The organism is Psychrobacter sp. S1-30-MNA-CIBAN-0213, from assembly GCF_040309845.1.
Taxonomy (GTDB): Bacteria; Pseudomonadota; Gammaproteobacteria; order Pseudomonadales; family Moraxellaceae; genus Psychrobacter.
Map to the genome: position 1 here is coordinate 1 of NZ_JBEOPE010000003.1, position 57,671 is coordinate 57,671.

The following is a 57,671-nucleotide window of genomic DNA, read 5'->3' on the forward strand; positions in this document are numbered from 1 at the left end:
ACCCCAATCATCAAAGGTTCTGCTACCGAAGCCCTAAAAGGCAACGAAGGCCCATACGGCGAACCAGCAGTTGTTGAGCTACTAAACGTACTAGACACCTACATCCCAGAGCCAGAGCGTGACATCGACAAAGCATTCCTAATGCCAATCGAAGACGTATTCTCAATCTCAGGTCGTGGTACCGTTGTAACTGGTCGTGTTGAATCAGGCATCGTACGCGTTGGTGACGAAATTGAAATCGTTGGTATCCGTGACACTCAAAAAACCACCTGTACTGGTGTAGAGATGTTCCGTAAACTGCTTGACGAAGGTCGTGCAGGCGAAAACTGTGGCGTACTACTACGTGGTACTAAGCGTGAAGACGTACAACGTGGCCAAGTACTAGCGAAGCCAGGTTCAATCACCCCGCATACCAAGTTTGACGCAGAAGTATATGTACTGTCAAAAGAAGAGGGTGGTCGTCATACACCATTCCTAAACGGCTATCGTCCACAGTTCTACTTCCGTACTACTGACGTAACTGGCGCAATCCAATTACAAGACGGTACTGAAATGGTTATGCCTGGTGATAACGTTGAGATGGGCGTAGAGCTTATCCACCCAATCGCTATGGACAAAGGCCTACGCTTCGCTATTCGTGAAGGCGGCCGTACTGTAGGCGCTGGTGTTGTTGCTAACGTATTGAACTAAGATTTAACCCACTCAGAGCAATCTGAGAGAGTTAAACCGTAGTCGAAAAGCCATTCTCATAGAGGGTGGCTTTTTTTATTGTTAATTTTCATCATATCCGTATATTAGTTAAGCAAAAAGTCATTAAGGTTGCTAAGACATAACTATACAAATTTGTTCTCTGTAATTCTAATTTTGTTGTTAATAGCCAATTGATTAGAATAAAGTAATAAAATATTGTGTTAAAACTTGCATTCTAATTAAAAGCTTGTATAATTATCAGCCTCAACACCCATAGGCGATTGGCTCAATTGGTAGAGCATCGGTCTCCAAAACCGAGGGTTGTAGGTTCGAGTCCTACATCGCCTGCCATCTTCTTACCAAATTCTTTATTGTAAGCCACCATCTCCAAAGCGAGTTCTCTATGAGCGATAATCAAGATAACCTCGATTCTAAGTTATCTGATGCCAAGGCGGTTGCTGGTGGAATGCTGACTAAAAATAAGCACATATCATCGGTGAATACGTCTGCCGTTGAAGTTGCCAAAACTGGTTCAGCAAAAGATTTGGTATTATGGCTATTAGCCATAGCTGCTTTGATCGGCGCGACTTTAGTTAATCAATACCTACCTGGTTACTGGCAACTTGCCAATGATGTTTGGGTACGTATTGGTATTATTGTCGCGCTTATTGTGTTTGCACTAGTATGTTTAGCGTTAACCAATCAAGGCCGCGCATTTAAAATATTACTAAGAGATGCGGCAGTTGAACTGCGCCGTGTCACGTGGCCAGGTAAAGATGAGACCTTTCAATACACATGGCAAGTGATTGTTGTGATTGCGATTGTTGGGTTTTTTATTTGGTTATTAGATAACTTTTTTAATTGGTTCGTTGGTTTGTTTATCGGTTAATAGAAGCGTATTAGCTTCCTTTAACCCAAACTTTTACTTATAACGATTAGGAGCGTGATATGCGTTGGTATATTGTCCAAGCGTTTTCAGGATATGAAAAACAAGTGCAACGCTCATTAATCGAGCGCATTAATCGTAGCGACTTTGCTGAAAATTTCGGTGATGTATTGGTTCCTACTGAAGAAGTCGTCGAAATGAAAGACGGCAAAAAGCGTAAGAGTGAGCGTAAGTTCTTTCCAGGGTACGTATTGATCCAAATGGAAATGAACGATAATACTTGGCATATTGTTAAAGAATGCCCACGTATTATGGGTTTCATTGGTGGTACGCCTGAGACTCCTGCGCCTATTACTCAAGTAGAAGCGGATCGTATTCTTAACCGTTTAAATCAGACTGAAACCAACCCACGTCCAAAAACGTTATTTGAGCCGGGCGAAGAGTTATTGGTTATTGATGGTCCATTTACTGACTTTAAAGGGTTGGTAGAAAAAGTGGATTATGAAAAGTCTAAATTACAGTTAACTGTAAACGTATTTAATCGACCTACTCAGGTTGAGCTTGAGTTTAGTAAAGTTGAAAAGCTAGACTAAACCAGCAAAAAATTCATCAACCGGGGAGCTGTTAGTCAATAAGGGTTATACCATATTGATTTGGCGCTATTACCCATTTAGGAGAGTATCATGGCTAAGAAGATTGATGGTTACATCAAACTGCAAGTGCCTGCAGGCAAAGCAAATCCTTCACCACCGATTGGTCCAGCATTGGGTCAAAAAGGCGTGAACATCATGGCGTTCTGTAAAGAATTTAACGCTGCGACCTCAAATCAAGAGCCGGGTTTACCGATTCCTACTGAGATCACTGTATATAGCGATAAGTCTTTCACCTTCATCATGAAGTCACCACCAGCTGCATACTTACTACGTAAGGCTGCTGGCATCGCTAAAGGTTCTGGTACACCAAACACCGCTAAAGTCGGTAAAGTCGATCGTGCGCAATTAGAAGATATCGTCAAGACTAAAGATGCAGACTTAACTGCTGCTGATCTTGATGCTGCTGTCCGTACCATCGCTGGTACTGCACGTTCAATGGGTATTACCGTGGAGGGTGTGTAAATGAGTAAACTTACTAAGCGTCAAAAATTAATCGCTGAGCGTGTAGAAAACGAAAAGTTATACACACTTGAAGAAGCGGTTCAAATCTTAAATGATTTGCCAGCACTAAAATTCAAAGAGTCTATCGACATTGCAGTAAACTTGGGCGTTGACCCACGTAAATCTGATCAAGTCGTTCGTGGCGCTACCAACCTACCTGCTGGTACTGGTAAAACCAAACGTGTTGCTGTATTTGCTCAAGGCGCTGCTGCTGAAGCCGCCAAAGAAGCTGGTGCTGACATCGTTGGTTTTGAAGATTTAGCAGAGCAAATCAAAGCTGGTAACATGGACTTTGATATTGTTATTGCTGCTCCTGACGCAATGCGTGTCGTTGGTCAGTTAGGTACTATCCTAGGTCCACGTGGTCTAATGCCTAACCCAAAAGTCGGTACGGTAACGCCTAATGTTGCTGAAGCTGTGACTAACGCTAAAGCGGGTCAGGCTCAGTACCGTGTTGATAAAGCGGGTATCATCCATACCACTATCGGTCAAGTTGGTTTCACTGCTGAGCAAGTTATCCAAAACGCTCAAGCACTAATCACAGATCTAAAGCGTGCTAAACCTGCTACGTCTAAAGGTGTTTTCATTAAGAAAATTACCTTGTCTAGCACTATGGGCCCAGGTATCACGATTGATCCTGTTCCATATCGCACAGCAAAATAATTAAACGTGCGCCTTTATTTGACGATTTCAAATAAAGGACACAAAAATACTTTAAAGAATTAGGTCAGCGTAGCAAACGCTATGCTGTCTAAGACCGTAGGTAGAAAGCGGTTTTGCGTTATTATTAATGATTCTCGGATTATTATTGATGGCAATGAGCTGCTCTTGTTAATCGACGACAGATGAAAATCTTAGTTGTCCTACGCAGACGGTGACCCACCCAGTTGTTGATAAGAGCCGATAGGGCAACCTATCACTTGATGTCATTCTGATAACGGTGCCGTAATCAGTCGTTAGGAGTAAATTCTATTTTTATGGAATTTACGAATAACGTATCGTATCAAGTCAGTCTTAGTTAGGTGTTTAAACTATTCAAAGCCTCGGTTTTGGAGTTTTTATATGATTAGCAGATTGATTAGATTAAAGGAGTCAACTTATGGCATTAACGCTAGAGCAAAAACAACAAGTTGTGGCTGAAGTGTCTGAAGTTGCTGCTAATGCTTACTCAGCAGTAGCTGCCGAATATCACGGTATTGGTGTTGCAAAGCTTACTAAGCTGCGCGAACAAGCCCGTGAGAAAGGCGTCGTTTTGAAAGTGGTAAAAAACACCCTAGCAAAACGCGCTTTTGAAGGCACTAAGTTTGAGAGCATGTCAGACCGTATGACTGGTCCATTACTTTTGGCTTTCTCTATGGAAGATTTGGGATCTGCAGCTCGAGTCGTTTTCGACTTCAGTAAAGATCACAAAGCTTTAGAGACCAAATTGGTATCAGTTGGTGGTGTTGTTTATGGTCCAGAAGAGCTAGAGCGCGTATCGAAGCTACCAACTCGCGACGAAGCAATCTCTATCTTGATGGCTACTATGAATGCACCAGTGACCAAGCTTGTCCAGACTATGAACGCTGTTCCTAGTAAGCTTGTTCGCACTGTTGCAGCAATCAAAGACGCAAAAGAAGCTGCTTAATTGCTTGTTTTAACGTAACTTTGACATCGCTGATTGTACTTAATTGTCATAACTATTTGAAAATTTGGCAAACAATCAAAGCGATATTAAAATCAATTAATTTTTATCAGATAACGGAGAGTTCTCATGGCACTATCTAAAGATGACGTGTTAAACGCAATCGCTGAAATGTCAGTAATGGATATCGTTGAGTTAATCAGCGCTATGGAAGAAAAATTCGGCGTAACAGCTGCTGTTGCTGCTGCACCTGCTGCTGCTGGCCCTGCTGCTGCTGCTGCTGAAGAAAAAGACGAGTTTGACGTAGTTCTTGCCAGCTTTGGCGAGAAGAAAGTTGGCGTAATTAAAGCCGTACGTGAAGCTACTGGTCTTGGCCTGAAAGAAGCGAAAGATTTGGTTGAAAGTGCTCCAGCACCAATCAAAGAAGGCGTTAACAAAGCTGAAGCTGAAGAGTTGAAAAAGAAACTTGAAGAAGCTGGCGCTACTGTTGAACTAAAATAAGTTTAACGCGTTACGAAAAAAAGCTGGTGATGCCTTGCATTGCCAGCTTTTTTTTATTATAATTCGTAGCTTGACCTTTTGTGTCTGCCAATATACGTACGCATTAATGCGGTGGATACCTATCAAAAGGACACACGATATACATGTACGCAAACACGCCAGTTTTTGAAATTAGTTAATGTAAGCTAAATGTCGTTAGATGTTTGGCATTTTTTTGTGTCTGCATACTTTCCTTTTATTAATAATATTTATATTGATCCTAATTTTTTAATTCTAAATAGTCTAGCATGGTTTTACTGTCGGTAAATGGTTCATGGACGGTAGATATTAGCGACGATACTATTCATGTCATATATATATAATATAATTTAGAGATGAGACGCTAGAAGATTAGCAAGGTTTACTATTGAAATCTCAAGCAAAAGTGCTCATATAGTCGTGTTGATGTATTGATTTTAGTACATTGTTTTTATGCAACGACCGTTAGAACCCAATTAAGTTAAACAGCTGTTTTAGTAGAAGTATTTGTCTACAAAAAACAGTTTTAGTAAGAATTTTTATTTTATTATCGTTTACGTCGCTAAGTTTGCATAGTATTGATGCATGCTGGCCACGCTTTTCATTTGTTTTCACGTCTACTGTAAGGACTCTCGATGGCATATTCTTATACTGAAAAAAAGCGTATTCGCAAAAGTTTTGCTGAATTGCCCACTGTGATGGACATCCCATATTTACTGTCTATCCAAGTAGATTCTTACGAGCAATTTTTGCAAGAGCATAAAAAGCCAAAAGCTCGTGAGAATACTGGTTTGCAAGCTGCGTATTCCTCTATTTTCCCTATCGAAAGTCACTCTGGTAATGCAGAGTTACAATTCGTTGAATATTACTTAGGTACACCTGAGTTTGATGAGCGTGAATGTATTTTACGCGGCTCAACTTTCGCAGCCCCTATGCGTGTCAAAATTCGCCTAATTATCAAAGATAAAGACAGCAAAGATAAAGACAGTAAAGCGGCTATCAAAGATATCCGTGAGCAAAGTGTCTACATGGGCGAGATGCCATTGATGACCAATAACGGTACCTTTATTATTAATGGTACTGAACGGGTTATCGTATCGCAATTGCATCGTTCACCTGGTGTATTCTTTGATCATGATAAAGGTAAGTCACATTCAAGTGGTAAAGTGCTTTATAACGCACGTATTATCCCTTATCGTGGCTCATGGCTTGACTTTGAATTTGATGCCAAAGACTTAGTTTTTGCACGTATTGACCGTCGTCGTAAATTACTAGCTTCTATTATTTTACGCGCACTAGGCCTAAGCACTGCTGAGATCTTAGATATTTTCTTCGATAAAGTGGCTGTTTATAAAGGTGAAGAGCAGTTCGAAATTGATCTAGTTGCTGATCGCCTACGTGGTGAGATGGCGCAGTTTGATATCGTATCACCTGAGGGTGATGTATTGGTAGAGCAAGGCAAGCGTATTAATGCACGCCGTATCCGTCAGCTTGAAGAAGCAGGCATGACAAAAATTGCTGTACCTGATGAATACCTATATGAGCGTATTTTAGCTGAAGATATCATCGTTGATGATGAAGTGCTTGCTCGTGCAAACACGCCAATTGACCATGAATTATTGGTTAAATTAAGCGCTACTGACATCAAAGAAATCAGCATTCTATTTACCAATGATATCGATCAGGGTAGTTATATCGCTGATACGCTACGTGCCGATAGCACTTCAAGCCGTGAAGAAGCTTTAATCGAGATCTATAAAGTCATGCGTCCAGGTGAGCCACCAACGGTTGAAACCGCTGAGAAGCTATTTGACAGCATGTTCTTTAACGCTGATCGTTATGACTTATCGAATGTCGGTCGCATGAAGTTTAACCGTCGTTTAGGTTTAGACTTTGATAATACAGATGATCCTGATATCCAACGCAAGCGCAGTGTACTGACTAATGATGACATCGTTAACGTTCTAAAAGAGCTTATCGAGATCCGTAATGGTCGCGGCGAAGTTGATGATATTGACCATTTAGGTAACCGTCGTATTCGTTCGGTTGGTGAGATGGCAGAGAACCAGTTCCGTGTTGGTCTGGTACGTGTTGAGCGTGCAGTAAAAGAGCGTTTAAGCTCAGCTGAGTCTGATAACTTATCACCACAAGATTTGATTAACTCAAAACCTGTTGCTGCTGCAGTCAAAGAATTCTTTGGTTCAAGTCAGTTGTCACAGTTTATGGATCAGAACAATCCGTTGTCTGAAGTCACGCATAAACGCCGTGTATCAGCATTAGGGCCAGGTGGTCTGACTCGTGAACGTGCAGGCTTTGAAGTACGTGACGTACATGATACGCATTATGGTCGTGTTTGCCCGATTGAGACTCCTGAAGGTCCAAACATTGGTCTTATCAACTCGCTTGCGACCTTTGCTAAAACCAACAGCTTTGGCTTCTTAGAGACGCCTTATCGCCGTGTGGTTGATGGTAAAGTAACAGACGTTATTGAGTATTTATCAGCGATTGAAGAAGTAGGTACTGTGATTGCACAGGCCGACTCACCAGTGACTGAAGATGGTGCACTTTCTGATGAAATGGTCAGTGTGCGTAGCTATGGTGAATTCGTTCGTATGCCGCCAGAAAAAGTGACGCATATGGATGTGTCGCCAAGTCAGGTCGTTTCGGTAGCAGCAGGTCTTATTCCATTCCTTGAGCATGATGATGCTAACCGTGCCTTGATGGGCTCGAACATGCAGCGTCAGGCCGTTCCAACATTACGTGCTGATAAGCCGTTAGTTGGTACTGGTATGGAGCGTCATGTTGCTCGTGACTCTGGTGTTTGTGTTATCGCTAAGCGTGGCGGTGTGATTGAAGACGTTGATGCATCGCGTATCGTAGTGCGTGTGAACGAAGACGAGATGACTGCTGGTGAAGCGGGTATCGATATCTACAACTTGATCAAATATACACGCTCTAACCAAAACACTTGTATCAACCAACGTATCATCGTTAACCAAGGCGACGAGATTGCTTTGGGTGATATCTTGGCTGATGGTCCGTCAACGGATCTTGGTGAGCTAGCATTGGGTCAGAACATTCGCATCGCATTTATGCCGTGGAACGGTTATAACTTCGAAGATTCAATCTTGCTGTCTGAAAAAGTAGTTAAAGAAGATCGTTTCACTACTATTCATATTCAAGAATTGACTTGTGTGGCGCGTGATACCAAGCTTGGAACAGAAGAAATCACTGCGGATATTCCAAACGTTGGTGAAGCCGCTTTATCAAGTCTTGATGAAGCAGGTATTGTCTATATCGGTGCTGAAGTTGACGCAGGTGATATCTTGGTTGGTAAAGTCACGCCAAAAGGTGAGACGCAACTAACACCAGAAGAGAAGCTACTACGGGCCATCTTTGGTGAAAAAGCTGCTGATGTTAAAGACACCTCATTACGTGTGCCTACATCAAGCAAAGGTACGGTTATTGACGTACAGGTCTTCACTCGTGATGGTGTCGAAAAAGACGCGCGTGCAAAAGCGATTGAAAAGTCGCAGCTTGATAGCTACCGTAAAGATTTGAAAGAAGAGTTACGTATCTTTGAAGAAGCAGCACGTGGACGTATTGGTAATCTACTTGATGGTCAAAAAGTCAGCGGCGGTTCTGGTCTAAAAGCCGGTACAGTTATGGCTTTGGCTGATATGAAAGATATGAGCCTTGAGACTTTACTTGATATCCAGCCAGTTGAAGAAGAAATATCTGAGCGTTTGACACAAATTGCAGAGTACTTAGTCGATAAGCAAAAAGATATCGATACTAAGTTTGCTGAAAAGAAACGTAAATTAACGGCAGGTGATGACTTACAACATGGCGTTCAAAAAATCGTCAAGGTGTATTTAGCGGTTAAGCGTCGTATTCAGCCTGGTGATAAGATGGCTGGTCGTCATGGTAACAAAGGTGTGGTATCGCGCATTATGCCGGTTGAAGACATGCCTTATGATGAGAATGGTAATACAGTCGATATCGTATTGAACCCGCTTGGCGTACCATCGCGTATGAACATCGGTCAGGTACTAGAGACGCATTTAGGTATGGCAGCAAAAGGCCTAGGTGACAAAATCGATGGTATGCTCAAAGCACAAGCAGCGATTAAAGATTTACGTGATTTCTTAGACCAAATCTATAACAAAGTTGGTGGCGAACAAGTTGATCTTGATAGCTTAACTGATGATGACATCATGGCGCTGGCGGACAATTTACGTGCTGGTGTACCGATGGGCACGGCAGTGTTTGATGGTGCGCATGAGCATCAAGTTAAAGACTTGCTAGAGCTTGCTGGTATGGCACGCGATGGTCAGCAGACGTTGTATGATGGTCGTACGGGTCAGAAGTTTGACCGTAAAGTGACGGTCGGTTATATGTATATGCTTAAGCTTAACCATTTGGTTGATGACAAAATGCATGCGCGTTCAACTGGTTCTTACTCACTAGTGACTCAGCAGCCGCTAGGTGGTAAAGCTCAGTTTGGTGGTCAGCGCTTCGGTGAGATGGAAGTGTGGGCACTAGAAGCATATGGTGCGACTTATACGTTGCAAGAGATGCTGACTGTGAAGTCGGATGACGTTGAAGGCCGTACGCGTATGTATAAAAACATCGTTGATGGTGAGCAGTATATGGATCCAGGCATGCCTGAATCGTTTAACGTACTGACCAAAGAAATCAAATCACTAGGTCTTAATATTGAGTTAAAAGAGACCCACTAAGTTTAAAAGCTTTATTGATTCTAAACTTAGTTGTCACACTAAAGGCAGCACGCCTAATTGCTGCTGCTTTTAGTCATTTATCTCAACCCTATTCATTGCCTTCATTCATCTTATCCGCATTACGTTGTATAACGCGGCCAGATGATTATAAAGATAACGGAGAAGCAACTTGAAAGATTTACTCGATATTATGCAAAGCCCTACCGCTAGCGGTAATCGTGAGTTTGATAGTATTCAAATTACCTTAGCGTCACCTGATGTTATTAAATCATGGTCGCATGGTGAAGTTAAAAAGCCTGAAACGATTAACTATCGTACCTTCAAGCCTGAGCGTGACGGTCTGTTCTGTGCCAAAATCTTTGGTCCAGTTAAAGATTTTGAGTGCCTATGTGGTAAATATAAGCGCCGTAAATTCCAAGGCGTAATCTGTGAAAAATGTGGCGTTGAAGTCACTACCGCTAAAGTTCGTCGTGATCGCATGGGTCATATTGACCTAGCGAGTCCTGTTGCGCATATTTGGTTTTTAAAGTCATTACCAAGCCGTATTGGTCTATTATTAGACATGACTTTGCGCGATATTGAACGTGTATTGTATTTTGAAAGCTATATCGTTACTGAGCCAGGTTTAACTAGCTTAGAGAAATATCAGCTGCTTGATGATGAAGATTATTATAAAGCCCTTGAAGAATTTGGCGATGAATTCGTAGCCAAGATGGGTGCTGAAGCCGTACAAGATCTATTAAAAGATATTGATTTAGACCTTGAGATTGACGAGCTACGCGAAGCTATTCCGCAGACAGGTTCTGAGACTAAGCTTAAAAAGATGTCTAAGCGTCTTAAATTATTAGAAGCATTCCGTGATTCTAATAATAAGCCTGAGTGGATGGTAATGACCATCTTGCCAGTACTACCACCAGATTTGCGCCCACTAGTGCCACTAGAAGGCGGACGTTTTGCGACCTCAGATCTAAACGATTTGTATCGCCGCGTCATTAATCGTAACAACCGTCTAAAGCGTCTATTAGAGCTAAGCGCTCCTGATATTATCGTACGTAACGAAAAGCGTATGTTACAAGAATCAGTTGATGCTTTATTAGATAACGGCCGTCGCGGTCGTGCTATTACTGGTAGTAACAAGCGTCCATTAAAATCTTTGGCTGATATGATCAAAGGTAAGCAAGGTCGTTTCCGTCAAAACTTACTTGGTAAGCGTGTCGACTATTCTGGTCGTTCGGTTATCGTAGTAGGTCCAACGCTACGTCTGCATCAGTGTGGTTTGCCTAAGAAAATGGCACTTGAGCTATTCAAGCCGTTTACTTATTCAAAATTATTGTCTCACGGTATGGCAACCACGATTAAAGCGGCCAAAAAAATGGTCGAACGTGAAGAGCCACAAGTGTGGGATATGCTGGCCATGGTTATCCGTGAGCATCCAGTACTACTAAACCGTGCACCAACGCTTCACCGTTTGGGTCTACAAGCGTTCGAGCCTGTACTAATCGAGGGTAAAGCTATCCAGCTGCATCCGCTCGTTTGTACTGCTTTCAACGCTGACTTTGATGGTGACCAAATGGCAGTACACGTGCCATTGACGTTAGAGGCACAACTCGAATCACGTGCGCTAATGATGTCAACCAACAACATCTTGTCACCTGCTAACGGTGATCCGATTATTGTACCGTCACAAGATGTGGTACTTGGTTTGTATTACATCAGTCGCTCATCAGTGAATGCCAAAGGCGAGGGCATGATTTTTGCTACCGTCAATGAAGCATTACGTGCCATCGGTTCAAATGATTTGCATGTAAACGCAAAGATTAAAGTGCGTGTTACTGAGACACATATCGATGAAGAAGGCAACGAAACCAACAAAGAAGTTAGTCTAAAGGAAACTGTTGCTGGTCGTCTGCTTATCTGGAATATCATGCCAAAAGGTATGGCGTTTGATGAGTGCAACCAAGAGATGACTAAGAAAAACATCTCACGTTTGATTAACTCTTGCTATCGTAAGATGGGCGCCAAAGGTAGTGTCATGTTCGCTGACCAATTAATGTACCTAGGGTTCGCTCAAGCGACACTATCTGGTGTATCTGTTGGTATCGATGACATGGTCATTCCACCAAGCAAAAAGCAGATTATTGAAGTTGCTGAGGCCGAAGTTCGTGAAATTGAAGACCAGTTTGAGCAAGGTTTTGTGACTGCTGGTGAGCGTTATAACAAAGTTGTCGATATTTGGTCACGTACTAACGACAAAGTCGCTAAGGCGATGATGGACAACTTGGCTACTGATAAAGTAATCAATGCTCAAGGTGAAGAAGAAGAGCAAAAGTCTTTTAACTCAATCTATATCATGTCGGATTCGGGTGCTCGTGGTAGTGCTGCACAGATTCGTCAGCTTGCTGGTATGCGTGGTTTGATGGCAAAGCCGGATGGCTCAATTATCGAGACGCCGATTAAAGCTAACTTCCGTGAAGGCTTAACGGTACTTCAGTACTTTATCTCAACGCATGGTGCGCGTAAAGGTCTAGCAGATACCGCATTGAAAACGGCTAACTCAGGTTATTTGACTCGTCGTTTGGTTGATGTCGCACAAGATTTAGTTATTACTACTGATGACTGTGGTACTGATGTAGGCTTGCTCATGACGCCGCACATCCAAGGTGGCGAGATCATTGAAAAACTTGGTGATCTAGTACTTGGACGTGTTACAGCGCGTGATGTCACGTACAATGATGATGATTCAAAAATCTTGGTTCCAGCGGGTACTTTGATCGATGAGCATTGGGTTAATGTGCTTGACGAAAATGCAATCGATGACATCTGGGTACGCTCGGTGATTACTTGTAACGTAGCACATGGTGTTTGTTCACAGTGCTATGGTCGTGACCTTGCTCGTGGTCATAAAGTGAATATCGGTGAGTCAGTTGGTGTCATGGCAGCACAGTCTATCGGTGAGCCTGGTACACAGCTTACGATGCGTACTTTCCACGTGGGCGGGGCAGCAAGCTCAGCATCAGTGGATAATAGCATCTCAGTCCGTAATGCTGGTCAAGCGCATTTCGAGAATATGAAGACAGTTCAGCATACTGACGGTCACTTAGTTATTGTTTCTCGTTCTGCTGAAATTGCCTTAACTGATGAGCTTGGTCGTGAGCGTGAGCGTTATAAAGTACCTTATGGTTCAAGTGTATTAGTGAAGCATGAAGATCAGGTCGAAGGTGGCCAGACTATCGCTAAATGGGATCCGCATACGCATCCAATCATCACTGAATTTGCTGGTACAGCACGCTTTAGTGAAATTACTGATGGTATGACGGCAACTGTTAAAGTTGATGACGCGACTGGTATGAGCTCATTTGAGATTCTTGCTACTCGTGACCGTTCAAGTACTGCAAAAGACTTACGTCCTGCCATTATCTTGAATACTGACGAAGGCAAAGAAGTAATTTACTTCTTACCTGCTGAAACGATCATTCGTGTTAGCGATGGTGAAAAAGTAGCGGCAGGTTCAATCTTAGGTCGTGTACCACAAGCTACTTCAGGTACTAAAGATATTACCGGTGGTCTACCACGTGTTGCTGATTTATTCGAAGCACGTCGTCCAAAAGATCATGCCATCATGGCAGAGATGACTGGTGTAGTCAGCTTTGGTAAAGAAACTAAGGGCAAAAATCGCTTTATTATCACCAATGAAGATGGTGAAGTACATGAAGAGCTAATCCCTAAATGGCGTCAAATTAACGTCTTTGAAAATGAGACAGTAGCTCGTGGTGAAGTTATCGCTGATGGTCCACAAAACCCACACGATATCTTACGTCTAAAAGGCCAGACAGCACTTGCTAACTATATCGTTAACGAAGTACAGGATGTTTATCGTCTGCAAGGTGTGAAGATTAACGACAAGCACATTGAAGTTATCATTCGCCAAATGCTACGCAAAGTTGAGATTACTGATGGTGGTGATTCAAGTCACTTCAAAGGCGATCAAGCTGAATATGCTGATATCAGAGCACTTAACGCAAAACTAGAAGCGGAAGATAAATTCCCAGTCCAGTATGAGCGTCAGCTACTTGGTATCACCAAAGCCAGTCTTGCAACAGAAAGCTTTATCTCAGCAGCGTCGTTCCAGGAAACGACTCGTGTCCTAACTGCTGCTGCCGTTACTGGTAAGGTAGATGAACTACGCGGTCTGAAAGAGAACGTCGTTGTTGGTCGCCTAATTCCAGCGGGTACTGGTCTTGCTTATCATAAAGCTCGTAAAGAGAAAGCTGAACAGAAGCTGCTTGATAAAGACATTAATGCAGCGTTTGATATGACTGCTAGCACTGATAGCAAAGACTTTGCCAGTTTTGATGAAGCCTTCGCACAAGAGCTCAACCAAGACAGTCAGTCTTAATAGCAAATGTTTAACATGTAATTATAATTAAAATAAAAAAGCCAGCCATGTTGCTGGCTTTTTTATGGGCTTAAAAAACTAAAAAAACAATAGTTATATTAACTCCTAAGATAGTACACTAACCAATGCGTCTATATCAGTCGCGTCTATTTTATTAATATCATACAAGGATAAGCGCATGGCGGGTAAAGGTCGCGTTGCCAAATATCAAGCTGATAGAACCAATCAAAAGCTGTATTTTTGTCGTCTAGCCTGTCAAGCAGCGGGTAGTAGTAGTGATAAACAGCTATATCAAGCACATTGTGAAACAGCTATATTTCATCTGTACGGTACTTTTTTAGCATTTATGCAAGAGCTTGCACAATTTTATAGTTTGGATATGAAGGCGCCAACTTTAGAGAGTATTGAACAAGCACTTAGTGAGCGTACTCAAGTGTCGCCAGAGATACAGCGTCTGCAACAATTGCAGCAGCAAGGGTTTTTGGCAAATATAGAACGTGCCTATCAGCGTTGTCTATACGCCGTCCCACCAGATACTATCGTAGATCAAACACCAAGCGATGCTGCCTCACCTGATCTTATAGTTAACGTTGTGACCTTGTCGAATCAGTGGTTACCTGATGAAGCAACTATACGTGAATGGCGTCAGCAGTTTTTAGAGCTTATCGAGCAATTGCGCGCAGGTATGGTAGAGTTCTAAAGAGTAATATAAATATTGAACTCTTAAGAAAACATGTTGAATTAGCAAAAATTATCAAGTAGGGCAGGTCATATAGAAACTTTATATCGTAAAAAAGCTTGCTCAAATATCATTGAGCAAGCTTTTTTATATTACAAATAACGATTAGAAGAGTTGTTTGTTTATTCTGGCATTGTCGGCATACGCTCAGCTGGAGTCACCGAAAGCGGGTTTTGAGGAACGCTATCGTTGGTGCGTTTTGGAGGTGAAACCGTACTTTTATTACCAGTATTACTGTTGCGGCTTTCTTCAGCTTCAATAGGGTCAGGTTCCGGAGCTTTACGCTGCTGAGTTTTGGGTTTTACTGGTTTAGCAGCACTACTAGTGTATTCATTTTCTTCATCAGTATTGATCACGCCAGCATCAGTCATCTCCAATATACGCTGCTGCTGTTTTTTAGATTTGGCACGGTTGTTGACTGACACCCATTGATGAGGTTTATTTTTTAGTTGCGCTCTCATAAAATCCATCCATACGGGCAGCGCTGCTACTCCTCCATACTCACGACGCCCCAATGTTGATGGCTGATCAAAACCCATCCAAACGACAGTAGCACTAGTTGGATGGAAACCTGCAAACCAAGCATCTTTAGCTTCATTGGTTGTACCAGTTTTACCGCCAATATCGTTACGACCTAAGGCTTTTGCACGCACTGCTGTACCACGCTGTACGACATCACGTAAGATATCAGCCATCTCATAAGCAACTCGTGGCTTCAAAATACGTGGTGCTTGGCTAGCCTGCAAGTACTGTACAGCAGGTGGTTTTAAGCGATCTGCTTCTGGACTAGCATCATATACATTTAGATTGATAGCATCGTTATCTGCTTCTACACTTTCGTCCTTCTCTAAATCTTCAGTAGTTACCGATTCATCGTTAGGCTCAATAACTGCATTTTTATCTTCGAGTAATTTATTATAATCTTCAACCCGTTTCTCGTTGAGACTTTCAACTTGTTCATTGAAACATAATGCGCAAGCTTGTTGCGGATTTGCTTGGAACAATAACTTATTGTCATAATTATAAATTTGTTCAATAAAATAAGGTTGAATACGATGCCCACCGTTAGCAAAGCTTGCATAAGCAGTGGCCATTTGTAAAGGTGTTGCTTGTCCTGCACCTAGCGCCAATGACAAAGTTGTTGGAAGCTTTTCTTTATCAAGTCCAAACTGATCTAATAAGTTGCGCGCATCTGAGATGCCAATAGCTTGTAGTAAACGAATAGATACCAAGTTACGTGATAGATATAAACCGCGACGTAAAGTAATGTCACCTAAAAAGCGTTCATCAGAGTTCTTAGGTTTCCATTCGCCTACTTGGATTGGACGATCTGAAACAATACTATCTGGGCGATAGCCTTTTTCTAGAGCAGCAGTATAAACCAATGGCTTAATCGTTGAACCTGGTTGACGCCAGCCCTGTAATGCACGGTTGAATTTACTGTGATTAAAATCGAAGCCTCCAACTAGAGCGTTAACAGCGCCTGTATCAGGGTTCAATGAAACTAGGCTACCTTGTACCTCTGGTATTTGTGCCAGCTTCCAACCGCCATTGTTGGTCGGTAGTAAGCGAATAATGTCGTTCTTACTAACAATCTGTGTGGCATTACTTGGATAGTAACCAATCCGATCTGCTGAAAAATACTTACGCGCCCAGCTCATACCCGACCAGTTAACGGTAACATTTTCACCAGAGGGCATCGTTGCTTCAAAGCTACGTGAATTAACTTTGGTGACCTTAGCTGGATACATGCCACCGTAGCGTCGAAAGTCTTCTAAAGGTTCATCATTCGCTTCTGCTCCGCGCCAGCCATGACGATGATCGTAAGCTATTAGCCCTTTTAGCACGGCTGCTTCAGCAGATTTTTGGGCTTCACTATCGACAGTGAGACGTACTCGCCAACCACCATTGACAACTTGTTCACCGTAGCGATTGACCAGCGCATAACGAGTCATTTCTGCCAAATACGGCATATTAACGTCAAGCTTTTCTTGGTAGAGTTTTAAACCAATTGGCGCGTTGACTGCTTCATCATGCTGGGTCTTATCAATGTAACCAAGCTCGTGCATGCGACCAACAATCCAATTGCGACGAGTGAGTGCACGTTCAGGATTGGCTACAGGGTTATATTTTGATGGGGCTTTTGGTAAGCCAGCAAGCATTGCCATTTCGGCAATAGTTAGGTTTTCTAGAGATTTGCTATAGTATTTTTTGGCAGCTGCACGGATACCGTACGCGCCTTCGCCTAGATAAATTTTATTGACATATAAGGTCAAAATATCGTTTTTGCTAAGCTCATCTTCCATCTTACGAGCCAAAAACAGTTCAGTTAACTTTCTGTTTAAAGTACGTTCAGGGCTTAAGAAATAGTTTTTAGCGACTTGCATAGTAATGGTAGAGCCACCTGTTTGACCTTCGTCATCAGTGACTGCCTCGGTAACAGCGCGACCAAGACCTTTAATACTAATACCACTATGTTGAAAAAATGATGAGTCTTCTGCCGCCAAAAACGCATTGGTCAAATCTTTAGGGATTTCTTCAAAGGTAACTGGTAGCGATAAACGATTACCGTATTGACCAATAAGCTTGTCATCGCTGCTATATATTTGCAATGGCATCTCAAGACTGGCTGTTTTGATTTCTTGGATACTGGGCAATGTTGGTGACAAATACATAGCCATACCGTAGAAGCCAATTGGCACAGTTAATGCAAGGATAACGGCAAGTGCTAGACAGGCAATAACAATTCCCACCAAAAAGTGAACGAGGTGAGCAGTAGCGTTTTTTTTGGTCATAATCAGGCTTATCAATTAAAATTTGCAACAAATACCTTATTATACAGTGAACAAAACAGACAGGTCATGCTAAAAGTGTAATTTATCTGAACAGAGTCTTTAAATGCTTGAATATGTCTATTAAGTAAAGTATTGTGTTAAATTATTACTGATAACTATCAGAACGTAAATCTATATAAGGCAAAGCGTCTGTGAGGCTACTTTCTTCTAAAGGTCGACATTTGGTCGGGGTAGATATCTGCGCCACCTCCGTAAAGCTGGTTAATATACGGCGTCAGCAAGGAATATTTCATCTTAAGTCATATGGAATCGAAGGACTGCTACCAGGTACAGTCGTTGACAAGCTTATTGTAGATACTGAAGCAGTTGGTGATGCTATTATTCGCTTAGCAAGACGCTGTCAGGTTGCAGGCAGTGATGGCGCTACCGCTGTTTCAGGCTCAGCAGTCATTACTAAGATTATTGATATGGATAGGGTGCTAAGCGACGTCGAACGCGAAGCCCAGATACGCTTAGATGCAGATCAATATATTCCCTATCCGTTAGAAGAAGTCAATCTAGACTTTGAAGTGCTTGGCCCCTCGCTAGTTGATGAAAATCTAGTTCAAGTTCTGCTGGCCGCCTCACGTTCAGAAAACGTCGATCAGCGCGTGGATGCGCTGACCTTTGGCGGTCTAAAAACCAAAATTATGGATATTGAATCGCATGCGATAGAGCGGGCGTTTGGTTTGATGGCTGATAACCTACCTAATATGCCTGAATTGGTTGCGCTGGTTGATATCGGACACAATCAGACCACTTTATATATTGCCAAAAATGGTGAGTTTGTTTATAGCCGTGAACAACTATTTGGTGGGTTACAACTGACAGAAGCCATTCAAAATCGCTATGGCCTGTCGTTCGAAGAGGCCACAGTTAATAAACGTGAACGTGCGCTACCTGATGATTATTATCCAGAAATTCTAACACCTTTTATAGAAAGCACTATCCAACAAATTACACGCTCTTTGCAATTTTATTTTTCTTCGAGTCAATACAATAGTATTGATCATGTCGTACTTGCTGGCGGCAGTAGTTCTATTCCAGGCTTATCCAGTATGGTACAGCAAAAGCTTGGTGTACCTGTCACTGTAGCTAACCCTTTTATCAATATGACTATAGATCCTTATATAGATAATGAGCAATTGGAAACTGATGCCCCAAGCTTGCTAGCTGCCTGTGGCCTTGCGTTAAGGAGCTTTGACTAATGGCTCGTATCAACCTATTGCCATGGCGGCAAGAAGAACGCGAACGTAGTAATAAAGAATTTATCACCTTAGTAGTCGCGGTTACCTTGCTGGCACTATTATCTGCCTTTGCAACTTGGAGCTATTTTAATAACGAGCTTGACGAACAACGCGACGCAAATGCTTTGATTGAGCAAGAAAATGTGCGTTTGGATACTGTGTTGACCGAAATTGATAGTTTGGAGCAGCGCCGAGAAGATATTATTTCGCGCATGCAAGTTATTCAAGACTTACAAGGACGACGTCCGATTCCCGTTCGTTTATGGGATGACATAGCGAAGGCCATACCGTCTGCACTCTACTTAAATAATTTAAAGCGTGAAGGCGACCTGCTTACTCTAACTGGTCTTGCAGATAACCCAAATGTAGTATCAAGCTTGATCCGTAATTTAGATAGCAGTAAATGGATGGATAATTCTGCTGTGCGCAATATTCAGCAAAACATTACTGCCTATCAGCCTGCTCCTGCACTTAATGAGACCGTCACTACTGGTAAGCAGCCACGTCCTATCTATCCTGAAGACAGCTATGTGCAGTTCGTTATCACAACGCAAGTTCGGTCAGAAAGCACCAACCCTGATGAAGGCGCTGAGTCTGGAGGTGAGTTGTGAAACTTATCCGTAGAAAAACGCTAATTAAGACTAAAAAAACAGCAGGACGCAGCAAGAAGCAGTTTAATTTTAACGATTTTCGTCGTAGTTTTGAGTCTTTAGATACAGAAAACTATGGCAGTTGGCCATTCCCCGTAAAGGTAACAGTATTAGGTTTTATTATTGCGTTTATTGCCGCTTTATCTTGGGCAATGCCAATCAGTAGTAAAATCGATGAAATTACAGCCGCTGAAAGTGAACAGCAAACGTTACTAGATAGCTACCGCGAAAAAGAGTCACGGGCACGCCATTTAGAAGCCTATAAAACTCAAGTTAACCAGATGGAAACTGAATTTAATACCTTACTTGACCAGCTACCTAAAGATACTCGGGTATCAGAGTTAGTAGAGGGCATTAATATGACTGGTGTTGGTAGCAACATCCGTTTCCAAGATATTTCGGTAGAGCCTGAGATTGAAAATGAGTTTTTCATTGAGCAGCCGATTCGTATTGCCGCTCTTGGTGAGTACCATCAGTTTGGTAGCTTTATCAGTGGTCTTGCCGCGCTGCCACGCATCATCACGATGCATGATTTTGAAGTCAGCAATCCGCAGCCTACATTAGATGCTATACCGGAGCTGAATTTAGTGCTACAAACCAAAACTTACCGCTCAAAAGAAGTAGCCGCTGAAGATGAAGTGACGACACCAGCAACTGATGCTACTGCGGGGGCTAACTAACATGAATGTTAAAAAATTATCGGCCCTTTTTGCCCTAAGTATTGCAACTTTATGGTTGACTGGCTGTACTGATCGTATTGGTATGGCGGGACAAGCGATGAGCGAGATTCGTAACTCACCCTCGCAGCCCATTGAGCCACCGCCAAAAGCGGAGTTAGTAGAAGATTTTGTATACAGTGCCAGCCTAATACGCAGCCCATTCCTACCGCCAAGCCTTATGAATGTACAGGGTCCAAACATACCTACAGATGGTGTGCGTCCTGATATTACTCGAACCAAAGAACCGCTTGAGCAGTATGAGATTGCACAGCTTACCTTTCGCGGGATGATAATATCTCCTGAAGGTCAACAGTATGCATTGGTACAGCGTCCAGATGGTTCGGTTGCTAGCGTTAAAGTAGGTGATTATCTTGGACTAAACGACGGCCGTATTGTTGAAATCACGCCGACCCAGATTAATTTGATTGAAATTGTGCCAGATAGCCGCGCAGGGTTTATTGAAAGACCCCAGTCGCTGGTCTCTCCTATAAATTAAGTTGGCAGGTTTTTTGAGGAATAAGTAATGACAGTACGCAATAACAAGGTAATGGCAATGAGTAACCGTATGTCTTCTACCTTTGCAATATCTGCGTTGGCAATCAGTATGGTCGCCATTAGTAGCACCGCTTATGCAGAGCAGCGCATCAACAATGTCTCTGTGGTACAGACCGCACCTGCCGTAACCCAGCTACGTCTAGGATTTAACGGTGCGCCAGTACTGCCTGCTGCTTATCAGCTTGATAATCCTAGTCGTTTGGTTTTGGATTTCGAACAAGTACAAAATGGTCTTGCTAGCCGATTTAACAATTATAATATTGGTATGGTCAATGATGTCACTACGTTAAGCAACGATAGTACGACGCGTTTGATCGTAGGCTTAAAACAAAGCGGTGATTATACTACTGCTGTGGATGGTAGTGACTTATTACTCACTATTACTGATCCAAATCGTACAGTAGTCAAAAATAGCCCAGTCATCACTACTGTCCCTGTTACCACGACAGCGATTGTGACACCTATTGTTGAAACCAGTAGTGCCGGAATTACTCCTGTTATTACAGGCTCAGAAGTCATTAAAGTGCAAGCGCCTGCTGATACTATGGTGGTACGTGTTAACCCGTTACTAGATCCTAGGCTGGCCTCCGCACAAGTAAGTAAACAATATAGTTATGATGGTCTAAGTGCACTGAATTTTGCTGCAGGCAGTAATGGTGGCGGTAATGTTAGTATTGCACTTGCCAATGAAGCCATTCCGGTTGATGTGCAGCGCCAAGGCAATAAATTAGTGGTACGTATGACTGGCAGTACCGTACCTAGAAACTTATTGCGTCGCTTAAATATTAACAGTGGGCTTGTAGATAGCGTTGATACCAAAAACCAAGGTCAAAGTGGTGTTATTACCATCAATATGACTGGGGACTATGAGTATCAAGCTTATCAATCGGGCAATCAGCTCAATATCAGTATTAGTAAGCCTGAGCTATTGCGTGAGCCAACACTAGAAGAAAAAGTTTATAGTGGTGAAGCACTATCTATGGAGTTTCAAGATGTTGAGATTCGTAGTGTACTTGATATCCTAGCGCAATTTACTGATATGAATATCGTTGCTAGTGACTCGGTTAGTGGCAATATCACGCTCCGCTTAATCAATGTACCATGGGATCAAGCCCTTGATATTATTTTAAAAAGTAAAAATTTAGATAAGCGTGAGAATGGCAATGTTATATTGATTGCACCTTCTACTGAACTGGCAGCTCAAGAAGCACAGGAGCTTGAAGCTCAGCAAGCCGTTGAAGCCTACGCGCCATTACGTACTGAATATATACGCTTAAGCTACGCTAAAGCTCAAGATGTATTTAACCTTATTTCTCAAGGTAGCGGTCCATCTGGCAGTAGCTCAAGCAATAGTCGCGTAGAAGATAGCAATAGCTTATTGTCTAACCGCGGTACAGTGACGATTGATGAGCGTACTAACACACTGATTGTCAAAGATGTGGCTGATAGCATTGAAAATATTCACAGACTCATTAGCAAAATTGATATTCCAGTACGCCAAGTTATGATTGAGGCGCGAATCGTTAGTGCTTCTGACAGCTTTAGTAAAGAGATCGGTGTACGTTGGGGCATCTTATCTAATGGTGCAGCTAACAACCGTAACTTGCTAGTCGGTGGTAGTAATCAAACCTTGTGGGATCTTAAAGATTTTGATGTAGAAACGACGACTGTTAATGGTCAAACCGTATCATATCCTAAATACGACATCAGTCGTCCTGACAATCTTAACGTCGATTTAGGCGTAGCCAACCCTGCGGGAAGTATTGCATTTGGTCTACTAGCTATGTCAGATGTCATGTTAGATCTAGAACTATCAGCACTGCAAGCAGACAACCGTGGTGAAGTTATTTCTACCCCTAAGATTTTGACAGCAGATAAACAAACAGCCAAAGTTTCATCTGGTACGCAAATCCCTTATCAAGAAGCGTCTGCTAGTGGAGCCACGTCTACTAGCTTCAAAGAGGCAGCGCTAAGCTTAGAAGCAACCCCAAATATTACGCCTGATGGCAAGATTGGTTTGCAGTTGGTGATTACTAACGGAACACCGACTATAATTAACAATCAAGTCGCTATTGCTGAAGACTCTATCTCCACTAACGTCATTGTAGAAGATGGACAGACGATTGTACTTGGTGGCGTCTTTAAAAATCGTATCTCTAATGGGGTAGATAAAGTCCCGTTCTTAGGCGATCTGCCTTATATTGGTCGTGCTTTCCGTAAAGACGTACGTAGTAACGCAAAAGAAGAGCTGCTTATCTTTGTTACACCAAAACTAATTAATGACGGTATTAGCCGTTTAGATTAATATAATTTTGCTGACAGCTAGTAAGCTATAAAAAAAGCAAGCCTAAGTGCTTGCTTTTTTATGGCCTAGAATTTAATAAGAGCTAATTTTACTGACAATAATCACAGCTCGTTACTAGCCAGAATATCGATGACGTTGTATGATAGTTAATTTATCTGAGTGAGTGCTATGTTGGAGGAATTGCCATCGGTATTTCTAGTTGGGCCGATGGGAGCGGGGAAGACCACCATTGGCCGATTGCTTGCTAAGCAGTTGGGACGAGAGTTTGTGGACAGTGACTGGTATATCGAATCACAAACAGGCGCTGATATTGCTTGGATATTCGCTAAAGAAGGTGAGGCGGGGTTTCGCGCGCGTGAAACACGAGCAATAGACGAGCTGACTCAACGTACGGACATTGTCCTTGCGACTGGCGGCGGCGCAGTTATGCATGCTGATAATCGGAAGTTTTTGCATCAGCGCGGCATTGTGGTTTATCTGAACGCACCAGTAGATGTACAAATGGCACGTACTGCTAAAGACAAGTCGCGCCCATTATTACAGCAGCCCAATCCCAGAAAAATATTGCAAGATTTATATAGCGCCCGCGATCCATTGTATCGACAAGTGGCACATATTGTCTTGCCTACTGGTCACACCTATCCTCGTCATATGGTCAATCAATTGTTACAACAGCTTGAATCTCTTTGTGTGCCTGTAGTTACAGATTTAGACTTAGTATTAGCAGCAGATCAGACGGTAACTGACATGACAATAAAAGCAGAAGCAGAAGCAGCTTCCACGTCCAAACCACTTATAGATTAATAGGTTCTTATAAAACCTTCCGATGAGCAGCAAATAGACATATTAAACATAGGAGTTTTTATGGCAATGCCACTATTCAACGATGGCTTGACGGTTCATACCCAAAGCCATGATTACCCAATCGTTATTACTGAGCAGTGTAATATGGCGGCCAGCATTGCGCCTTATATTACTGGTCAGCAAGTATTAATCGTGACGAATGATACTGTTGCCCCTTTATATTTGCAGCCGCTTCAAAAGCAATTGGCAGAATTATTTACCGTTGCAGTTTGCATACTCCCTGATGGCGAGCAATACAAAAACCAAGACAGTATTAATCAAATTTACGACACCTTAATGGTCCAACATTTTAATCGTGATGTAACTTTAGTGGCGCTTGGTGGTGGGGTCATCGGTGATATGACTGGTTTTGCAGCAGCAAGCTTTATGCGCGGGGTGAATTTTATCCAAATTCCGACCACCTTACTGTCACAAGTAGACTCAAGCGTTGGTGGCAAAACTGGTATCAACCATCTGCAGGGTAAAAACATGATTGGTGCTTTTTGGCAGCCGCAGATGGTACTGGCTGATATGAGCACTTTGCGAACTTTACCTGCACGTGAGTTGTCAGCAGGACTTGCGGAGGTGATTAAGTATGCTTTAATCATGGATGCAGAGTTTTTGAGCTGGCTTGAACATAACCTACCCGCCATGATGGAGCTGGATTTGGCTGTACTTGGCGAAGCTGTGAAGCGTTGCTGTGAGTATAAAGCGGCTGTTGTTGCACAAGATGAGAGAGAGGCTGGTGTGCGGGCGCTGCTCAACTTCGGTCATACTTTTGGTCATGTGATTGAAACTCATGAAGGTTATGGCAACTGGCTGCATGGTGAAGCTGTCGCTGCTGGCATGGTACAAGCCGCTGAGCTATCACAAATGATGGGGTGGCTAAGTAGCGATGATCTAGCTCGGATTAAGCGCGTATTGTTACTTGCCAACCTACCCATTAATCCGCCACCAATCGGAGTTGATACTGCTTTGAAGCTGATGGGTCACGACAAAAAAGTGAAACGCGGACAAATCCGTCTAATTTTGTTAAAATCAATAGGACAAGCAGTGCTAACAGATGATTTTGACACGCAGCTACTTACAGACGTACTGTCGCAACATAAAGATAGAGTATAGGTAGTTCAGTATTAAAGTAGGCATGTTCTTATTTAGCACATGTATCCCATATTAATGCTAATGCAATTAACTTATTCTAAGCTTGTTTGCCAGCAATGGTCTTTTTGATCAGACTTTTATTAGTATGCTTAACCCTATTTTTCCAAGGAAACACCCATGGCCACATCGAGCTCAACGACTCGCCCAGAAAGCAGGTCATATCGCCGTCAAGCTTTGATTTGGCTGATGATGACTTTACTTCTTGGGGTTTTAACGGCGCTGCTTTGGATGTTTAGTCAGACTCCAGCAATTGGTGCCAAAATTGAAAACGCGCCAATATCAGCGCCAGAAGTATTAAGTACTGAGCTCAAGCAGCCTTTATCTGTTGCAGCCTTGCATGAGCTAGATAATGATGTACAGCCCATTAATTTTGAAGATACCATTCGTGATTTGCGCAACTATCCTGATGAGTTTAAAGATAAGCGTTACTTGCTAGCTAATAAAGGCAAGTGGACTGTACAGGTAATGAACGTTGCAGAAAATGAAGTGATTGCCAGCTATTTAGAAGGTCGTGATGATCGCAAAAAATTCTCGTACTTTCGTTATCGTGATGACAATAATCAACTGCGCTATATGCTGACTTACGGGATAATGAGTAGTCCACAAGAGGCGGTAGGAGCGGCGAAACTGATAGATTTTGGATTACCAGCTGACGTACGTGTATTGCCAGAAGAAATCAGCCGTTATGTCGGTATTATCGATAACTATGAGAGGCCTGGACCGATTAAAGATTTAAGCACTAGACGTTCACGATCGGTTAAATTGCAGCCAACTAAGCGCGAAGTACCAGTTCGCGAAACAGCAGAAACCTTAGCCAATAGCAATGAAGCTAGGAGTGGTAACAGTCAAGCCAGCAATGATAGCAGCAATGTCGAAAGTATTCGTCAATCAGAGGATACTTCTGCAACCTTAGCAGTTAATGAAGAGCGCACCGTGATTACTGAAGATGGCGTCACTATTCCATCATCTACAGCCAAAAAAGAAGACAACGCGCGTAAAGCTGAATCGGAGTCTAAAAACTTACCGGTTGTTCCTACGCCAAAACAACCAGGTGCGGCAAACAATGCTGAAAAGAGTAATGCTAATCCAAGTTCAAGCAACAAAAACCCTAATGCTGGCACCGCCAAGAACGCCAACGCTGGGGCAACTAAAAACAATAACGATAGTATTAAAGAGCTAATAGAAGAAAAAACTGACTAGCTCTTTAGAGGGCTATCAGCTACCTATTACGATTTGCTATCAAGTAAGCCTGCAAGATGCGATGTCTAGCAGGCTTTTTTGTGCCTTTTCAATTAACGGCTCAATACCCAGTACAAATGAGTAAGCTATTTTTTTCTAAAACTTAAACGTTTATATTCAAAAACAACCATGGCAGGAATATAAAGTTAATAGCTGATAAATAGTATACTCAGTAGTATTTTATGAGCGTTTTAATACTATTTGTTACGTGTTCTAATACTAAAAGTTTGAAATGACTCTTAAGACCATAATTAAATGAATTAATAAAAAAGACTAGATTTTTCTATAATCATTAACTAATATGAATGTGGGCGACGCTCTGTACAGTTATCGTAAATAGCTATTTTTTGTTTGGTATTTGCTTAATGCTTTTGCTACAAGCCTTTATGATAATGCCGTTGCTTCAAGCGCAGTGACTGACCATTTGTATTAAGATTATTATAAGTGGTACAACTTCTCTTATTATCTTCCTTCCTAGGGTTGTTAAGGCGCTTGAATATAGAGCGTCTGATATTCAAACTCAATTGAACACCGTGTTATTAGGTGCTCAGCCAGCCAGTTGTCAATCGATATATGCATCATATTGATGCTTGTAATTAAAAGTTATTAATAGCTGCCAAGCAAAGAACAACGTGCTAACCCTTTAACAGTTAGCATCTTATTGACGCTCTTATCTTGCCACTATCAACGCTTAACAACTAGTTATTAGTAATCTGCTCTCAAATAAATGAGAAAGTGATGAGCATTTTCATCCCTTTCAAAGCGTTAGAACCTATTGTCGATCGCATCATTTATTTGTTCGGATGAACATTTATCATCAGCCCGTTTTGCCTACGGTATTCAGTTTATGATCTACATTAGATATATACGCTGCCCGTTCACTTAAAAGGACTAGCCATGTCAATGATTTCCTCCCATACGCATTTGGCCACGCCAGATGACTTCTCTGATAACTGTGGTTTTGGTTTGATTGCTCACATTGAGGGACAAGCCAGCCATAATTTAGTAAAAACCGCTATTCATAGCTTAAGCTGCATGACCCATCGCGGCGGTGTTGCTGCTGACGGCAGAACTGGCGACGGTTGTGGTCTATTACTTGCCACACCAACGACATTTTTTAAAAGTATTGCTGAAGAGCAAGGGTTTGCTATCACCGATAACTTTGCAGTAGGTATGGTATTCGTTAATGTAGATAATGATAAAGCTCAACATAGCCAGCAAGTTCTCAGTGATGAAATTACTGCGCAAGGCTTAGAAGTTGCTGGCTGGCGCGATGTTCCGCTTGATTTAAGCATTGTGGGTGAGATTGGTCGGGAGACGCTGCCAGATTTCAAGCAAGTTTTTGTCAATGCAACCGAAGATCTAGCTGCAGACGATTTTAACCGCAAATTGTTTGTCGCTCGTAAAAAAGCAGAGCAACGCTTAATCGATGATGAGCTGTTTTATGTATGTTCATTAAGTTGCCAAACTATTATTTATAAAGGTCTGGTGATGCCGTCAGATCTGCCAGCTTTCTTTTTAGATTTACAAGATGAGCGGTTAGCTTCGCATATTGTGGTATTTCATCAGCGCTTTTCAACCAATACGTTACCGCGCTGGCCGTTGGCACAGCCATTTCGCTATCTTGCTCATAATGGTGAGCTCAATACGATTACTGGTAATCGTAACTGGTCTGAAGCACGTACGCCAAAGTTAAAATCAGACAAACTGCCCAATTTGAATGAATTGACACCACTGGTCAACAGTACTGGTTCTGACTCATCAAGCTTAGACAATATGCTTGAAGTGCTCATGTCAGGTGGTATGAATCTGTTCCATGCGATGTCGATTTTGGTGCCGCCAGCTTGGCAAAATGTCGATAGCATGGATATGGACTTGCGCGCGTTTTATGAATTTTACTCGCAGCATATGGAAGCGTGGGATGGGCCGGCAGGTCTGGTGATTCAAGATGGACGTTATGCGGTCTGTATGCTTGATCGTAATGGTCTGCGTCCGTCACGCTGGGTGACGACTAAGAACGGCTATATCACCGTTGCATCTGAGATTGGCGTTTGGGATTATGATCCTAAAGATGTGCTGGCAAAAGGTCGTGTCGGCCCAGGTCAAATGCTGGTCATTGATACTTTGACTGGTCAGATTTTGGATACTAAGGCCATTGCCACCTTACTCAAAAAAGCTCATCCCTATCGTAAATGGTTACGTGAAGAAGCGAAACGCATTCGTGATGATGAGCGTTTAGAAGAAGAGCTAGCAGCGCAAGCATGCCGCGGTGATAAGTTAAAAGCACTGCAAAAAATGTATCACATTACTAATGAAGAGCGTACTGAAATCATTCGCCCCAATGCCGAAAATGCTCAAGAGCCAGTCGGTTCGATGGGTGATGATACGCCAATGGCGGTATTATCGCAGCAAATTCGCCATGTTGGTGATTTCTTCCGTCAGCAGTTCGCACAGGTAACCAATCCACCGATTGACCCGCTGCGTGAGTCTATCGTGATGTCGCTCCAAACTTGTCTCGGTGCCCAAACCAATGTGTTTGCACCATCAGCGAGAGACGCGCATCGTATTATTTTATCGTCGCCAGTATTGTCAGCCAGTAAGATGCAGCAGCTTGAAACCTTGAATGACCCTGCGTTTCAAATGGTACGCATTGACTTAAACTATGAGCGCACTCTAGAGCTGTCTGATGCCATCATCGCTATCTGTGAGCAAGTGGCGAGCGCTATTCGTGCTGGTAACACTTTGATTGTATTATCTGATAAAGACATTGATGCGGATAAAGTACCTGCTAATGCCATTATGGTGACTGGTGCGGTACATCATTATCTCATTGCGCAAGGTATTCGTACTGATGCTAACTTAATTGTTGAGACCGGTCTGGCACGTGATTCGCATCAAGTGGCGGTATTGATTGGCTTTGGCGCGACCTGCATCTATCCATACTTAGCTTATGATGTTATTGATGATTTGGTCGCGACTGGTGAGCTACTGGGCGATCCGATTCAAGCGCGGGTTAATTTCCGTAAAGGCTTAGATAAGGGCCTGCTGAAAATCTTATCAAAAATGGGAATCTCTACCATTGTCTCTTATCGCGGTGCGCAATTATTCGAAGCGGTTGGGCTCTCTGAAGAGGTCGTGAGCTTGTGCTTTAAAGGCGTGCAAAGCCGGATTAAGGGGGCGACTTTTGAAGATTTGGCTGCGGACCAAGCACAGTTAGCTGCAAATGCTTTTAAGCGCCGTGCGCCACTTGATCAAGGTGGTTTGCTCAAGTTTGTCTTTAATAAAGAATATCATGCCTTTAATCCCGATGTGATCAACAGCTTGCATACCGCAGTTCGTACTGGTGATTATGACAATTATCGTCAGTATGCTGATTTGGTCAATAGTCGTCCGGTTGCGACCTTGCGTGATTTATTACAGCTTAAAACGGATAATAGTATTGATATCAACGAGGTTGAAGATACCGCCAAGATTTTAACGCGCTTTGACTCTGCTGGCATGTCATTAGGCGCGCTATCACCTGAGGCGCATGAGTCAATCGCCATGGCGATGAATACCATCGGTGGGCGCTCAAACTCTGGTGAGGGCGGTGAAGATCCAGTACGTTATGGCACTTTGCGCAACTCAAAAATCAAACAAATTGCCTCTGGTCGTTTTGGGGTCACACCTGCGTATTTACGTTCAGCAGAAGTCATGCAGATTAAAGTTGCTCAGGGTGCTAAACCGGGCGAGGGTGGTCAGCTGCCGGGTGGCAAGGTCAATGCTTTGATTGCACGTTTGCGTTATTCGGTACCGGGGGTGACTTTGATTTCACCGCCGCCGCATCATGATATTTATTCTATTGAAGATTTAGCCCAGCTAATCTTTGATTTAAAACAAGTCAATCCTGATGCTTTGGTATCGGTTAAATTAGTCTCCCGTCCAGGAGTAGGAACTATCGCGACAGGCGTGGCAAAAGCCTACGCCGATTTAATTACCATCTCAGGTTATGATGGTGGTACCGCAGCTTCGCCATTGTCATCTATTCATCATGCCGGATCGCCATGGGAGTTAGGTTTGGCTGAGACTCATCAGTCGCTAAGAGTTAATGGTCTGCGCGATAAGGTACGTATCCAAACTGATGGCGGTCTCAAAACAGGTCTTGACGTAGTAAAAGCCGCTATCCTTGGCGCAGAAAGCTTCGGTTTCGGTACTACGCCTATGATTGCCGTTGGTTGTAAATACTTGCGTATCTGTCATCTTAATAACTGCCCAACTGGCGTTGCAACCCAAAAAGCTGAGCTACGTGATAAGCACTTCATTGGTGAAGCTGAGATGCTCATTAACTTCTTCAAGTTTGTGGCAACTGAAACACGTGAATGGTTAGCCGCGCTTGGTGTACGCAGTATGGAAGAGCTGGTCGGACGTACTGACTTGCTTGAAGTGCTAGAAGGCAATACGGATAAGCAGCGTCATCTTGACTTAACGCCATTACTATTTAGTCATCCTGCCAGTAGCGGCAAAGCTCAAACCTGTCAAGTTGAGCGTAATGAGCCATTTGACAAAGGCTTACTTGCTGAGCAGATGATCAGTGATATGCTGCTCAATATCCGTAAAGGCAATGGCGGTGACTATAGCTACTATGTCGGTAACTGTGATCGCTCTATTGGCGCGCGTATCTCAGGTGAGATTGCGCAAGTATGGGGCAATCTTGGGATGAGCGACATGCCTATTAAGCTGCATTTAACGGGTACCGCGGGTCAAAGCTTAGGCGTTTGGAATGCTGGCGGCCTACATATTGAGCTTGAAGGCGATGCCAACGACTATGTCGGTAAAGGCATGGCAGGCGGTGAGATTGTGATTTATCCACCGAAAGGTTCAAGCTTTACCGCGCATGATACTGCTATTATCGGTAATACCTGTCTCTATGGTGCAACAGGCGGTAAGCTATATGCGGCAGGTACAGCAGGCGAGCGCTTCGGTGTACGTAACTCTGGCGCCCATGCTGTCATTGAAGGCACAGGCGATCACTGCTGTGAGTATATGACAGGTGGCATTATTACAGTCCTTGGACGTACCGGCCTTAACTTTGGTGCGGGTATGACAGGCGGCTTTGCTTATGTGCTTGATATGGAAGGCGACTTCTTTGATCGCTGTAACCATGAGCTGATTGATTTGAATCGTATCTCAAGTGAGCAAACTGAGGAACATCGTATTCATTTGCATCAAGTAATTGAAGCTCATGTAGATAAAACAGGGAGCGCATGGGGTCAGACGATATTGGCTGACTTTGAGCATTATGTTCGTAAGTTTTATTTGGTTAAGCCTAAAGCGGCGAACGTTGCAACTTTGCTAAAAACTACGACGGCTGATCCACAATAATTTTGTGTATATCGTCCAGTCAAGGTTTCAAATAATTATAAGGTTGAGACCTTAAAGTTCACTGCTCGAATGTTTTAAGCAGGTAAGTGACAGTAACGATGTGCCTATTTGCCTCATTTAGGCTGCACAACATTAGCTGTCACTACCTACTATAAAAGAGCCTAATATAAAAGAGAAATTCATTATGGCAAAACGCTTAGATAATAGTTTCCAGTTTTTGGACGTACCACGGCTTGAGCCGGTCAAAAAAGACATTGCGACGCGCTCAACGGAGTTTGTCGAAATTTATAAACCGTTTGAAATTGAATCGGTTGCTCAGCAATCGCACCGTTGTCTTGAATGTGGCAACCCATACTGCGAATGGAAATGCCCGGTACACAATTATATTCCTAATTGGCTTAAGCTGGCGACCGAAGGCCAGATCTTTCAGGCGGCAGAATTGTGTCACCGTACCAATACCCTGCCTGAAGTCTGCGGCCGTGTCTGTCCACAAGACCGCTTGTGTGAAGGTGCTTGTACGCTAAATGATGGCTTTGGCGCCGTGACCATTGGTAATGTCGAAAAATATATTAACGATACCGCTTTTGCACTTGGCTGGCGTCCAGACATGTCAGATGTGGTCTGGACAGACAAAAAAGTCGCCATTATTGGTGCAGGGCCAGCAGGTCTCGGTTGTGCAGATATTTTAGTTAGAAATGGTGTGAGACCTGTGGTGTTTGATAAACGACCTGAGATTGGCGGCTTACTGACCTTTGGTATTCCAGAGTTTAAGATGGAAAAAGACGTCATGCGCAATCGCCGTGTCATCTTTGAAGGCATGGGAATTGAATTCCGCCTTGAAACGGAAATCGGTACTGACGTTAGTATCGATGAGCTAATAAGCGAATATGATGCGGTGTTTATGGGTATGGGTACATACACCTATATGCGTGGCGGCTTCGCTGGCGAAGAGCTGGAAGGCGTTCATGACGCGCTAGATTACCTCATTGCGAACGTTAATCGCTGTAACGACTGGGAAAAAGATCCAGAAGAGTACATCGATCTGAAAGGCAAAAAAGTCGTGATATTGGGCGGTGGTGATACAGCTATGGACTGTAACCGTACCAGTATCCGCCAAGGTGCGGAGAAGGTAGTCTGTGCTTATCGCCGCGATGAAGAGAATATGCCGGGCTCACGTCGTGAAGTCGTTAATGCGCGCGAGGAAGGGGTTGAGTTTTTATTTAATCGCCAACCGACCGAAATCATCGGCTTAAATGGTAAGGTCAACGCGGTAAAAGTCGTCACTACCCATTTAGGTGCACCAGATAACCGTGGTCGTCGTCGTCCTGAGCCAATTCCTAACTCTGAGGAAATTATCCCTTGTGATGCGGTTATTATGGCCTTTGGTTTCCGTCCTAGCCCTGCCGACTGGTTTGAGACGCAACAAGTCGCTATGGACAGCTCCGGCCGTGTGTTAGCAGCGGAAGAGCAGACCTTTAAGTTCCAAACTAACAATCCTAAGATATTTGCTGGCGGGGATATGGTACGTGGCTCTGATTTGGTGGTAACTGCTATTTGGGAAGGTCGTGAAGCGGCTGAGGGAATATTGGATTTCCTAGAAGTATAGTGTTTAACATATGCTATAAATTTAAAAACACTATAAACAGCTAAAAGCTAGCGCATAGGTAAGTTTTTCATATTTTGTGCTAGCATGCTTTGACCTTTAACGTCTTTTGTCTTTTAATAGATGAGAGGCGTTATTTTTTGGTAGTCAGTTAATGGCTATGTGTCTAATGGTTACGTGTTTAATGGCTTATTACTCAACGACTGCCATTGTTTTTTCTTAACATTTTTTACTATACAAAAAGAGAAATTCCGAGTGAAACTGACTTTTTGGCAACGATTTACTGCCCCGCTGATTGAGCCTTATGCGCGTTATCAACATGCCGATGTTTTGCATGCGATACGTTTGGGCACGGCTGTTGTCATTGCATTCCTATTGAACGAGCTTACCAACTTACCCCATGGGGAGTGGACGACCATTACGGTATTTGTCATCTTAGGTTTATTGCAATACCAAGGTGCAATTTATACTAAGGCTAAAGAACGAATACTGGGTACATTACTTGGGGTAGGTGTCGGACTTGGTTTTTTATGGCTGAGTCAAGATATTGGTACGTGGATGTGGATATACTATCTACTTATCGGCATCATCAGCGGTCTTATCGGTTATGTAGCGGTCAAGCAACTGGGTTATATCGGTCTATTGACCGGTATCACCATGTTGATGATTGTTTCAAGCCCTGATCAGAGCAATGTCAGCCAAGACGGTATGTACCGCGCTTTTAATATTCTACTTGGCGCTGGTGTAGCAGTAGCGGCTACCTTAGTTTTACCTCTCAAGTCTACTTTGATGTGGCGCTTTTTGCTAGCAACTAACCTTGAAACCTGTAGCAATCTCTATGCTGGGGTCGGTAATCATATTGATGCTGACGTTCTGGTTCCTAAACCGTTTAAATACACTAAAGGTACTAGCTCAGCAAGTCTTGTTTATCCTACCAGTAGCTCTGTCCCTGATACCCCAGTTAATAAGGCCTTGGTAAAAGCGCTACAAAAAATCAATAAGCGTCTATTAGCGGTTCGTCCACATATCGCTGCTACAGCAAGTGAATCGGGAATTGAAAAAGAGACCTTAGAAACCATTCAACGTACGCATCGTAATATTATCGGGACGATTGATTTACTATTAAGTGCAGCGCCGCGTTTGGCTAATATTGAGATTGATGATGAAAATCATATACTCTTAATACACTATCAACATGAATTGACCCAAGCCATGCAGCATATGGCAGCAGTACTTCGTAGCCCAAGTGATGAGGTGTTTCGGCCTATCACTCGCATCGCCGTATCAGATTATCCAAGTGTGCAAAACTTAGGGTTTGAGTGGCAAGGCTATTTTTGGTTAACTCAAACTCTACAAGTGCAATTACAACGGCTCAGTGATTTATTACAGACGACTAAACCGCAATGGTTCGCTGCCTCCGGCCTTCGTTACCAGCGCCGAGAACAACGCCGCATTGAGGATAAAGGCGGCGAGACTGATTTACATTTATAAAAAAACGCTGACCATTTAAAGCCAGCGTTTTTATTTGTGTTTAACCGTTTAGATACTTTAGTTAGTCATTATAGATAGTTCTATAAAGCAGACTTTCTATCTTTCTATTAACGGCCAGTTTTTAGCATATCCCAATACTGCTGATAAACCTGTAGCGCATCATCACCCACATCTTCTTGGAATTCTGCTTTTGCTAGCACTTCTTTACTTGGGTAAATCGTTGGGTTGTTTCTCACTTCATCCGACATAAGCTCGCGTGCCGCCATATTTGGCGACGCATAACCAATCTCTTCACTAACGATTTTAGCGTTTTCAGGACGTAGCAAATAATCAATGAATTTATGCGCAGCGTCTACTTGCTTGGCGTTTTTTGGGATGACGAAGTTGTCCATCCATAATATCGCGCCCTCAGATGGGTATTTATAAACCAAGCTGGTCAGACCTTCATCGTTGGCCATGACGGCTTCACCATTCCATGTCATACCGAGTGCAGTTTCGCCTTCGATATAGGGCATGCGCGTCGCATCTGAATTAAAGGTTTTGACGTTAGGCATTAAGGTGGTGAGCTTATCATAAGCAGCTTTAATCTCATCAGGATTGCGACTGTTGCCTGAGTAGCCAAGTGTCAGTAACGCCATGCCAAACACTTCACGCACATCGTTGGTCAGCATCACCTGACCTTTATAGTTAGGACTCCATAGATCATTCCAGCTATTGACGGTCGCAGGGTCAACAGTATCACCATTAATAGCAAGACCAGTGCTGCCCCACATATAAGGGATAGAGTATTTGTTCTCAGGATCGACCTTAGTGTTGGTAAATGAAGTATCAAGATTCTTAAAATTGCTCAGTTTTGATTTATCTAGCTCTTGCAATAATCCCTCTTTAGCCATTTTTTCAACATAATAGGTTGATGGAATAGCAAGATCATATTGGCTAGAGTCGTCAAGCAGTTTAAGCTTGGCATACATCGCTTCATTAGAATCAAAGGTCGTGTAGTTGACCGAGATTCCTGTCTCTTCCTCAAAGCCATCAAGAATCTCTTGCGGCATATACTCTGACCAGTTATACAAATTAAGGGTTTCGTTACTGGTAGCCGTACCATCAGTCGCAGCATTGTCAGAGTTGCTACAGCTAGTAAGTACCAAGCCGACAGCTGCGGCCAACAATGCTTTGGGTATGACACGACCGACTCGACTGCCAGCGCGAGTAGGAACTTTTGAGGATAGGCGTGACGATGATAAATGAGACAAGATAGCTCTCCTAAGTAGACAAAAAAGTAAAAACCGATGCATGTTAGATAATTGACCGCTATTTATTAGCAGTAATTATATCGTTATGGTCATTCGAAGCCATAATTTAAAGGGTAGCAGCTCGAATCTGCTAGGCTTTGATTAGAAAATCGTAGATTTTGCTAAGCGCTATGATAATTAATAATCATGATATGATTGGCACCTTTGGAATGTTTAATATTTTCTAAAATTTAAATAAAAATCTCTATAAAACTATATGTTTCGATAAAACTATATAAAGGATAAATACTATGAACCAGACCAATACGGTTATTCCTACACTGCTCACTAACAAAGTCGCAATCGTCACTGGTGCCAGTCGTGGCCTTGGTGCACAGATATCTCAGCAAATGGCAGCAGCAGGCGCGCTCGTTTGCGTCAATTATCTTAATAGTAAAGAAGCTGCCGAAAAAGTAGTTGCAGATATCTTAGAGACCGGGGGACAAGCATTTACTTATCAAGCTGATGTCACTGAACTTGAGCAAGTAAAAGCGATGGCGGATGAGGTCATTGCTCGTTATGGTCGCATTGATGTATTGGTCAATAATGCCTTGCCAAGTTACCAGTTTAATCCCAGTGCTGATTACACCAGTATTGAAACTGTCAAATGGGCGCATTTTTCTCAGCAAATAGATGGCATCGTCAAGGGCGCAGTTAATACAGTGCAAGCGGTATTACCACAAATGAAAGCGCAGCAGATGGGCAAGATTATCAATATCTCAACCAACCTCGTTTACAATCCGGTAGTCACTTATTACGACTATACGACTGCTAAATCGGCCTTGATTGGGCTGACGCGTAACTTGGCTGCGGAGCTAGGACAGTATGGTATTCGAGTTAATCTGCTGGCAGGTGGACTGCTAAAAACTACTGACGCGAGCAGCTTAACGACTGAAGAGGTATTTGATTATATCGCTACTACCACACCGTTGCGTCAAGCGACCTCAGTGGCTGACTTTGCCAATTCAGTGCTGCTAATGGCGTCTGATTTGAGTGCGGCTATCACAGGACAATCGATCGCTGTTGATGGTGGCTTGACAATGCCTTGATGACGCTTCGACAGTGCCTTGACGTTTTAATACAGCGCCTTGTTACTGTAAAGACTATAAAAATTAGAAGATTAACTAGTGAATAAGTAATTCGATCGAATTTAGAAGAGAAAAGAGATGAATAACCGCAAACGTGCTGGGATTATTACTGCTGTACTTGGGTTAGTGGCATTTATGGCCATGTTCAATGCTGGCTCACCAACTCCTATGGTGAATTGGCCAGTGGAGACTTATATGGGTTTGGCATTTACGATTGGCTGGTTGAGTAGTGTGCCCAATTGGTTGGCTTACGTGTTGGCAGCGGTGGTACTTATTCTTATGATCGTAGGATTCTATAAAATTGGTAGCTGGGTTTATGGTTTGGTAGCAGGTAAGCGTTAAATGCCTTTTTGCAGCTATATTCTACGAGCTAAGCGCTTATTTACGTCTGTTATTTGAAATTCAGCAATTATTCGCAAAACAAAAACCCTTGTCAGCTACTGACAAGGGTTCTTGTTGGCTATAAAGAAAAGAATTTTTAACGGTTTCGCTTAACTCTATTCTAATTATGACGCTATCTTAAATTGCTCAAGTACCTTTTGAATACCATACTCTTCAATAGTCCCAGTGACAAAGTCCGCACGCGCTATAAGGGCAGGTTGAGAGTCGCCCATGGCTACCGCGTAACCAACCAAATCAAACATCTCCAAATCATTCATACCATCGCCAAACGCCATGCATTCGTTCACATCCATAGCATAATGCTCGCATAAATCTCTAATACCTCGTGCTTTGGATGCTTCTACTGGCAAGATATCTGCGCCAATTTGATGCCAATGCACCAGTTTTAACTCGTACTGGGCAAAGTTGACGTCTTGCATTTTGTCTTCTTGATTGTTAAAGAATACCGAGCACTGATAGACAGGGTTTAATTTGTAATAGTCAGGATCAACGATAGAGTTCGGTGTTCTGGCATTGTATTCACGCAGACGCTCGTTTTCGTTTGACCATGCGATATGGGTCGCAGAGTCAAATTTATGAATGATTTCACTCGTTTGGCATAGCTGGACGATTTTGTCATTTTGCTCAGCGGATAAAGGGTAATGACTAATAAGACCGTCTTTATTAAAGCTATATTGTCCATTCATACAGATAATGGCGTCCAATATATTGTCGTCCAATAATGCCAAAATATCATCTGGAATAATGGCTTTAGAACGCCCTGTCGCAATCACTAGCTTGATGTCAGTTTTAGCCAGTTGCTCGAGGGTCGCCTTATTATGTTCAGCAATAATACCGTTACGGCTTAGCGTATCATCGATGTCAAAAAATATAATTTTAGGGGTGTCTACTCTGTTATGCATATTAGCATTCACAGCTTTATCTACAATAAACATGATTATCCTTTGTGTTTTAAACACTACTATGAATGGTGACCAAATATCGCTCGGCACTGCTTCCGTGATGGTGTTTGTTATTATGGGTTTAATTTTACAGTGGAAGTAGTATAGCAGTACGTGGCTTCTGACTGAATTATGTAACACATTGATTAGATTGTTATTTATAGTGGCTATATATGCATATTCAAGACATGCATACTCAAGTACGCAGTTGATTTTTAAATTTTAGACTATATTTATATTCTACATATTTATTTGAATGATTTTAGTAATTCTAAATAATAAGTAATTTGTTTTTAGATTTCACTTTTTTCTATAAATAGCCTTCCTGATAATAAGAAAGCTAATTAAGCAAACGTAACTGGTAAAGGCAATTAACAAGGGCAAGGCAATGGATAACTCACCTCAAAGCATTACTATTAAGAATGTTGCTGTCAAAGATGATGCTATCAAAACCGTTGCAGATGAGGATTTGTTTACTCTGTCACCGCGTCATCCCGATAGTCGGCTTGAGATGGACTGGTTGTTCTTATTTAACAAGCTACCACCAGATCAATGGTTTATCACAGATTATGCTTACAAAACATCAGGCTGGCTAAAAGTACATACTAACATACGCAAGCGTCAGCGTATCTTGACACAGATTAGTAAAGGTTATCAATCTGGAGAGTATGACTGGTCAGAGTATCGCTCGCAGATACTGAAGCGTATCAATATGCATGTGCTCAAACTGCATCAACATCATGGGGTAGAGGACGAGGGGTTTTTCCCTGAGTTTATTAGGATGTATCCGCAGCTACAGGCAGGGTTTGAGATATTGGGTCGCGACCATGTGCGCTTGGATGCGCTACTCGATAAGTTGCAAGTGCAAAATGATACGCTGGCGAGAAGTGAGGTTGAGGATAAAGCGCTGGCGGAGCAATTGCATCAGACTTTGGTGGATGCGACTGATTTACTCTCGCAGCATCTGACCGATGAGGAAGACTTGGTGATTCCTATTTTGGTGTTAAGGCAGGGTTAGGGACGCACTCTGCTTTACTCTCAGTTTTTTTAAACCAATACTTATATATCAAGTATTAATCCTAATAAGACTTCTATCACTGTTAAAATTAACATCCTTTGGGTCAATGGCTAAAATCTTTTGCTCAATTTCGTGTTCTGAAAGATGGTTTAATACTGCATGGTTGAGAACTTGAGATTTTAATTGCTCAATAATATCAGATAAGTTAACCCAATCTTCACTAACCCATCCTACGCGTTGCTTATAGATCTAAATTTATTTGTTGAGAACCTTTTATATGATCTAATACTTCTAAGATTTTATAAGATGTCTTGAGTTTAGCATTCTCCATATACTGCTCTTTCTCAAGCCTTACCTGAAGTATGTCACCTTCCGAAAAAGAAACATCTCTTTTATATACCTTATCAACAAATAAGGGATCTATTATATTAGCTTTTATAGTTTCGTCACCTCTAGTAAAAGACCATTTATTGTTCAAATCAAATGTTATAGCCTTTATCTGTAAAAAAGTAGTTTCTTCATTTAGTAATAAAGACTCGGAAAGACGAGGAGGTAAGAATCTTCCTATTTCTTCTTGATCTATGTGAACTATAGATAGAGAATCTTTAATTATATCAAATGTTTTGATTCCTTCTTTCTCGAGAGGTCTAACTGTTTTATATAAGCTTTCTCTTACTTCAAAATTGTTGTAAATGTTGTAAATATGTTGATTAACGATAACAGTTTCACTTTTAAAATGTAATTGTACTTTATCGTCATCAATTCTCGTAATTTTCTCAGGTTTTTCATTTCCAAACTTTTTAACTAGAGAATAGAGCATGCATAAACTACCAATACCACCACTTATGATTGTCGTCAGGTTAGCACCAGCCGCACCATATTTTCCTGATAAAAAGTCAACGACTTGTGTAGATAAATTCGATACAGCTTGCATTACTAGTTCGACTTCAATCGAACCTTCTCTTGCATTGCCTTTAATTTTTAGACTAGTCTTATATTCTCCCTGTGTACTAGATTTAACTAACTCTTCAAGAATTTTTTGCATTCCCAATAAAGCTGGAGCTAATAAAGCTACGTCCATCTCATGATCACGAATGGCTTCACCATCGTATTTGACTGTGAAATTTACACTAGGCATATCATCATCACTCGTCACTATTACGACTCCAATTAATATGATTTTAAATCTGATATATATGATTATATACAAATATCGATTAATATTCCTTAATCTAATAAAGCATTAAATAAATTTAAATTAATTAACAATTGAATGGTTCTATTATTCAAACTAACCAACCTCAACACTCGTCACATTCTGAAAGCCTCTTGGCAACTGCCCACCACGATTACCACGACTGCCCGTATAATTGGCTAAATCATTGGGTTTTAGCGTCACATGACGTTTACCAGCGGTAATGATTAGGCTGTCTTGCTGACTGAGTGGCGTGATGGCAAGCACTTCTTCACCGTCTTTTAATTTAATCAGCTTATTACCTTTACCACGAGCCTGTTCAGGCAAATCATCAAGAGCAAATATCAATAGATATCCCGCATTGGTCACCACGGCAATGTGATCAGGTGTGGCTTTTACCATTTCACTATCATCGCCACTAGCTTCTGCATTAGCATCGATACGCGCAATAGGGAGTAAACGGCTACCAGCTGCTAGATTGATGATATTTTTGCCCGCTTTTTGATTGCTATCGAGATTGCCAATGGTGTTGATAAAGCCATAACCTGCTGAGCTGGCGAGGATGATACGTTGATCGTCAGCACCGGTTAATAACTGCTCAAAGCTAGCGCCTGCTGGCGGTTTGAGTACGCTGGTTAGCGGATCGCCTTGACCACGGGCGGATGCGAGGCTATGCGCATCGATACTATAACTGCGTCCAGTGCTATCGAGCACGTAGATTCTCTCATTGGATTTAGCGCGCACGTGCGCTTGATAGCTATCACCTGAGCGATAGCTCATGCCAGCAGCATCGACGTCATGCCCTTTAGCGGCGCGAATCCAGCCTGCTTTCGATAGGATAGCAGTGACAGGCTCGCTTGGTACGAGGTCAGACTCTTTTAATGCTTGCGCTTCTTCGCGTTCCGCCAATTGTGATACGCGCTCGTTGCCGTGTTCTTTCATATCGGCAGTGAGCTCATCGATCATTAAATTGGTCAGACTGTCTGGATTGTCCAAGTACTCTTGAATGATGGCGCGTTCGGCTGCCAGCTCATCTTGCTCGCGGCGCAGCTCAATCTCTTCTAGTTTAGCGAGCTGACGCAAACGAATGTCCAAGATAGCATTGGCTTGTATCTCAGTCAGGTCATAGTCTTGCATCAATGATAATTTTGGATCGTCTTCTTCACGAATAATACGAATGACTTCATCGATATTCAGATAAGCAATCAGCAAACCTGCAAGGATATGCAAGCGCTTATCGATTTTATCGAGGCGATATTGCAAACGGCGCGTGACCACTGAGCGGCGACAGACGAGCCATTCTTCAAGGATTTCTTTGAGGTTTTTGACTTGTGGCTTACCATTTAAGCCAATCATATTCATATTGACGCGGTAATTGCTTTCAAGATCGGTACTGGCAAACAAATGACTCATGACTCGCTGCACGTCGACGCGGGTAGATTTTAGCTCTAAGACGATACGGCAAGCGTTTTCATGATCTGACTCATCATGAATATCAGTAATCCACGGTAGTTTCTTATCAGTCATCAGCTTAGCGATCTGCTCTTGAATTTTATTACCGGATACTTGATAAGGAAGAGCATCGATGATGACGAGATTTTTCTCTTTTGGGTCGACATGATAGGTGGCGCGCATTTTATAGCTGCCACGACCGCTCTCATACATCGCCTGCAAATCTTTTTTACTGGTGATGATTTCAGCGGGCGTTGGCAAATCAGGCGCTGGTATCGATTGGGTTAATTGTTTAACTGATAGCTCAGGATTTTTTAGCAAACGAATAGCCGCACGTACCACTTCATTAAGGTTATGTGGCGGGATATCGGTTGCCATACCAACCGCAATACCGGTCGTACCATTCAATAAAATATTGGGCAGGCGAGCAGGTAGAGTGGTTGGCTCTTGCATGGTGCCATCGAAGTTATCTTGCCAATCGACAGTGCCTTGGCCTAACTCTGCAAGCAAAGTATTGGCATAAGCAGACATTTTGGCTTCGGTATAGCGCATCGCAGCAAACGATTTTGGATCATCTGGGCTACCCCAGTTACCTTGACCCGTGATGAGCGGATAGCGATAGCTGAACGGCTGTGCCATCAGTACCATGGCCTCATAACAAGCACTATCACCATGCGGATGGTATTTACCCAGCACGTCACCGACCGTACGCGCGGATTTTTTCGCCTTCGCAGTCGATTTTAGTCCCAGCTCGCTCATGGCATAAACGATACGGCGTTGTACGGGCTTTAGACCGTCAGCGATATTGGGTAGCGCCCGATCCATAATGACGTACATAGCGTAATTGAGATAGGCTTGTTCAGTGAACTCCGCGACTGAGCGGGTATCCATTGGTTCACTTGGGATAATGGGCGTAATCGTATTATCAATAACATCGGACATAGAATAGGTTTCGCTTCTGAGTTTTTAATTAGTATGATGTATATAGTGCTGCATATTATGTGCCGCGCTCCATTTAAGGTGCGGAATTAACTTAAAGATAAGATAGCGCTATCGTAAAGGATATTGCGTCAATAAAAAAGGTGTAAGCTAGAATAGACGACAGGTCATGACGTGCTGATATGTACCGATACAGCAGCAAATACTATATATGATTCTGCCATTAATAGGCTGATAGTAAGTTCGTTTAAAAAAGCCGTGTGAATATAGATTTGATGACTGCTTGTAGTTAATACCGATTAGCCGATGTCAATAGTAATTATCAATAAATAGAATAAGGCGTGATTCTATACAGAAAGAAACAAGCAACAATAGCAGTTAATAGATGCCTATCTAATGCTGAGGAATAATACGAAAAAATGCTAGTGTTTATCACCTATATAATTGATTATAAAGTAAATGTTAGGCGTCAAGTAACTTTGCGAACTCAAGTGCCAATCTTTTATATTGAGTAGTGTGTACAAAGTGTGTATGTTAAAGAACAAAGGGGTATTTACCACTGATTGCACAAATTCATTAGGAGAAATAAGATTATGGATAATCAAGTCAATTTAACCCGTCGTAATGATAAGGTCTGGCTGAAAACCTATGAGGCGCTTGGGCTAACTTACGATATTGACATGCCAGCCGAAGATACCTCACTGATCGATATTTTTGAGCAGAGCTTCGTTAAACATGGTGACAAAACGGCATTCGTCTGCATGGGCTCCTCAATTACTTTTAAAGAAGTAGACTTATATAGCCGTCAAGTTGCTGCTTATTTGCAGTCACTTGGACTGGTAAAAGGCGACAAAGTCGCGGTCATGATGCCTAATATTTTGCAGCTACCGGTTACAGTCATTGGCGTACTGCGTGCAGGTCTAACCTTAGTCAATGTCAATCCACTATATACTACCAAAGAGCTTGAACACCAGCTGACTGACTCTGATGCTAAAGCACTTATCTTGGTCGAAAACTTTGCCAAGACCTATCAAGATATCGGTCGCAAAGCCGTAGAGCATGTCGTCATCACAGGTATGGGCGATTTGATGGGCACGCTAAAAGGCTTTATGGTCAATACAGTCGTCCGTCACGTCAAAAAACTGGTCCCAGAATACAAGATTGCAAACAGCGTTGAATTCAAAAACATGCTTAAGCAAAGTCCGGCAAGTAAATACCAACGCCCAAGCAATATCAGCCTTAGTGATGTGGCAGTCTTACAGTATACCGGTGGTACCACTGGGGTTGCCAAAGGTGCGATGCTGACTCACAAAAATCTCGTTGCTAACCTTATTCAGTCTGATACCTTTTTGGGTAGTGCTTTTGATGAGTTTGATAAGAGTAACGAGCAGCCTGTCATTCTGACGGCTTTACCGCTATATCATATTTTCTCCTTTACTGTCTGCGGTATGTTTGGTATTTATCGCGGTTGTATCGGCCTCCTAGTACCCAACCCGCGTGACCTTGATAGCTTATTAAAAGCTTATAAGAATAATCCACCAGCGTTTTTCCCAGCAGTAAACACTTTATTCAATGCGCTTGCTAATAATGAAGAGTTTAAGGCGATGGATCATAGTAAGCTGCGCATGTCGATGGGTGGCGGTATGGCAGTCCTTAGCTCAACGGCAGAAAAATGGCGTCAGGTAACAGGCAATATCATCGTCCAAGGTTACGGTTTGTCTGAGACTTCACCAGTCGCAACAGCTAACCCCTTTAATAGTGCTACGTTCAGTGGCAACATTGGCGTACCAATGCCAGATACTGACGTTGCTATCTTAGATGAAGCCGGTAACGAGCTTGAGCTAGGTGAGCGCGGTGAGATTAGTGTCCGTGGTCCGCAAGTAATGAAAGGCTACTGGAATCGCGATGATGCTACTCGTGAAGTCATGACCGATGATGGGTTTTTCCGTACGGGCGATATTGGGATTATGGATGAAGAAGGCTATGTCACTATCGTTGATCGTAAAAAGAATATGATTTTGGTCTCAGGCTTTAACGTTTATCCCAATGAAGTCGAAGAAGTGATGGCTGGTCATCCAAAGATTTTAGAGTGCGGAGTCATCGGTGTTGAAGATGAGAAGAGTGGCGAGGTTCCAAAAATATTCGTTGTACGTCAAGATAACAGTCTTACTGAAGAGGATGTTCTTGCCTACGCTAAAGAGCATTTGACTGGCTATAAACGCCCACGTCATGTTGAATTTATCGATGAGCTACCAAAATCGAACGTTGGTAAAATTTTGCATAAAGACTTACGTAAGCTTGAAGAAAAAAACCACGCTTCTTAATACTAAAGTCTTGAATGGTGCTTAAATGTTTGGCTTTATGATAATGGCTTTTAGCTAGAGCATATAAGTTAAAGCATTTGCGTTAAAGAGTATGGATTAAAAGCTTATATTAGTGCAGTACTATTTATGCCAATAATGATGAGGCCGTTTAAGTACGGTCTTATCATTTTTTATGGTCAATTTTCAGCGAGGTTTGATTATATAGTCAGTCCAATATGAAAAAGATACAGTGGGACTGGGATGAATTTTTTGCAGCCTCTGTCAGCGTAGGCACAGCAAGCCAGAAAAATTTATACCAGTTTCGCGTTATTGAATAACGTATCCATTTTATTTAGTATCGACTATAGTAGACCTCTTGCAAAAGTACCAGTTCATTGACTTTCACTGACGAAGTTACAAGGGCTAGCGATGACTTATGCAAGAGGTCTACTATAAATATGAATTAGGGTGATGAGAGGCATTCTATTAAGAGGGTACAGCGTTCTATCTACATGCAATTATGGAGACTTTTTAGCAAAACTGTTATAGTACGGACGTAGGCAACAGGGCAGACATTAGTTATTATTATCACCTATTAGAGTAACTAAGTAGATTCATATAAAGTTATTTATAAGCAATATGTAGGCTCGTAGATACTAATAACTATTTAGGTTACCTATCTCTAACATCCGATTTTTCATGTTTAACAATGAGAAATTTTCAGTGATTTATATTTATTATCTGCATTCTAATGACTTTATGTTCACAAATAATTATTCATAAATCCAGTATTCGTATCATCATTATATTATTCTACGTCTTTAATTGTAGTACTTAGGAAAAGTTATGACTGACAATGCCAACAACAGCGGTACTAATAAAAACACGCCAGACCAAGCGCCTGCTAACAGTGGTGAAAACCATGCGCATAAAGACGCACAAATAATGTCGGATATGACTGTGTTTCCTACCATGCCTACTATCCCAAGTGATAGACCATGGCTTGACGCTTATGAGCGTTATGGTATCGATGCGACTATTGATATGCCCGATGATGAGACCTCTTTGCTGGAAGTATTTGAGCGCAATTTTCGTCGTTACGGGCAAAAAACTGCTTATATCTGTATGGGCTCGTCAATTACCTTTAAGCAATTAGATTTATATAGTCGTCAAATCGCCAGCTATCTACAATCATTAGGATTGGTTAAAGGTGACAAAGTTGGGGTAATGATGCCCAATATTTTGCAGTATCCTATCGTCATGCTCGGTATCATCCGCGCAGGTATGGTATTAGTCAACGTCAATCCGCTCTATACCAGCCGTGAGCTATCACATCAGCTGCATGACAGCGGAGCAAAAGCATTATTTATCGTCGAAAACTTTGCTAAAACTTATCAAGACGCTGAAGATAAAGGCCAAGTTGAGCATGTGATTGTCTGTAAGATTGGTGACATGCTGGGCTCAGTCAAAGGGGTAGTGGTCAATCTAGTCGCACGCCATATCAAAAAGATGATTCCATCTTATAATTTGCCAAATAGCACTAGCTTTAAGCAGGCGTTAGGCGCGGTATCTGCAAGTAAATACCAGCGTCCAGATTTGTCGCTAAGTGATGTGGCTTTATTACAATATACTGGTGGTACGACTGGTGTGGCCAAGGGCGCTATGCTGTCTCACGGTAACCTAGTGGCCAACATGCTACAGATTAGCGTACTAATTAACAGCGCTTTTGAAGACGATATCAATAGTGACGATGTGATTTTGACGGCTTTACCGTTATATCATGTGTTCTCGTTTATGGTCTGCGGTATGTATGGTATGTATCAAGGCTTTGCAGGCTTATTGATTCCAAATCCACGTGATTTAGATGGTCTCATTAAAGAGATGGATAAATATAAGCCATCATTTATTCCTGCAGTGAATACCTTGTTTAATGGCTTGGTACAAAAAGATAGCTTTGCTAAATTGGATTTCTCAAACCTCAAAGCGGCTATCGGCGGCGGTATGTCAGTATTGCCAAGCGTGGCCAAAGAATGGCATAAAATCACCGGTCTGCCTATTGTAGAGGGTTATGGTCTGTCTGAAACTTCTCCAGTGGTTGCCTTTAACCCAATGACCATTGCAGAATTTACTGGCAAAATTGGTATTCCAGCATCAAGTACTGATATCGTATTAATTGACGACGAAGAAAACGAAGTTGCTATCGGTGAGCGCGGTGAGATCTGTGTTAAAGGTCCGCAAGTAATGATTGGCTACCAAAATCGTCCTGATGAGACCGCCAAGACCTTTACCGCAACCGGTTACCTAAAAACGGGTGACATCGGCATCATGGACGAAAAAGGCTTCATTAAAATTGTTGACCGTAAAAAAGACATGATTATCGTCTCTGGCTTTAACGTCTATCCGAATGAAATTGAAGAAGCCATGAGTGAGCATCCAGCAATCGTAGAGTGCGGTGCGATTGGTATACCGAATGATGAGCGCGGTGAAGATCCTAAGTTGTTTGTGGTCAAAAAAGGCGATGTTACGGAAAAAGAGCTGCTCGACTTCGGTAAAAAACAACTGACTGGTTATAAACGTCCACGCCATATCCAGTTCGTCGATGAGCTACCAAAATCAAACGTGGGTAAAATATTGCGTAAAGAGTTACGTAAGATGGAAGGGTTAGAATAAGGCGCTTGCTATTTGACATGCTGACCTGCATTGAAAATATAGAACAAGTCTAAGTATCGTTAAGTTGCCTTATTTGAGCTTTATTTTGCTCTACTCTGATTATGTTTTTTATCAAAATCACCACGTAATAACAATGACTTATATTGCTATTGCGTGGCTGTCACGTTAGGATATCTCAGATTTTAAGTCTGCTACCGTTCATAATATTCAATTATTAACAGCTTTTTAATTGGCGACTAATTAAAAACCACCGCTTAACAAGTCACTGGCAGACGGTTACTTTTATTTTATATCACTATTTTATATCACTGCTTTTATAACATCGTCCTAGGAAATTTTATGCGTATTGATAACCGTGAGCTCGACCAACTTCGTTCGATTAGCTTTGAGCGCCACTATACCAAGCATGCCGAAGGGTCAGTGTTGGTCAGCTTTGGCGATACCAAAGTATTGTGTACAGCGAGTGTTGAGTCAGGTGTTCCACGCTGGTTAAAAGGCAAAGGCAAAGGCTGGATTACCGCTGAATACGGTATGCTACCTCGCGCGACCAATACCCGTAATCAGCGTGAAGCGGCACGTGGTAAGCAGTCTGGTCGTACCCAAGAGATTCAGCGCCTCATCGGTCGTAGCCTACGTGCCATGATTGATCTTAGTAAGCTTGGTGAAAATACCATTTATCTTGATTGTGATGTCTTGCAAGCGGATGGTGGCACGCGTACCGCTAGTGTGACTGGTGCTGCTATTGCTTTGATCGATGCGCTTGAGAGTATCCAAAAGACCAAAAAACTAAAAGCTGATCCATTGATTGGTTTGGTTGCTGCGGTCTCTGTCGGCATGAAAGATGGCGAAGCTTATCTAGATCTAAACTATGAAGAAGATGCCAGCTGTGATACTGATCTGAACGTAGTAATGACGCAAAAAGGCGAGTTCATTGAGCTTCAGGGTACCGCTGAAGAAAAGCCATTTACCCGCGCTCAAGCTGATGACATGCTAATCCTTGCTGAAAAGGGTATTGCTGAGCTTATTAAGATGCAACAAACTGCGCTTGGCTGGTAGTTTTACGAAAGAATCCACTGACATCGAAGAGCTGCTCAACGAACAGCTTTTTGATTTACTTGCCGCTCAATAGGTCGCAACCAAAGGTACGAATGCATGCTAAAGCTCACTGATGACGGTGCCAAGATTACCTTACAGGGCCAGCCTCCAGCAGGTGACAATGGTCTGTTTTGGTTTGGATCAGCGTTGTTAATTGGTGCCGTAGCAGTGGCGTTGGCAATGAGCCTATTGCCAGAGCGCCTAGCGATTGGGGCGCTTGCCCTGCTGATTGTAGGTAGTTTTATCTTTAATCGAAAACGGCAACAGCGCAAAAAAGCCATGAGCGGTAACATTAACAGTGGTGTCTTATGGGTACGCGTAGGCGAGCTGGTACATGACAATAACGGTCGCCGCGAGCATATCAATCTGAGCGATGGCGATAAAGTCACTCTCTTTGGTGAGCAGCTCCAGATTATTAATGCAGATAACGTGCGCAAGTACCATATTAGTGGTTTTGACACTGTCCAAGAAGCGCAGGCAACTAAAGCTATATTAGAAGGCCAAGTGCTCAATAAGCGCCATGTTAATATTAAAATGAATAGCGACTAAATTTTTTAGAATGTAAGTTTTTAGAACGAAATTATTTATATAACGATTTTTAGACTACAATCTTTAAACGATAAAGCCATCTTTAAACAGATGGCTTTTTCTTTGTTTATTTTTACTCACTATTTTTAACCTACCTTTCGTCTTTATTTTTATACCTTCTGTCATCTGAAAATCATGAATAAAGCTTGCAGCATCCTGCCTAAATAGTTTATAACTAGAAACTAGTAATTTCACAGTTATCGCAAATTTTGTTGCTGTCTTGAAAGGAGCTGGTTATGCCGCCATCGTCGGTTATTACCTCAGATAAAGTACGATTATATAAAGCGCCACTACATAAGGCGTTATCCACCCCATCCAATTTTATAAAAAACACTTCTACAAAGCCTGTTTCTATAAATTTTATTTCCATAAAAAATGCATCCATCACAGCATTATTAATATTTTTGAGTAGTGCAAGTTATGTGCATGCTGATAGTATGAGTGCCCTTATCGCACAAAAAACAGCTCAACCTGAGCTGGCAGTACCTGGCGCCAAAATCAATACACGCTCGACTATCCAGCGTACCCGTATTAACTATTCAACGATTAACAACACTAATAACAATAGCTTTAACACTCAGCCCACGTCGAATGCGTATGGTTATAGTCAGCAGCCTCAAACTGCGCCTGTATCGAAGGCATCTTATCGCTATCCTGAAGTGCAGCGACAAGCGCCCGCCGTCTTGCCTGCATTTTTATCGGGCAGTTATGATAACGTCGATAGTGAGTATCTACCATTACTTAGTAACGCTGAAAATCAAAGTAGTATGGCCGCACGCGAGGTGATAAGTACAGCACGCAAGATGGCACTCAACGAGCGTGCAATCATTCAAGGCGGCTGCTGGGACTATCTAAACGAGGTGTTTAAGCGGGCAGGAGTAACGCGTGATACGGTACATAAAGGTGCTTATAGACAAGGCCCTTATGCCAATAGTAATGAGATTGAGGTTGGTGACTGGCTATATTATATCAACCATGGCTACAATGGTGTCGAGCATAGCGGCCTGTTTGTCGGCTGGGTCGATGAAGCTGCTAAACAAGCCCTTATACTGAGCTATGCTGGTGAAAACCGCCGCGAGCCAGCGCGTTATCGAGTTTATGATTTGAGTAATGTATACCAAATCATGCGTCCAACTGTTTAGGTAGGGCAAGTTAGGTAGTGCAAAGTATTTAGGTAGTGCAAAGTATTTAGGTAGTGGATTTAATTTTTTTCATCACTACTTCTCATTCATTCTTTGCAAGAAAAGCTATCGTGCAAACAGCCATAAAAAAGCGTCCGTGACTTATGAAAGTGACGGACGCTTTTTATTGTTAAAGTATGAATTGCTGTCAATTTAACTAAGTTTTCTAAATAAGTTTTAGAAGGGCTTAACGACCACTAAAATGACGATAATGACTAGGGCAAAGACTGGTACTTCATTAAACCAGCGCCAAAATTTATGGGTTTTATAGTGTGGATTATCAATTAGTTTTCTCCGATAAAATCCACATGCGCCATGATAGGCTGAGAGCAAAATGACTAGAAAAATCTTAACATGTAGCCAGCCTTGGGTTTTATATACTTCCCAGCCAAGTCCTACCATCCATAGACCTAAAATCCACGTTGCTATCATTGACGGAGTCATGATACCGCGATATAGCTTGCGCTCCATCACAATGAAGCGCTCTTGACTAATAAGATCGTCACTCATCGCATGATAGACAAAAAGCCGCGGTAGATAAAAGATCGCCGCAAACCAGCAAACCACCGCAATAATATGTGCCGCTTTAATCCAGTTAAAATAATCTGCCATAGTTTTCTCTTGTTGTCTCGTCTCTTAATACTTATATGCGTAATATATAAACGTCGGCAAGCTTAGCGCAGATTAATTGATAATGGTAGCAGCACATCGTTAAGCTATTCTGCCAACACTACTTGCGATTGATGACCGCTCATAGCATCTATAACTGGCAGTTGCTTGGGTGCTCTTGGTGCCGCGAATTGCGCAGTCAAGCCCAGCTCGCGCATTAGCCTATTATCATTAGATTGGCTGGCATTACCTGTCGTCAGAAGCTTATCACCATAAAAGAATGAATTGGCACCTGCCATAAACGCCAAAGCCTGCTCGGCATCGGATAGGCTTTCGCGTCCAGCAGATAGGCGCACATAACTGCTTGGACAGCAAATACGCGTTACTGCAATCGTACGAATCCATTCCAGCACAGATAGCTCACCATCTGCCAATACTTTATCGCCGATTGGTGTACCAGCAATAGGGACGAGCAGGTTAACGGGAATAGACTCGGGTGCTTTGGGCATTTTAAGCAATTCATGTACCCAGTCGATACGGTCGTCACGGCTTTCACCCATACCTACGATATTGCCACTACAAACATTAATCCCTGAGTCGCGTACGTTCGTTATTGTATCAAGACGCTCGTCATAGCTACGCGTGCTGACTACTTGCTCATAGTAGCGACGCGAGGTATCTAGATTATGATTATAGTAATCAAGCCCTGCATCGGCCAATTGTGCTGCCTGATCAGGGTTTAGCATACCAAGCGTCATACAAGTCTCAAGACCCAAACTCTTAACTTCTTTAACCAACTCGACCACATAAGGCATGTCTTTGGCGCTCGGATGTTTCCATGCTGCACCCATACAGAACCGCGATGAGCCGCTGGCTTTTGCGCGTTTGGCTGCGGCGATAACTTTATCAACTTCTAAGCGTTTTTCTGCCTGCAATTTGGTTTTGTCACGGTGATGACCTGATTGCGAGCAGTAACCACAGTCTTCAGGACAGTTTCCTGTCTTAATCGATAGCAAAGTACTAATCTGTACTTCATTGGCAGTGAAGTTTTGACGATGAATCGTTTGCGCTTGTAATAATAAGTCCATTAACGGTAAGTCGAATAACTGCGCAATCTGCTCACGGCTGTGTTTGATCGGTGAGGGTTTGATTTCTGTTGCTAAGCTATCCGTAGAAAAAAAACTGGTGGTAGAGTCTGAGCCAATATCAGTGTTACTACTAGCTTGGAAGTTATCATCAGCTTGTGGGTTAGGTTCTTTGATTGAAAGCAGTCCTGCCATGAGTTAAATCCTTTTAGGGTAATATGAAAAAAATCAGATAAACTAAAATAATTATTGACTAATAAAACAATAAAAAAGGTTACGGTAACCGTAGTATACCGCAACCTTTTTATAAAATCAGAGCACTGTTAAAAATGCTGTCAGATAGTGTTTGTAATGATATTTGCAAACTCTATCTCTCTAGGCATATAACGCTACCGAGCATTATTTACCAATTTTATGCTTAGCGACACCAATCCAGTGATGAGCGAACTTTTGCGCTTTATATGCATAAGGTTTCGCTTTTTGAATGTATGGTTTGCACTCTTCTGGCATAGTAGGCACGATATGCTTAGCAAGCTTGTTGAACCACATCATTAAGCTGTAATCGCCTTCTATACTTAGGTTGCCTTCTTGAACAGCAGTCATAAAGGCAGGAAGATCACCTTTAGATAAAAGCTTAACACCAGTCATTGAATCTTTAAAGTTGATAGTCAGATCTGGCTTATCAGCGTGACCACTACGTTGACTAAACTTCCCATTATCAAAGCTAAAATGACGTGCGATGTTAGACTCAACACTGGCAAGCTCGATAGTAACTTTACGATCAGCGAACAGTTTTTTGATATCTTCATTATCGCTATCAGCAAGCATGGATAAGCGATAGCCAACCACAGCTAGCAATACGTCTAATGGATCAGATTTGATATCTAACACAGGAATAGTAAACATAGTCAGGCTCCTAAAAATGAGTATAAGAATAAGTGTGTAAAATGTAGGTGTTGAATAAACGCCACTTTATATTAATTTTCACGACAATCATATACGTAAATTATAAACGACCATCTACCTTTAATACTTTAGTAGTTGCGTAGGAGCTATTAGACATCATGTAACAACACCTTGAACCAACTACATTCTTGTTACAGCTGCAGATTTGCAAATGTAACTTCATAATGGACAATATGCTACTAATTCAGATGCTGTAGTGAATATTGTCACATTGCCATCAAACATTCCTATCAAACATAAGCGTCAAAAAATGCGCCAATATTAGGCGCAGTTAGTAACAGTAAATGATATTTAATAAAACATTGCTTCTAGAAGCGCGGCTGATAGTGATCATCATAGATAGGAGTATGTTCAACGTAGCGTGCAGCAGCCAGCTCGCGCTCTTGCTGTACTGTCCGGCTAACATCATCATAACGTAGCGCTCGATATAAAACCCAACCTGCTAGCGGCAACCAGCTGACACCCAAGGCCACTACGTAACTATGCCAATCAGATAATCCAAAACCATTCATTAAAGCAGTATGTAATACTTCAACGCTCAGCCAATATACCATACCACCAAGCACATACCAAAGCAGCCAGCGCTGCGAGGATAAGGCTATGGCAATAATAAAGCTTGCCAGTAAGCCGTAGCCCAGTAACGCGCTACCGCCCCACATCTCTACACCAGCAACAGAAAATATAGTCAAAAACATCATTCATCTCGCTATTCATAAGGTGAATTTCAATAAGACTATTATGCTAGTTAAGCATGAAAAGCTGAAGGGGGGAGAGGCGACTTTGCGACAACGGTTGTCGTCTAGTTTATAGTGGTTATTTTATTAAAAAGGATAGTAATCAATAAAAATAAGCGCCTCAATACTGGGCGCTTATAGTAAATAAATAATTTTAAAAATACATTTATATCAATAACTTGAATGATAAGCTAATAGGTTATACACGATTGGTACGGTTGCCCCACCAAGATAGCGCCGATACTAAGATTGCACCGAGTAACATCAGCCCTAATGTCGTGAGCCACTGCGCGCCAGCAGGGTATTGCCACGGTGCAACGTTGTTAATGGCATCACTATTGAGTGTACCCAAAGCGTCTACTTTCCACGGCCATACTTTAACTAGTGAGCCCGCGATAAAGCCAGTTAGTAGTGCCAAAGTTGCTTGATAATAGCGTGCCAATAACCACTTGAGCATCCGCGTAAATAATAATAGCCCCGTTGCCATACCTGCCATCAAGGTGATGATGACGCTAAGGTTAAAAGTATGTACCGCTTCTAAAACCGTATCATAAGCACCCATCAACAATAAGATGAATGACCCAGAAATACCCGGTAGAATCATCGCACAAATCGCAATGGCGCCTGCAAAGAATAAATACGGTAAGCTTGGAGTAGTGGTAAGCAGCGGCAGGTTACTAATGACTACCGCTGTCACAATACCAATGATAAATAGCCCTGTGCGCGCTGCATTCCAGCGTTTAATCTCACTCAATAAAATAACGACAGTGGCGACCACTAAACCAAAGAAAAACGACCAGATAAGCAATGGCTGATTGTCTAGTAAGTTCTTGATAAGGCCTGCTAAAGTAGCAAAGCTAGTGGCAATACCTAATAATAAGAATAATAGAAACGTCGCATCGACCTGTCGCCACACGGCAAGTAGACCTTTGATGCCACCATGTTGACGAAATACTTGCCAAAGGCTCGGACCAATGCTACCAAGCGCATTAATAAGCCGCTCATAAATACCTGCAATCAGTGCGATGGTACCACCCGATACGCCAGGTACGATATCAGCTGCGCCCATTGCCATCCCTTTGATATAGACAGCCAGCAACTGCTTTGGATTATCTGCTTTTGAAGGGGCAGCTGCTAGATTTGATAATGAGGCTGCATCGGTCTTCGCGCTTGATGACGGCGTGTCTGGCCGTGGTGATGGTGATGCCGTCATGGACATTCCTTTCTAAAAAAGTAATAAAGATCAGTATTAAGAGATAAGTATGAAAAGACAATCATTAGCTACAAGAATTAAATTAACGGCGTTAAGCTAGATTAAAGCAAATGATACCAATCTAACTCAACATCTAAATAATGTGCTTAGGGCGCACAAAACTCTATGCCTAAAAAGTGCTTAGAGTAGTTATTGTTATTAATTAAGATACAGAGATAAGTGCCGGATAGCCAAGCGCATAGAGAACGCCTTCGAGACCTGTGACATTTACCGCCGCATCAGCGCGAGCTTGTACGATAGATTTGGCATGGTAAGCCACGCCTAAATCGGCGTTGGCCATCATTGGTAAGTCATTTGCCCCATCACCAACACAGACTACTTGTGACATCTCGATACCCATGCGCTCAGCGATATGAGCAACGATAGAGGCCTTTTTAGCCCCATTAACGATAGGCATTTGTACATGACCAGTCACTTCGCCATCTTCGATATCTAAGTTATTAGCATGGACTTCATCGATACCTAACTGCTCAGCGATATAACGGGCAAAGTAAGTGAAGCCACCAGAGACCAGTACTGTGTGATAGCCTAGTGCTTTAAAGGCGCTAACAGTAGTACGAGCGCCTGTTGATAGGGTAAGGCGCGCACAAATCTCATCAAGTACAGTAGTAGGAATGCCTTCTAGTAATGATACCCGCTGAACAAAAGACTCATCGAAATCAATCTCACCGCGCATCGCTGCTTCCGTGATTGTCTCAACTTGCTCACCGATACCCGCAGTCTTTGCTAGCTCAACGATGACCTCTTGTTCGATTAGAGTAGAATCCATATCGAAGCAAACAAGCTTATGAGTACGCAACATATGACCGATAGATAGAATGTGACAATCGACCACATTCATGCTGTCGATACTCAGGCTTTGTGTACCATTATTGCCTTTCGCTAGGTAGTTCTCCGCCAAATCATGACGCAGACGAGTAGTTAGCTGGTCATCAATAATGTGAGCTGCCGCTGTTTTTTTACCAGGATGCATGAGAGTATCGGTAACAGGAACCAATAAGTAGCGGAACACTTGCGCAGGGATAAACGGCTGTTTGGTGCTATTATCAGTGCTGGAGACAGGAACTGTATCAGTAGCCGCTTCCGGTATCGTAATATCTACAAAGCTCGCCTCAGTATCTTCTGCTACTGTTACCAGATGCCAGTTTGGCTGTTCATCAACCCAAGACTGCACGTATTGATGAATATCAAGCGCATGTACACGCGCAGGCAATACTACAATAAGTGCAAATACAGGTAAAGATTGAAGCGTATCAAAGTCTAACAGATTGGTATCTGCAGGCAACAATGCTGCTACAGAATCAACGGCTTGTTGCCATGCTTTGCTGTCTTTTGGTAACGAGTAAGGCGTATTTTTTGGCATGTCTCAATTGTCCCTTGTATGCGCAGTTAAGATTAGGAATAATAACAGTTTTACTGTGTATCGCCTATACATGAAGTGCAAAGTACAACAGTTGAATAATAATGGTATCACCTCTAGTATAATGACCGAACTTTGCAGATAATTAAATGTATACTGGCAGCTAAATCTATGATGACCACTATGATGATATAGTAGATAATATTAACTGGCCAATTGCTCATATCGCGGCTAGTAATACAGTTAGATTAAGTTCGTTTAAATGAGAACAATTAGTAGCATACTCTTCCAAAAAATGAGCAACAGTCTCGTTTTTTTAATTTCCTTTATCCAAAAAAGTTTAACATATCATGACGTATTTAGCGCCGCGGCAAGGGTTGTTTGCCATTATCATTCTAGTCAGTTTTTGTTTACAGACTTTATTGCTGGTAATCAGCACTGATCAGCAGTTGACTAAAAGTCGTGAGCAAAAAGGCGAGCAAATGGTCGCCCAGCTTATCGATGAGGCGCGTCTGTCTTTAGAAAACAAAGACCGCGTGAGTCTGAGTGTCATTGCCAATCGTTATACGAGCGAGCAGGATGTCGCACGAATAGTGATTAAAGATAGCAATGATGAGATTTTGGTGCCAGTAGGTAATGCACCTATGCAGCAAGGCGATACCATTAGCCAGATGGCAACCAAAGGCGATGCGGTTATCGGTAGTGTCGCATTGACCTTAAAA

General features: G+C 42.4%; 40 protein-coding genes, 1 tRNA gene and 1 pseudogene (1 of these 42 running past the window's edge). 31 read left to right on the plus strand and 11 right to left on the minus strand.

Annotated features, from left to right (window positions below):
* From AAEY87_RS03490 to AAEY87_RS03540, 11 genes are all read left to right on the plus strand, one after another.
* The coding region (locus tag AAEY87_RS03490) for an EF-Tu C-terminal domain-related protein (RefSeq protein ID WP_350655976.1) at positions 1-690 on the plus strand (690 nt) is incomplete at its 5' end.
* A gap of 275 nt (positions 691-965) precedes the next feature.
* Positions 966-1,041, plus strand: a tRNA-Trp gene (locus AAEY87_RS03495).
* 52 nt (positions 1,042-1,093) lie between these two features.
* On the plus strand, positions 1,094-1,579 hold the full coding sequence (gene secE / locus AAEY87_RS03500; protein ID WP_068037977.1) for a preprotein translocase subunit SecE: 486 nt from the start codon (positions 1,094-1,096) through the stop codon (positions 1,577-1,579).
* A 59-nt stretch (positions 1,580-1,638) separates the two neighbouring features.
* Positions 1,639-2,169 carry a transcription termination/antitermination protein NusG gene (nusG, locus tag AAEY87_RS03505; protein ID WP_068037974.1) on the plus strand — a complete coding sequence of 177 codons (531 nt, stop codon included), beginning with the start codon at positions 1,639-1,641 and terminating at the stop codon, positions 2,167-2,169.
* 90 nt (positions 2,170-2,259) lie between these two features.
* Complete coding sequence (rplK, locus tag AAEY87_RS03510; RefSeq protein ID WP_010201717.1) at positions 2,260-2,691, plus strand: 50S ribosomal protein L11; 432 nt, start codon at positions 2,260-2,262, stop codon at positions 2,689-2,691.
* Positions 2,692-3,393: a 50S ribosomal protein L1 gene (gene rplA, locus AAEY87_RS03515; RefSeq protein ID WP_068329499.1), complete on the plus strand. Its 702-nt coding sequence runs from the start codon at positions 2,692-2,694 to the stop codon at positions 3,391-3,393. It begins immediately after the preceding gene.
* Positions 3,394-3,829: 436 nt separating this feature from the next.
* Positions 3,830-4,357: a 50S ribosomal protein L10 gene (gene rplJ / locus AAEY87_RS03520; protein WP_068037967.1), complete on the plus strand. Its 528-nt coding sequence runs from the start codon at positions 3,830-3,832 to the stop codon at positions 4,355-4,357.
* A 126-nt stretch (positions 4,358-4,483) separates the two neighbouring features.
* On the plus strand, positions 4,484-4,855 hold the full coding sequence (rplL, locus tag AAEY87_RS03525) for a 50S ribosomal protein L7/L12 (RefSeq protein WP_011514491.1): 372 nt from the start codon (positions 4,484-4,486) through the stop codon (positions 4,853-4,855).
* Between the two features lie 653 nt (positions 4,856-5,508).
* Positions 5,509-9,615 carry a DNA-directed RNA polymerase subunit beta gene (rpoB, locus tag AAEY87_RS03530; RefSeq protein ID WP_068037963.1) on the plus strand — a complete coding sequence of 1,369 codons (4,107 nt, stop codon included), beginning with the start codon at positions 5,509-5,511 and terminating at the stop codon, positions 9,613-9,615.
* A gap of 169 nt (positions 9,616-9,784) precedes the next feature.
* Positions 9,785-14,011 carry a DNA-directed RNA polymerase subunit beta' gene (gene rpoC, locus AAEY87_RS03535; RefSeq protein WP_350655977.1) on the plus strand — a complete coding sequence of 1,409 codons (4,227 nt, stop codon included), beginning with the start codon at positions 9,785-9,787 and terminating at the stop codon, positions 14,009-14,011.
* A gap of 178 nt (positions 14,012-14,189) precedes the next feature.
* Entirely contained in the window at positions 14,190-14,711 is a 522-nt protein-coding gene (locus AAEY87_RS03540; RefSeq protein WP_068037957.1) for a DUF6586 family protein, read from the plus strand.
* A 161-nt stretch (positions 14,712-14,872) separates the two neighbouring features.
* Here AAEY87_RS03540 and AAEY87_RS03545 read toward each other — a convergent pair whose 3' ends face one another.
* Complete coding sequence (locus AAEY87_RS03545; RefSeq protein WP_350655978.1) at positions 14,873-17,545, minus strand: penicillin-binding protein 1A; 2,673 nt, start codon at positions 17,543-17,545, stop codon at positions 14,873-14,875.
* A 191-nt stretch (positions 17,546-17,736) separates the two neighbouring features.
* On the opposite strand from AAEY87_RS03545, the gene AAEY87_RS03550 reads away from it, so the two are divergent.
* From AAEY87_RS03550 to AAEY87_RS03600, 11 genes and pseudogenes are all read left to right on the plus strand, one after another.
* Positions 17,737-18,792, plus strand: coding sequence for a pilus assembly protein PilM (locus AAEY87_RS03550; RefSeq protein ID WP_350655979.1), 1,056 nt, complete (start codon positions 17,737-17,739; stop codon positions 18,790-18,792).
* Positions 18,792-19,442 (plus strand): PilN domain-containing protein, encoded by a 651-nt coding sequence (locus AAEY87_RS03555; protein ID WP_068329489.1) that lies wholly within the window; start codon positions 18,792-18,794, stop codon positions 19,440-19,442. Before AAEY87_RS03550 ends, AAEY87_RS03555 begins: the two co-directional genes overlap by 1 nt.
* Complete coding sequence (locus AAEY87_RS03560; protein WP_068329486.1) at positions 19,439-20,161, plus strand: type IV pilus inner membrane component PilO; 723 nt, start codon at positions 19,439-19,441, stop codon at positions 20,159-20,161. Before AAEY87_RS03555 ends, AAEY87_RS03560 begins: the two co-directional genes overlap by 4 nt.
* 1 nt (position 20,162) lies before the next feature.
* Positions 20,163-20,696 carry a pilus assembly protein PilP gene (locus AAEY87_RS03565; RefSeq protein ID WP_149038765.1) on the plus strand — a complete coding sequence of 178 codons (534 nt, stop codon included), beginning with the start codon at positions 20,163-20,165 and terminating at the stop codon, positions 20,694-20,696.
* A 27-nt stretch (positions 20,697-20,723) separates the two neighbouring features.
* Positions 20,724-23,060, plus strand: a complete 2,337-nt coding sequence (locus tag AAEY87_RS03570; protein WP_350655980.1) for a type IV pilus secretin PilQ — start codon at positions 20,724-20,726, stop codon at positions 23,058-23,060.
* A gap of 168 nt (positions 23,061-23,228) precedes the next feature.
* Positions 23,229-23,768, plus strand: a pseudogene (gene aroK / locus AAEY87_RS03575) (shikimate kinase AroK); the annotation flags it as partial.
* A gap of 156 nt (positions 23,769-23,924) precedes the next feature.
* Positions 23,925-25,025 carry a 3-dehydroquinate synthase gene (gene aroB, locus AAEY87_RS03580; protein ID WP_068329481.1) on the plus strand — a complete coding sequence of 367 codons (1,101 nt, stop codon included), beginning with the start codon at positions 23,925-23,927 and terminating at the stop codon, positions 25,023-25,025.
* Between the two features lie 156 nt (positions 25,026-25,181).
* A complete protein-coding gene (locus tag AAEY87_RS03585) occupies positions 25,182-26,264 on the plus strand; it encodes a hypothetical protein (protein WP_350655982.1) in 1,083 nt (360 codons plus the stop codon).
* 936 nt (positions 26,265-27,200) lie between these two features.
* Positions 27,201-31,664, plus strand: coding sequence for a glutamate synthase large subunit (gene gltB / locus AAEY87_RS03590; protein WP_350655983.1), 4,464 nt, complete (start codon positions 27,201-27,203; stop codon positions 31,662-31,664).
* A gap of 184 nt (positions 31,665-31,848) precedes the next feature.
* Complete coding sequence (locus AAEY87_RS03595) at positions 31,849-33,270, plus strand: glutamate synthase small subunit GltD family protein (protein WP_350655984.1); 1,422 nt, start codon at positions 31,849-31,851, stop codon at positions 33,268-33,270.
* A 252-nt stretch (positions 33,271-33,522) separates the two neighbouring features.
* Positions 33,523-34,758, plus strand: coding sequence for an FUSC family protein (locus tag AAEY87_RS03600; RefSeq protein WP_350655985.1), 1,236 nt, complete (start codon positions 33,523-33,525; stop codon positions 34,756-34,758).
* Between the two features lie 107 nt (positions 34,759-34,865).
* On the opposite strand, the gene AAEY87_RS03605 is transcribed toward AAEY87_RS03600, so the two are convergent.
* The gene (locus tag AAEY87_RS03605; RefSeq protein WP_350655986.1) at positions 34,866-36,011 is read right to left on the minus strand and encodes an ABC transporter substrate-binding protein; all 1,146 of its coding nucleotides are present in this window, start codon (positions 36,009-36,011) and stop codon (positions 34,866-34,868) included.
* A gap of 290 nt (positions 36,012-36,301) precedes the next feature.
* Here AAEY87_RS03605 and AAEY87_RS03610 point away from each other — a divergent pair, with 290 nt between their 5' ends.
* Positions 36,302-37,099: a 3-oxoacyl-ACP reductase gene (locus tag AAEY87_RS03610; RefSeq protein ID WP_068037923.1), complete on the plus strand. Its 798-nt coding sequence runs from the start codon at positions 36,302-36,304 to the stop codon at positions 37,097-37,099.
* Positions 37,100-37,216: 117 nt separating this feature from the next.
* Positions 37,217-37,480: a hypothetical protein gene (locus tag AAEY87_RS03615; protein ID WP_068037918.1), complete on the plus strand. Its 264-nt coding sequence runs from the start codon at positions 37,217-37,219 to the stop codon at positions 37,478-37,480.
* A 164-nt stretch (positions 37,481-37,644) separates the two neighbouring features.
* Here AAEY87_RS03615 and AAEY87_RS03620 read toward each other — a convergent pair whose 3' ends face one another.
* Positions 37,645-38,475 (minus strand): Cof-type HAD-IIB family hydrolase, encoded by an 831-nt coding sequence (locus AAEY87_RS03620; RefSeq protein WP_350655987.1) that lies wholly within the window; start codon positions 38,473-38,475, stop codon positions 37,645-37,647.
* A 394-nt stretch (positions 38,476-38,869) separates the two neighbouring features.
* Here AAEY87_RS03620 and AAEY87_RS03625 point away from each other — a divergent pair, with 394 nt between their 5' ends.
* Positions 38,870-39,499: a hemerythrin domain-containing protein gene (locus tag AAEY87_RS03625; RefSeq protein WP_350655988.1), complete on the plus strand. Its 630-nt coding sequence runs from the start codon at positions 38,870-38,872 to the stop codon at positions 39,497-39,499.
* Positions 39,500-39,740: 241 nt separating this feature from the next.
* Here the strand turns inward: AAEY87_RS03625 and AAEY87_RS03630 are convergent, their stop codons facing one another.
* On the minus strand, positions 39,741-40,655 hold the full coding sequence (locus AAEY87_RS03630) for an LAPAL motif-containing putative phage structural protein (RefSeq protein WP_350655989.1): 915 nt from the start codon (positions 40,653-40,655) through the stop codon (positions 39,741-39,743).
* Positions 40,656-40,790: 135 nt separating this feature from the next.
* Positions 40,791-43,088: a DNA topoisomerase IV subunit A gene (parC, locus tag AAEY87_RS03635; RefSeq protein WP_350655990.1), complete on the minus strand. Its 2,298-nt coding sequence runs from the start codon at positions 43,086-43,088 to the stop codon at positions 40,791-40,793.
* A 590-nt stretch (positions 43,089-43,678) separates the two neighbouring features.
* Between parC and AAEY87_RS03640 the strand changes: the two genes are divergently transcribed.
* The 5 genes from AAEY87_RS03640 to AAEY87_RS03660 all read left to right on the plus strand — a co-directional run bounded on the left by AAEY87_RS03640 (position 43,679) and on the right by AAEY87_RS03660 (position 50,883).
* Positions 43,679-45,409 (plus strand): AMP-binding protein, encoded by a 1,731-nt coding sequence (locus AAEY87_RS03640; RefSeq protein ID WP_350655991.1) that lies wholly within the window; start codon positions 43,679-43,681, stop codon positions 45,407-45,409.
* Positions 45,410-46,333: 924 nt separating this feature from the next.
* Positions 46,334-48,058, plus strand: coding sequence for an AMP-binding protein (locus tag AAEY87_RS03645; protein ID WP_068039474.1), 1,725 nt, complete (start codon positions 46,334-46,336; stop codon positions 48,056-48,058).
* Between the two features lie 339 nt (positions 48,059-48,397).
* Entirely contained in the window at positions 48,398-49,114 is a 717-nt protein-coding gene (rph, locus tag AAEY87_RS03650; protein ID WP_021815435.1) for a ribonuclease PH, read from the plus strand.
* Positions 49,115-49,210: 96 nt separating this feature from the next.
* Entirely contained in the window at positions 49,211-49,702 is a 492-nt protein-coding gene (locus AAEY87_RS03655; protein WP_068037903.1) for a hypothetical protein, read from the plus strand.
* A 275-nt stretch (positions 49,703-49,977) separates the two neighbouring features.
* Positions 49,978-50,883, plus strand: coding sequence for a hypothetical protein (locus tag AAEY87_RS03660; RefSeq protein WP_350655993.1), 906 nt, complete (start codon positions 49,978-49,980; stop codon positions 50,881-50,883).
* Between the two features lie 216 nt (positions 50,884-51,099).
* Here AAEY87_RS03660 and hemJ read toward each other — a convergent pair whose 3' ends face one another.
* The 6 genes from hemJ to serB form a co-directional block, all read right to left on the minus strand.
* On the minus strand, positions 51,100-51,534 hold the full coding sequence (gene hemJ / locus AAEY87_RS03665) for a protoporphyrinogen oxidase HemJ (protein ID WP_068037901.1): 435 nt from the start codon (positions 51,532-51,534) through the stop codon (positions 51,100-51,102).
* A gap of 104 nt (positions 51,535-51,638) precedes the next feature.
* Complete coding sequence (gene bioB / locus AAEY87_RS03670; protein ID WP_350655994.1) at positions 51,639-52,811, minus strand: biotin synthase BioB; 1,173 nt, start codon at positions 52,809-52,811, stop codon at positions 51,639-51,641.
* A 204-nt stretch (positions 52,812-53,015) separates the two neighbouring features.
* On the minus strand, positions 53,016-53,522 hold the full coding sequence (locus tag AAEY87_RS03675; protein ID WP_068037896.1) for an SCP2 sterol-binding domain-containing protein: 507 nt from the start codon (positions 53,520-53,522) through the stop codon (positions 53,016-53,018).
* A gap of 368 nt (positions 53,523-53,890) precedes the next feature.
* Entirely contained in the window at positions 53,891-54,277 is a 387-nt protein-coding gene (aciT, locus tag AAEY87_RS03680; RefSeq protein ID WP_068039467.1) for an AciT family ciprofloxacin tolerance protein, read from the minus strand.
* Positions 54,278-54,515: 238 nt separating this feature from the next.
* A complete protein-coding gene (locus AAEY87_RS03685) occupies positions 54,516-55,529 on the minus strand; it encodes a DUF368 domain-containing protein (protein ID WP_350655995.1) in 1,014 nt (337 codons plus the stop codon).
* Positions 55,530-55,731: 202 nt separating this feature from the next.
* Complete coding sequence (gene serB, locus AAEY87_RS03690; RefSeq protein WP_350655996.1) at positions 55,732-56,952, minus strand: phosphoserine phosphatase SerB; 1,221 nt, start codon at positions 56,950-56,952, stop codon at positions 55,732-55,734.
* A 347-nt stretch (positions 56,953-57,299) separates the two neighbouring features.
* Between serB and AAEY87_RS03695 the strand changes: the two genes are divergently transcribed.
* Positions 57,300-57,671, plus strand: the beginning of a protein-coding gene (locus AAEY87_RS03695; protein WP_350655997.1) for a hypothetical protein. It continues 1,167 nt past the right edge of the window; the window shows 372 of its 1,539 coding nt (coding positions 1-372); it begins with the start codon at positions 57,300-57,302; the stop codon falls past the right edge of the window.

Coding starts and splice junctions, on each gene's coding strand:
- AAEY87_RS03645 (WP_068039474.1), top strand. CDS start 46,334: ATGTCGGATATGACTGTGTTTCCTACCATGCCTACTATCCCAAGTGAT.
- AAEY87_RS03595 (WP_350655984.1), top strand. CDS start 31,849: ATGGCAAAACGCTTAGATAATAGTTTCCAGTTTTTGGACGTACCACGG.
- AAEY87_RS03565 (WP_149038765.1), top strand. CDS start 20,163: ATGAATGTTAAAAAATTATCGGCCCTTTTTGCCCTAAGTATTGCAACT.
- AAEY87_RS03625 (WP_350655988.1), top strand. CDS start 38,870: ATGGATAACTCACCTCAAAGCATTACTATTAAGAATGTTGCTGTCAAA.
- secE (WP_068037977.1), top strand. CDS start 1,094: ATGAGCGATAATCAAGATAACCTCGATTCTAAGTTATCTGATGCCAAG.
- nusG (WP_068037974.1), top strand. CDS start 1,639: ATGCGTTGGTATATTGTCCAAGCGTTTTCAGGATATGAAAAACAAGTG.
- serB (WP_350655996.1), bottom strand. CDS start 56,952: ATGCCAAAAAATACGCCTTACTCGTTACCAAAAGACAGCAAAGCATGG.
- rplL (WP_011514491.1), top strand. CDS start 4,484: ATGGCACTATCTAAAGATGACGTGTTAAACGCAATCGCTGAAATGTCA.
- AAEY87_RS03675 (WP_068037896.1), bottom strand. CDS start 53,522: ATGTTTACTATTCCTGTGTTAGATATCAAATCTGATCCATTAGACGTA.
- rplK (WP_010201717.1), top strand. CDS start 2,260: ATGGCTAAGAAGATTGATGGTTACATCAAACTGCAAGTGCCTGCAGGC.
- AAEY87_RS03540 (WP_068037957.1), top strand. CDS start 14,190: ATGGCGGGTAAAGGTCGCGTTGCCAAATATCAAGCTGATAGAACCAAT.
- rpoB (WP_068037963.1), top strand. CDS start 5,509: ATGGCATATTCTTATACTGAAAAAAAGCGTATTCGCAAAAGTTTTGCT.
- AAEY87_RS03570 (WP_350655980.1), top strand. CDS start 20,724: ATGACAGTACGCAATAACAAGGTAATGGCAATGAGTAACCGTATGTCT.
- parC (WP_350655990.1), bottom strand. CDS start 43,088: ATGTCCGATGTTATTGATAATACGATTACGCCCATTATCCCAAGTGAA.
- gltB (WP_350655983.1), top strand. CDS start 27,201: ATGTCAATGATTTCCTCCCATACGCATTTGGCCACGCCAGATGACTTC.
- AAEY87_RS03555 (WP_068329489.1), top strand. CDS start 18,792: ATGGCTCGTATCAACCTATTGCCATGGCGGCAAGAAGAACGCGAACGT.
- AAEY87_RS03610 (WP_068037923.1), top strand. CDS start 36,302: ATGAACCAGACCAATACGGTTATTCCTACACTGCTCACTAACAAAGTC.
- bioB (WP_350655994.1), bottom strand. CDS start 52,811: ATGGCAGGACTGCTTTCAATCAAAGAACCTAACCCACAAGCTGATGAT.
- AAEY87_RS03655 (WP_068037903.1), top strand. CDS start 49,211: ATGCTAAAGCTCACTGATGACGGTGCCAAGATTACCTTACAGGGCCAG.
- aciT (WP_068039467.1), bottom strand. CDS start 54,277: ATGTTTTTGACTATATTTTCTGTTGCTGGTGTAGAGATGTGGGGCGGT.
- rplJ (WP_068037967.1), top strand. CDS start 3,830: ATGGCATTAACGCTAGAGCAAAAACAACAAGTTGTGGCTGAAGTGTCT.
- AAEY87_RS03685 (WP_350655995.1), bottom strand. CDS start 55,529: ATGACGGCATCACCATCACCACGGCCAGACACGCCGTCATCAAGCGCG.
- AAEY87_RS03545 (WP_350655978.1), bottom strand. CDS start 17,545: ATGACCAAAAAAAACGCTACTGCTCACCTCGTTCACTTTTTGGTGGGA.
- AAEY87_RS03615 (WP_068037918.1), top strand. CDS start 37,217: ATGAATAACCGCAAACGTGCTGGGATTATTACTGCTGTACTTGGGTTA.
- aroB (WP_068329481.1), top strand. CDS start 23,925: ATGGCAATGCCACTATTCAACGATGGCTTGACGGTTCATACCCAAAGC.
- rplA (WP_068329499.1), top strand. CDS start 2,692: ATGAGTAAACTTACTAAGCGTCAAAAATTAATCGCTGAGCGTGTAGAA.
- AAEY87_RS03640 (WP_350655991.1), top strand. CDS start 43,679: ATGGATAATCAAGTCAATTTAACCCGTCGTAATGATAAGGTCTGGCTG.
- AAEY87_RS03620 (WP_350655987.1), bottom strand. CDS start 38,475: ATGTTTATTGTAGATAAAGCTGTGAATGCTAATATGCATAACAGAGTA.
- AAEY87_RS03585 (WP_350655982.1), top strand. CDS start 25,182: ATGGCCACATCGAGCTCAACGACTCGCCCAGAAAGCAGGTCATATCGC.
- rph (WP_021815435.1), top strand. CDS start 48,398: ATGCGTATTGATAACCGTGAGCTCGACCAACTTCGTTCGATTAGCTTT.
- hemJ (WP_068037901.1), bottom strand. CDS start 51,534: ATGGCAGATTATTTTAACTGGATTAAAGCGGCACATATTATTGCGGTG.
- AAEY87_RS03660 (WP_350655993.1), top strand. CDS start 49,978: ATGCCGCCATCGTCGGTTATTACCTCAGATAAAGTACGATTATATAAA.